At 58.4% G+C, this 57,671-nt stretch carries 33 protein-coding genes, 2 pseudogenes and 2 riboswitches (1 of these 37 running past the window's edge); of the genes and pseudogenes, 16 read left to right on the forward strand and 19 right to left on the reverse strand.

Annotated features, from left to right (window positions below):
* Nucleotides 1–427, forward strand: a 427-nt coding sequence (locus K5E40_RS22680) for a transposase (protein WP_221732717.1), incomplete at its 5' end; no start/stop codon positions are given.
* Between the two features lie 314 nt (nucleotides 428–741).
* On the opposite strand, the gene K5E40_RS22685 is transcribed toward K5E40_RS22680, so the two are convergent.
* On the reverse strand, nucleotides 742–1,341 hold the full coding sequence (locus tag K5E40_RS22685; protein WP_221732718.1) for a hypothetical protein: 600 nt from the start codon (nucleotides 1,339–1,341) through the stop codon (nucleotides 742–744).
* Nucleotides 1,341–3,887 carry a DUF637 domain-containing protein gene (locus K5E40_RS22690; protein ID WP_221732768.1) on the reverse strand — a complete coding sequence of 849 codons (2,547 nt, stop codon included), beginning with the start codon at nucleotides 3,885–3,887 and terminating at the stop codon, nucleotides 1,341–1,343. The genes K5E40_RS22685 and K5E40_RS22690 overlap by 1 nt, the downstream gene beginning before the upstream one ends.
* 20 nt (nucleotides 3,888–3,907) lie before the next feature.
* On the opposite strand from K5E40_RS22690, the pseudogene K5E40_RS22695 reads away from it, so the two are divergent.
* Nucleotides 3,908–4,012 (forward strand): annotated as a pseudogene (locus tag K5E40_RS22695) (transposase domain-containing protein); the annotation flags it as partial.
* 424 nt (nucleotides 4,013–4,436) lie between these two features.
* Nucleotides 4,437–4,985 (forward strand): RNA 2'-phosphotransferase, encoded by a 549-nt coding sequence (locus tag K5E40_RS22700; RefSeq protein ID WP_116643810.1) that lies wholly within the window; start codon nucleotides 4,437–4,439, stop codon nucleotides 4,983–4,985.
* A 2-nt stretch (nucleotides 4,986–4,987) separates the two neighbouring features.
* Here the strand turns inward: K5E40_RS22700 and K5E40_RS22705 are convergent, their stop codons facing one another.
* The 3 genes and pseudogenes from K5E40_RS22705 to K5E40_RS22715 form a co-directional block, all read right to left on the reverse strand.
* Nucleotides 4,988–5,380, reverse strand: a complete 393-nt coding sequence (locus tag K5E40_RS22705; protein WP_208866122.1) for a hypothetical protein — start codon at nucleotides 5,378–5,380, stop codon at nucleotides 4,988–4,990.
* A 664-nt stretch (nucleotides 5,381–6,044) separates the two neighbouring features.
* Nucleotides 6,045–14,678, reverse strand: coding sequence for a DUF637 domain-containing protein (locus K5E40_RS22710; RefSeq protein WP_221732719.1), 8,634 nt, complete (start codon nucleotides 14,676–14,678; stop codon nucleotides 6,045–6,047).
* Between the two features lie 25 nt (nucleotides 14,679–14,703).
* Nucleotides 14,704–16,328 (reverse strand): annotated as a pseudogene (locus tag K5E40_RS22715) (ShlB/FhaC/HecB family hemolysin secretion/activation protein).
* A 216-nt stretch (nucleotides 16,329–16,544) separates the two neighbouring features.
* On the opposite strand from K5E40_RS22715, the gene K5E40_RS22720 reads away from it, so the two are divergent.
* Nucleotides 16,545–17,363 (forward strand): alpha/beta fold hydrolase, encoded by an 819-nt coding sequence (locus K5E40_RS22720; protein ID WP_221732720.1) that lies wholly within the window; start codon nucleotides 16,545–16,547, stop codon nucleotides 17,361–17,363.
* A 73-nt stretch (nucleotides 17,364–17,436) separates the two neighbouring features.
* Here the strand turns inward: K5E40_RS22720 and K5E40_RS22725 are convergent, their stop codons facing one another.
* The 3 genes from K5E40_RS22725 to K5E40_RS35130 all read right to left on the reverse strand — a co-directional run bounded on the left by K5E40_RS22725 (nucleotide 17,437) and on the right by K5E40_RS35130 (nucleotide 24,621).
* Complete coding sequence (locus tag K5E40_RS22725) at nucleotides 17,437–18,084, reverse strand: hypothetical protein (RefSeq protein WP_221732769.1); 648 nt, start codon at nucleotides 18,082–18,084, stop codon at nucleotides 17,437–17,439.
* 594 nt (nucleotides 18,085–18,678) lie between these two features.
* Entirely contained in the window at nucleotides 18,679–21,942 is a 3,264-nt protein-coding gene (locus K5E40_RS35125) for a calcium-binding protein (RefSeq protein WP_311775972.1), read from the reverse strand.
* A 33-nt stretch (nucleotides 21,943–21,975) separates the two neighbouring features.
* Nucleotides 21,976–24,621, reverse strand: coding sequence for a peroxidase family protein (locus K5E40_RS35130; protein ID WP_260455945.1), 2,646 nt, complete (start codon nucleotides 24,619–24,621; stop codon nucleotides 21,976–21,978).
* A gap of 73 nt (nucleotides 24,622–24,694) precedes the next feature.
* Here K5E40_RS35130 and K5E40_RS22735 point away from each other — a divergent pair, with 73 nt between their 5' ends.
* Nucleotides 24,695–26,173: a sensor histidine kinase gene (locus K5E40_RS22735; protein WP_221732721.1), complete on the forward strand. Its 1,479-nt coding sequence runs from the start codon at nucleotides 24,695–24,697 to the stop codon at nucleotides 26,171–26,173.
* Here the strand turns inward: K5E40_RS22735 and K5E40_RS22740 are convergent, their stop codons facing one another.
* Nucleotides 26,174–26,872 (reverse strand): response regulator transcription factor, encoded by a 699-nt coding sequence (locus tag K5E40_RS22740; RefSeq protein WP_221732722.1) that lies wholly within the window; start codon nucleotides 26,870–26,872, stop codon nucleotides 26,174–26,176. It abuts the gene before it with no gap.
* Between the two features lie 316 nt (nucleotides 26,873–27,188).
* Between K5E40_RS22740 and K5E40_RS22745 the strand changes: the two genes are divergently transcribed.
* From K5E40_RS22745 to K5E40_RS22755, 3 genes are read left to right on the forward strand one after another with little or no spacing between them, the layout of a single operon-like run.
* Nucleotides 27,189–28,925, forward strand: coding sequence for a type I secretion system permease/ATPase (locus K5E40_RS22745; RefSeq protein WP_221732723.1), 1,737 nt, complete (start codon nucleotides 27,189–27,191; stop codon nucleotides 28,923–28,925).
* Nucleotides 28,926–30,272 carry an HlyD family type I secretion periplasmic adaptor subunit gene (locus K5E40_RS22750; protein ID WP_221732724.1) on the forward strand — a complete coding sequence of 449 codons (1,347 nt, stop codon included), beginning with the start codon at nucleotides 28,926–28,928 and terminating at the stop codon, nucleotides 30,270–30,272. It begins immediately after the preceding gene.
* A gap of 10 nt (nucleotides 30,273–30,282) precedes the next feature.
* Nucleotides 30,283–31,617, forward strand: a complete 1,335-nt coding sequence (locus K5E40_RS22755; protein ID WP_311775973.1) for a TolC family outer membrane protein — start codon at nucleotides 30,283–30,285, stop codon at nucleotides 31,615–31,617.
* A 132-nt stretch (nucleotides 31,618–31,749) separates the two neighbouring features.
* Here the strand turns inward: K5E40_RS22755 and ptrR are convergent, their stop codons facing one another.
* Nucleotides 31,750–32,628: a putrescine utilization regulator PtrR gene (gene ptrR, locus K5E40_RS22760; RefSeq protein ID WP_221732771.1), complete on the reverse strand. Its 879-nt coding sequence runs from the start codon at nucleotides 32,626–32,628 to the stop codon at nucleotides 31,750–31,752.
* A 103-nt stretch (nucleotides 32,629–32,731) separates the two neighbouring features.
* On the opposite strand from ptrR, the gene K5E40_RS22765 reads away from it, so the two are divergent.
* Nucleotides 32,732–34,123 (forward strand): aldehyde dehydrogenase family protein, encoded by a 1,392-nt coding sequence (locus K5E40_RS22765; protein ID WP_221732725.1) that lies wholly within the window; start codon nucleotides 32,732–32,734, stop codon nucleotides 34,121–34,123.
* A gap of 122 nt (nucleotides 34,124–34,245) precedes the next feature.
* Here K5E40_RS22765 and K5E40_RS22770 read toward each other — a convergent pair whose 3' ends face one another.
* The 6 genes from K5E40_RS22770 to cobW all read right to left on the reverse strand — a co-directional run bounded on the left by K5E40_RS22770 (nucleotide 34,246) and on the right by cobW (nucleotide 44,704).
* Entirely contained in the window at nucleotides 34,246–35,805 is a 1,560-nt protein-coding gene (locus tag K5E40_RS22770) for a TerC family protein (protein WP_221732726.1), read from the reverse strand.
* Between the two features lie 341 nt (nucleotides 35,806–36,146).
* Nucleotides 36,147–37,793 carry a phospholipase D-like domain-containing protein gene (locus K5E40_RS22775; RefSeq protein WP_221732727.1) on the reverse strand — a complete coding sequence of 549 codons (1,647 nt, stop codon included), beginning with the start codon at nucleotides 37,791–37,793 and terminating at the stop codon, nucleotides 36,147–36,149.
* Nucleotides 37,794–37,975: 182 nt separating this feature from the next.
* Nucleotides 37,976–38,707, reverse strand: a complete 732-nt coding sequence (locus K5E40_RS22780; RefSeq protein ID WP_221732728.1) for a VWA domain-containing protein — start codon at nucleotides 38,705–38,707, stop codon at nucleotides 37,976–37,978.
* A complete protein-coding gene (locus tag K5E40_RS22785; protein WP_221732729.1) occupies nucleotides 38,632–39,636 on the reverse strand; it encodes an ATP-binding protein in 1,005 nt (334 codons plus the stop codon). The genes K5E40_RS22780 and K5E40_RS22785 overlap by 76 nt, the downstream gene beginning before the upstream one ends.
* A gap of 145 nt (nucleotides 39,637–39,781) precedes the next feature.
* Nucleotides 39,782–43,630 (reverse strand): cobaltochelatase subunit CobN, encoded by a 3,849-nt coding sequence (gene cobN / locus K5E40_RS22790; protein WP_221732730.1) that lies wholly within the window; start codon nucleotides 43,628–43,630, stop codon nucleotides 39,782–39,784.
* 3 nt (nucleotides 43,631–43,633) lie between these two features.
* Entirely contained in the window at nucleotides 43,634–44,704 is a 1,071-nt protein-coding gene (gene cobW, locus K5E40_RS22795) for a cobalamin biosynthesis protein CobW (protein WP_221732731.1), read from the reverse strand.
* Nucleotides 44,705–44,803: 99 nt separating this feature from the next.
* A riboswitch (cobalamin riboswitch) is annotated at nucleotides 44,804–45,018 on the reverse strand.
* 983 nt (nucleotides 45,019–46,001) lie between these two features.
* Nucleotides 46,002–46,225, forward strand: a riboswitch (cobalamin riboswitch).
* A 123-nt stretch (nucleotides 46,226–46,348) separates the two neighbouring features.
* On the opposite strand from cobW, the gene K5E40_RS22800 reads away from it, so the two are divergent.
* The 4 genes from K5E40_RS22800 to cobM all read left to right on the forward strand — a co-directional run bounded on the left by K5E40_RS22800 (nucleotide 46,349) and on the right by cobM (nucleotide 48,497).
* The gene (locus tag K5E40_RS22800; protein WP_221732732.1) at nucleotides 46,349–46,546 is read left to right on the forward strand and encodes a CbtB domain-containing protein; all 198 of its coding nucleotides are present in this window, start codon (nucleotides 46,349–46,351) and stop codon (nucleotides 46,544–46,546) included.
* A gap of 11 nt (nucleotides 46,547–46,557) precedes the next feature.
* A complete protein-coding gene (locus tag K5E40_RS22805) occupies nucleotides 46,558–47,259 on the forward strand; it encodes a CbtA family protein (RefSeq protein WP_221732733.1) in 702 nt (233 codons plus the stop codon).
* Nucleotides 47,256–47,669: a cobalamin biosynthesis protein gene (locus K5E40_RS22810; RefSeq protein ID WP_221732734.1), complete on the forward strand. Its 414-nt coding sequence runs from the start codon at nucleotides 47,256–47,258 to the stop codon at nucleotides 47,667–47,669. Before K5E40_RS22805 ends, K5E40_RS22810 begins: the two co-directional genes overlap by 4 nt.
* An 81-nt stretch (nucleotides 47,670–47,750) precedes the next feature.
* Nucleotides 47,751–48,497: a precorrin-4 C(11)-methyltransferase gene (cobM, locus tag K5E40_RS22815; RefSeq protein ID WP_221732735.1), complete on the forward strand. Its 747-nt coding sequence runs from the start codon at nucleotides 47,751–47,753 to the stop codon at nucleotides 48,495–48,497.
* A gap of 72 nt (nucleotides 48,498–48,569) precedes the next feature.
* Here cobM and nfuA read toward each other — a convergent pair whose 3' ends face one another.
* A complete protein-coding gene (nfuA, locus tag K5E40_RS22820) occupies nucleotides 48,570–49,154 on the reverse strand; it encodes a Fe-S biogenesis protein NfuA (protein ID WP_003225494.1) in 585 nt (194 codons plus the stop codon).
* A gap of 252 nt (nucleotides 49,155–49,406) precedes the next feature.
* Complete coding sequence (locus K5E40_RS22825; RefSeq protein WP_221732736.1) at nucleotides 49,407–51,689, reverse strand: fatty acid cis/trans isomerase; 2,283 nt, start codon at nucleotides 51,687–51,689, stop codon at nucleotides 49,407–49,409.
* A 156-nt stretch (nucleotides 51,690–51,845) separates the two neighbouring features.
* Here K5E40_RS22825 and metH point away from each other — a divergent pair, with 156 nt between their 5' ends.
* Nucleotides 51,846–55,556 carry a methionine synthase gene (gene metH, locus K5E40_RS22830; protein ID WP_221732737.1) on the forward strand — a complete coding sequence of 1,237 codons (3,711 nt, stop codon included), beginning with the start codon at nucleotides 51,846–51,848 and terminating at the stop codon, nucleotides 55,554–55,556.
* Between the two features lie 178 nt (nucleotides 55,557–55,734).
* On the forward strand, nucleotides 55,735–55,953 hold the full coding sequence (locus K5E40_RS22835) for a DUF2970 domain-containing protein (RefSeq protein ID WP_221732738.1): 219 nt from the start codon (nucleotides 55,735–55,737) through the stop codon (nucleotides 55,951–55,953).
* Between the two features lie 6 nt (nucleotides 55,954–55,959).
* On the opposite strand, the gene K5E40_RS22840 is transcribed toward K5E40_RS22835, so the two are convergent.
* Nucleotides 55,960–57,033 (reverse strand): ABC transporter substrate-binding protein, encoded by a 1,074-nt coding sequence (locus K5E40_RS22840; RefSeq protein WP_221732739.1) that lies wholly within the window; start codon nucleotides 57,031–57,033, stop codon nucleotides 55,960–55,962.
* Between the two features lie 521 nt (nucleotides 57,034–57,554).
* Here K5E40_RS22840 and K5E40_RS22845 point away from each other — a divergent pair.
* Nucleotides 57,555–57,671, forward strand: the beginning of a protein-coding gene (locus K5E40_RS22845) for a nitrite/sulfite reductase (RefSeq protein WP_221732740.1). Its footprint extends 1,542 nt past the window's final position; 117 of the gene's 1,659 nt are visible here — the first part of the coding sequence; its start codon is at nucleotides 57,555–57,557; the stop codon falls past the right edge of the window.

The following is a 57,671-nucleotide window of genomic DNA, read 5'->3' on the forward strand; positions in this document are numbered from 1 at the left end:
ACGTGAGCGTGAACCATGGTTGCTGGCCAGCAATTTAGTTCAGAGCGAGTGGAATCCGGCAAAGATCGTGGCGGTTTACAAACGACGCATGCAAATTGAGGAAGGTTTCAGAGATGTGAAAAGTGAGCACTTGGGATTGGGTCTGAATCTACATCGCAGCCATTGCCTGCATCGTATTGAAATACTGCTGTTGGTTGCCGCTCTCGCCAATTACCTGCTCTTTTTAACGGGGCTTCAGGCTCGCCAAAGTAACTTGGAGCGGCGATATCAAAGCAACAGTCTCAGAGAACGACGAGTGCTTTCATTGTGGCGGCTTGGCCTGGAATACTGGCGTAGGTGCATAGAGTTCGGAGGCAGCGGAGACTGGGAAAAATTGGAGAAAGCTCTGCGCGATGAGGTGCATCATCAGGCGCAGAGCCTGGAGTAGATTTGTGGGGATCCCTCAGGGTCTGTCCCCCTTTACCTTCGAATCTGGTCAATTAATTCTGATTCTAAGTCATTTTTGAACAGTTCGCGGTAAGCATCTGCTGGCTACCCGCCCTGCCCTCCAAGCGCCAAATACTGAGCATGAGGCGTAACAATGTGCGATCGCTCTGATTGTGCGTTAACACGGTAACTTGACCAGCCATATTGTGCCGGATGAATTACCATTTTCGCTATGACTGGATTCATTTCAATGTATCGATAACAACACTACAAATATCGTTCACTCTCAACAAGGCATGAGCGATACCGGCCCTGTCAATTAAACGTCCGCCCAAAAAACAGATCTATTGAAGCGCTTACGATAATTTGATCAGTGGTAAAATCCAACGTATCCGAAACAGCCACTATCGCTCTTAGCTCCTCTGGAAAATCCTCAACTCCCCCATGCAAAGTTGGCATTAAAAAACGAAAATAGTCCCCCATCACAGTATTTCCGGTATACCCAATCGGATAATCTTCACTTGGGGTAGCACCTTCCACTGCATGAAAAACGTAGAATCCTTTTATTGACGGAATTGAATATTCAGATAGTTTTTTATCAAACTGCGATCTTTCTGATATTGAAAATTCTACTTCCTGACGCGATTGAGTAGACCGGTATCGACGGCACGAATATAAATCCAATACCGTTTGGCCTTTTTTATTCTCGGGATAACTCAAAAAACTTGAAGACTCCTCCCACATAAATTCATTTAACGCATCAAGTTTCGCTTCTAGATCCGAAATAGCCAACAATGCCGAAGGAAGACTACCGAAACAATTATTCACCATAACCGCTATCCTTCCATTTTTATCCATGGCGAACCACGTAATTATCTCTCCGAAACCAGGTTGCCAATTTTTACTTAGCGACATCACTTTTTCTCCGGCCAAGTGGCACTGCAGTTTGCGCAGGTATCAATAATCGCATTCTTAGTGATCCCACCTTCATCTCTAACGGTACGTGGGCGCAACGCATTCGTAAACTTCACGCCAGCCGGATTAACACCCAACCTCACTAATTTGTCAACCGCAGAGACTTCAGCACATGCACCAGCCGCGTTTCGGCATAGGCTTGTAATCTCCCCAACCTTAACACCTAGCTGGGTCTCTATATATTTAACGGTACGCGCATCCAGCATGTCCGCACTAATATTACCGTTACTGCTCCCTACCGCTGTTTTTCCAGACACAGGATCATAAGCACTGATCATAGTTGCCACTTTTGAAGCTTGGGTGTTACTAGGGATTGCATTGATAGCATCCAATAATTCCTGCGTTGCACGCTCATAAAATTTGTCATTCGCAGGAACATGAAGCACCGTTCGATCAAATAGACCGACCGTTTCATCTGTAAGTCTTGAGTATTGACCGGTTTCGGAAATCAACCCTGCTGTAGGTGTACCAGGCAGCTTTGTACCTGGTAGCCCCGCCCCAGCAACCCCCAAGGCGCCCGTAACAATATTTCCAGCCGCATTCCAGAGATCGCCGTTGAGTGCCTGATTCGTGCCAAACCCGATCTGCAATACGCCGTCCGCCGCAGCGGCCAGACGAATGCCCGCTCCCAGTGAGCCAGTCAACCCGTAAATCGCCGGATTGCCTAAATTGGATAGCCCCTGTTGCTCATTGTTGATACGCAAGAATCCTTGTGCATCCTTGTAAACCAGTTCGTTCTCACTCTGAGGTCTTGTCCAATACAGTTGCTCGAACCATCCCCCAAGCTGGCTGCGTAGCGCATCCGCATAAGCATTTTTGGCGTCGCTCGTACCTGCAAACGGATAAATCCCACCATTGTCCGGGCCATTGGCAAGCAGTTTCAAAACCAATTTGTCAGCGAAATCCTTGCCATGCCGAATCGCCATGTCAGCTGCGTAAACATTAAGGTATGCATTTAGCTCGGACAGTTCCGAGGTTGTCAGTGACGTTTTATCCAGTCGATATTTCGCAAGTAAATTGTCAGCGCGCTGATCAGCACCTTCGAGCGTTACTAATTGTCTGGCTGAATCAAGACTCCCTGTTTCTTTGAAAATTTCCCGTGCACGGTCGCGCTTGGCTTCGGCATGTTCACCAAGAAAATTGTACTGTGTAGCGTTTGCTGCGACTGTCGCGGCAGTACCGATATCCCCCCCTGATAAGGTGGCCCCCAAGACACCTACGATCTGTGAGATTGCTAGAATATTGGCTTGAGCCTGAATATATTCTGCAGACCCCTTTGCATAATTGGACGGTAGAAGTTGCTCACCCAACAGGCCAATCAACACCTCGTTAGCGCCCCCTGCTATTGCCCCGGTACGGAAGTCGCCACCCATGGCTTCGGCCAGCAAGCCACCCAAACCTGCGTGAAGCGCGATCTTCGCAAGACTGCCATCAGCAAGATCCAGATCGCCAATTTTTCCAGCACCGATTGCCCCACCAATACTCGCAGCTGTTCCCGCCGCTGAGTTCAACAGATTGTCCTGGAAACTTCCGCCGTAGACTGCGGTTTTGATCACTGCATCGGCGCTGATTTTGATTGCGATGGTTTGCAGACTTTTCGGGTCTAGGCCCACTGCACCTGCATCGAACTTCAGCCCTTGAGTAACACCCGCTGTCACAGCGGCTACGAGATAACTCTTGATGGCATCTTTCGAGGTCACATCTTTGAGTACTGCTCCCAAACTACCTCGGTTATCAATGGTGCTGACTGTTAACTTCGTTGCACCAGTCACAGCGACCGCCTGCAACATAGTGTTCATCCCAGCCATCATTGGCCCCATTACAGCTGCCAATGCGATCGCGATGATCATCTGCGATGCCGGACCAAGACCCGAATTCTCGTACTTGAAGGATTCGTGAATCTCTTTAACGAGCTGCCAATCAACATCCCCCCGCGCCTCGGCGTCTTTCAACCACGCCAACTGCGGATCGGCCTTGACCATGGTGTCGATGGTCTGGCTGACGGATTGCTGGTTTACATCCTTGATGTCGATTTTCAGGCCATCTACGGCCTTGATCACGATGTTGCCCTTGGCAATCATTTGGGTCTGGCGCAAGGTTTCGTCGGTATTACCACGGCCTTTAGAGGAGACCCACGCGGCACTGTTGTTGGTCTTGGTATGGCTCTCATCATGCAGATCCTTCATCCCTTCAAAGGTGATGGAGCCGCCGCTGTCGAGAACGATGTCCTTTCCGCTGTCGAGCTTGGCCACTTGATAGAGTTGGTCGCCCTTGCTGACCAGCGAGAGGTTGCCACCGGTCTTGATCTCGCTACCCACGTGGGTGACCTGGGTGACTTCGTCGCGCTTGAGTTTCAGGTTGCCGAAACCACCCTTCTCCTTCATGTCATACAACGTGTAATCCTTGTTCTGCGCGGCCAGCAGATTCAGGTCTCTGCCCGCGTAGACGTAGGCTTCGTTACCCGCGCTGATCTTGCTCGCGACCAGCGTGGTGTCGCGGCCTGAGCTGGACGTGGCTGCGCCACGTACTGGAGCGGTTGCCGCATGCCTCGTCGGTCGAAGAGTACGAAGCGTTACTGCCGTGGAACTGCTCGCCGCAGATGCCACGGTAGACCGTTGCTCCACCACTGGGTAGTTGGGGTTTATGGATCGCATACTATAAATCAATATATTACGAGCACCCGTAGGGTGCGTATGGTGTATCGCAAAATGGCTAGGGTTTAAGGGCAGCCAAACACCTCGAAAACCGCACCGATTTAAGGGCAAACACCGGCCAAAGGGTCAAAATCTTCGCCAGCGGCCCGACCGCTGGCAGCGGTAGCCGAGAAGTAGCAGAAAGATAGCAGCTAGATAGCTGAGAGATAGCAACAGATAGTCGATAGATAGCAGCTAGATAGCACAAAGGAAGCAGCTCACCGGCGTGATGCAGACATGATGCAAGTTGCATGCAGCAGTGATGCAGGCATGTGGCAAGAATGATGCGCCGATGATGCAAACCGCTGCCAATCAATGAATGATTCTGAGGCGTTAAGCAGGATGAATACCAAGCAACCCAACGAGACCAGCAAATTTCTTAGCTATGTTCTCAGGCATGAACCACACGCCATCGGCTTGCAGCTAGACAGCGAGGGCTGGGCAGATGTGGAATCCTTGATAGCCGGTGCCGCTAAGGATGGGCGAATTTTAGATATTGCCCTGATTCAGGCTGTCGTCAGCAGCAGCGATAAAAAACGCTTCAGCCTCTCGGATGATGGCCTGCGCATTCGCGCCGTACAGGGCCACTCAACAGCCAGCGTGAGCCTTCAGCACGTAGAGAAAGAGCCGCCAGAGTTTCTCTACCACGGCACCGCCACACGCTTTCTGGAGTCGATTCGTCAACAAGGACTGATTGCCGGCTCTCGCCACCATGTACACCTGTCGCAGGACATAACGACGGCCATTGCTGTTGGACAGCGCTATGGAAAGCCTGTGGTACTAAAAATTGAAGCCCTGCGGATGTACCAACAGGGCTTCAAGTTCTTTCAAGCAGAGAATGGGGTTTGGTTAACGAATCACGTGCCCATGAGCTTTATACATCAGGATTGAGCTCAATATTCGGCGCGCTCAGACTTATAGCGAGCCGACTCTTCGTAGGTCTTTTTAAGCCATTCGGAGAAACTCATAACACTCCCTCTTGCCTCCCACCCCTGAGAAGCAAAAGCATGCACATAAATAACTATTGGATCACCCGTGTGATCGCTCCCATCAAAACAGGCAAAATCATCAGAGTCCTCTAGCTTTGCAAATGGAATGAAGTGAAGACCCGGGTACTGTCGCGCCAAATCATTAAGCCAATACTCTGCATCATCTTTGAATTCGCACAAGAACCACCAAGGCTCAAGATCAGGAATAGATTCCTGACTTATGAAATCAAGATAATCCTTAGAGAACAAAAATCCGGCAGGCAATACCGACTCAGGATACAAATAACGCTCACTCATTACTCGCGCCCCGTAATGCGTGGAGGCTGAGATGCCCCATATGGGTTCTCCTTATAAAAGCCACCTGTCTGCTTATTGATCCGACCAGTCATAGCCTCACCCCAGGTTTTGGGAACAAATCCTTTCTTGGGAATTGTAAAGCGCTTTATCTCAGAGGCGCTAAGCAAATCATCAAACCCTCTAACTGTTGCTTTGACATCTATCCCTGCCTCCCTGGCCGCAGCAATACGAGTGTTGTCGATAGAGGTCAACTTCCCATCAGGCATCCTTACCACATCCACCGGATCGCCCTTCCACCCATCAGACTTCATACTTTTCACTAGATCGCTATAAGTGAAAGCTCCCCCATCTTTATCTGTCTTATTGAATGTAACGGTATTCTGCGAAAAACGAATATCGCCAGCCTTATGGGAAGTGGCATTAACTATTCCTTTTGCACCAACTTATTCGTGAGAAGCTAAAGTCTTAGTCGCCTGATGCAAAGTGGCCATAAGGTCCTCAAGATTGAAATTCCATTTAACTCCCTCAACGGGAGGATAAATTTCTATTTCAATTGGTCTTCCTGGCTCATGTGATACCTCCGCCAACTGACTCGACCCCGCCCAAATCTCGAATACGCAATTCTCTCGATCTGGGGGGCTTGTGATCACAGTAGATAAAAGATTCATGGCTTCGGGGGCTCCAACAAACCAATAAATTTCCCATTTGAATCGTAGCGAAGCCCACGGCCATCGGGGGCAATCACATCCATGACCTTCCCAAATCTACCGGTGTCTTTATAGGTTACGGTGGTCGCCGGATTGCTCAAGATTTCGTCAGCTATTTTTTGACCTTGAGCGTTGATTTCAGAAGGGCTTCCTTTAACGCTAGGAAACGCACTGCCTTCACGACTGCCGTGTTTTTGGAGTGCTCGACCAGCTAATGAAAGTTGCCCTGATTTATCGGCAGGATCAAGCAGTTTGCCTGCATTTGACAAATCATCAATGTTTTTCCCAGCGAACGCACTACCTTTTGCACCTGTCGCTGCCGGCCCAACGACTGCGGCAATCTCCTCAGCCGTTAGCTTAGCCCCAGTTTTCGCCTCAATCTCCATCAAACTGCGGAGATCACTCAGTTCCTTGGTTGCTGCCCCTCCTGCTGCGATCCCCAACCCGGCGGGAAGTGCCTCCGACATCCCTGCATCAGCGGCCCAGATCGTGACTTCGTTAGCGCACAACACTGGGTTGGCTGCGCAGGTAGCTGCACCTCTCGTGGCCAACTGCCCAAGTAAAGCAATCGCTTCTGGCGCAAGAGCAATAATCCCCGCTGCAGCCAACAATTTCACAGCATTGGCCGGATCCCCTTTCGGAAGGTGGTCGAGGGACGCTCGCGTCCTGGCATTGGTCGAGTCGGCGATATTGCTATGGAGGAATTGATCTGTAATCCCCGTTTTGTCATTTGGCCAAAGTTTGCTTAATTCAAGAGAGCCTTCATCAATCTCAGCCTTAATCTTCTCGCAATCACCGGTCGCCCAACAGTTATTGAGCCGCGCCGTGTTATCCGCATCACGCTTGGCAAACTCAGCTCGAACCGCATCACAGTTGTCTTTACATTCCTTGAGCGCCTTCTCCAGGTCTTTTACATCCTGATGGCTCAAGTAGTTATATTGAGTACCACTCTGCGCGATCGATGACCCTAGCTGCAGCTTGTCAGCATCGGCATTCGGGTCCTGCACAGCGGTCGTCAAAACCCCGATCAGTTGCGAATTCATCAGCAACAATCGTTCTCTATCGTCCTTCGACATTCCGGAATAAGCCGACGCCAGGTCGTCAACCAGCGCTTCGTTGACTCCGGCTGCCAAGGCGCCCGTTTTGAAGTCCCCACCCGCAGCCAGTGAGCTCAAGCCCCCCATCAGCGCATGCAGGCCTATCTTCTCCAGACCACCCTCCTGCAGGTGGTTGCTCACCCCGATATCACCCACCAGGTTGAAACCATAGGCGGTAAACGCATTCACCAGGCTTTTTTGCACCGCATCGCCCAAGCTGCCTTCACGGCCCAGGGCTTTGTTGAGCAATGCCGAGGTGGAGTTTTGCAATAACTGGTTTTCGGTGAAGTGCGCGATACCTTGCAAGCTGCTCAGACCACCGGAGTCGGCGACGATAACTTTGCCGGTATTGGCTAATGCCCCATTGGTGGAGTTCGCCAGCGCAGGGGATGTACCGGTCGTGGTTCGGGTCCAGTCATTGAAGAAACCGGTGGTCAGACCCGCAGTGCCTCCGGCCACAATGTAATTTTTCAGGTTGTCAGCACTGAAGGTTTCTTTGAGCGCCGCTCCGAGATTGCCTTTGTTGTTAATGGTGCTGACGGCCGCCGTGCTGGCTGCCGAAGTGATCATGGCGGTGAGTGCCGCGTTCGCCCAACCTGCTGCCACTGCTTCGGTGGTGGCTGTCGCGGCCAAGCCAGCGGACATCGCTGTGCCGGAACCAGCAGTCGCACCAGCTCCCACAAGGCCTGAAGCCGCACCCGCCGTGAAGTAGGTGACGATGATTATGATGATGATCATCGCAGGGCCACCCAACCCGGAATGACTTTCATCCCAGCGGTCATGCAGCTCTTGGACTTGACGCCAATCCACATCATTTCGCGCTTCGGCGTCTTTCAACCAAGCCATACTCGGATCGGCTTGCACCATGGCGTCGATTGCCTGGCTGACGCTTTGCTGATTGATCTGTTTGATGTCTATGTGAAGCCCATCAACAGCTTTAATAAGGGTTTGACCTTTGGCAATCAGTTGGCTTTGGCGCAGTGTTTCGTCAACCTGGCCTTTGCTTTCCATGCTGGTCCACGCAGCGCTACTGCTGCTCTTGTCGTGGCTTTCCTGATGCGAATCCTTCACTGCCTCAAAGGTGATGGTGCCACCACTTTCCAATGTCAGGTCTTTACCACTGTTGAGCTTGGCGCCCTGATAGCGTTGATCACCCTCGCTGACCAGCGTGAGATTGCCCCCGGTCTTGATCTCGCTCCCCACATGAGTGATTTGGGTAACTTCGTCGCGCTTCATTTTCTTGGCGCCGAAACCACCCTTCTCCTTCATGTCATACAGCGTGTAATCCTTGTTCTGCGCAGCCAGCAGATTCAGGTCATTACCCGCATACACGTAGGCTTCATTCCCGGCGCTGATCTTGCTAGCCACCAGTGTGGTGTCGCGGCCGGAAGTGGTTATTACGTGGCCACCTGCGATGAATTCAGCTGCTTTCTGAGCGGTGTGGCTGTTCTCTTCGTGGACGCGCTTCTTGCCTTTTTTGCTGTTGATCTCGACATTGTGTTCGTCACTCGCCGAATACATGTTCAAGTCTTGTTTTGCGTCGACAAGCAGATCACCTTTGGCATCAGCGGTGCTCGCGATAACGTTGATGTTTCCACCAGCATCGAGCTTTAGGTTCCCGCCGCTCTTCACGCTGGACGCGAGGTTTTCCACCGTTGTAGTGACGGTCGAGCGATGCCCGCCGTTCTCGATTTTGTGGATCTCGTTGACGTCCTGGACCGCCAGCAAGTTGATGTCGCGGGTGGCGCTCAGGTTGGCGTCACCGCCGCTGCTGATGGATGACGAGTTGACCAGATCCTGGCCGGACTTGATGGTCAGACTGTCGCGCGCGGTGATGTTGCCGCCGTCATCGACCAGCGTGCGCATCCCGTTGCCGTCACGCACAGCGACAGCGGTTCGATCGTTGACGATGTCGCCCATGAGGCTGGTGAGGCTGACCTGATTGCCGCGAATCTCGCCGGCCAAGGCATTGCGAATGCTGTCGGTGGCCATGAGCGTGATGCGCTCATTGGCTTCGACCAGACCGCCCTGATAGAGGCTGCCCTTGACGTCGACGGAGACGTCTTTGCTGGCGCTCAAGGTTCCGACGTTGACCAGGTCATTGCCGGCGAGCAGTTCCAGATCGCGGCCCTGAATCAGGCTGCCGCCGCGCACGTTGCGCGATTCGGCCTGTGCAAGATAGAGCACCGGCACCAGCACTTTCTGGCCGTCGACGATGCGTTCTTCCATCCAGACGATGTCGTGGGTCAGTGCGGCAACCTGCGCGGAGGTCAGGCTGACGCCGACCGACAGGTTCAGTTCGTTCTTGCTGGCGAGCGCGTTATCCATCAGATAACGGAATTGCTCGTAGTCGTTTTCCAGGCCGCCAGCGAGGAAACGCTGGCCGGTCTGGGCCATGACCGCGTCGCTGATCAAGCGCGATTCGTAGCGACCGTCGCCGAGGCGACGAGCTGCTTCATCTGTGCTGAAGTTGAGTTTGCCGAGCAGGTAGTCGGAACTCATGAACGCCGCGGTCTGGGTGAGCTCCGGGTTGGTTTCGATCAGGTAACGACTCTGCGGATTCGTGCTCTGCACGAACATGCCATATGGGCCTTTCGGCAGACGGAACGTCGAGGAAGCCGTCGGATCGACCGCCGCAAAAGGTACACCCTTAAAGTCGACCGGGACGAAGCTGATCTGCTTCACGCCGTCGGCATCGACACGTTCGATGCGGGTTACATTTTTCGCTGCCTGGGTGCTGGCGTCAGTGCTGTGCTTACCCAGATTGATGTTGATACCACCGACCACGGAGGTCTGATCGCTGGACAATGACCCGGTCAGTTGCCCATAGGTGTTTTCGTACAGCGTACCGTTCTGAATGCTGTTGGTGACATCCAGTTTGACTTTGCCACCAGCCTGAAGCACCGCCGAGTAGACGTTGTTGCCGTTTTCATTCCAGGTGGTGACGTCGCTGGTCTGAGCGAATCGGGAGTCGCTGGAGCGACTGACCAATTCTTCGAAACGTGCCTCGTCGAAATTGCCTGCCGCTGTGGCGGCATTGAACGCCGGGATGTCCATGAACTCCATCTGATCCCAGAGGCTGTTATCGATGTGTCCCGGCGTACCGATCTGCACCACCCGATGGCCCGAGCGCGAGACCGCTCCCTGATTCAACAGGCTGTCGGCAGTCACCGTCAGGTCGCCGTTGGCCGCCAGCAGGCTGTAGCGGTTTTCCACTTGATTGGCGTGGATGTTGAAGTTTTTTCCGGCGACGAATCGTGCCGCGCGCGAGTCCTTGAGGACTTGATCGTTGAAGTCAGTGGTAATGGTGATATAGCCGCGTTTCCAGCCGTCATGGCCACCGCAATGCTGGCCGCACACCCAGCTCAAGCTGCCAGATGATTGCCCCGAGGTCATCTCGAATTCTGCCTTGGCGTTTTCCACCGAGACAGCATTGATGTCGATATCACCCTCACCTTCGACGGTGCCCGACAGGTTGCTGAACAACGCGGCACGACCGCCGCCCACAGCGTCGAAGCTCAGGTTGCCGCGGCTGTAGATGTCACCGTAGAAATTGTTGAGGCTGTTGCCGTGCAGCTTCATCGTGCCGCCGCTGAACAGCAGGGTGTCGGCGTCGTTGTAGATGCCGTTGGCAGCGGTGAACTCAAGATTGCCTTGGGCGCCGAGAGTGCCTTTGTTGTTGATGCGTGCTGCCGTCACCGTGAGGTTCTGGTTGGCGATCAGACGACCGAGGTTGTCGAGCGTGCCGCGCAGGGTCAGTGCGGTATCGCCCCCGCTGACCAGTCGCCCGTCCTGTTGAATCAAGTCGTTGGCGCTGATGGTGAGCTTCTTTTGCGCCGATACCCGACCACTGTTGAGCAGATTGCCCGTCAGGGTCAGCGTCAGATCGCCGTCGCTGAGCAGTTGTCCGGCGTTGGTCAGGTTGGCGACCTGAAGGCTCATTGCCGAAGCACTGGCGATGCGGTCACTGGCATTGAGGTTCAGATCCTGAGCGCTGGTGTAGGTCAGGCCGCCGTTGAGTTGCCAGGTGCCGACACCATTGACCGAACCGACATCCCACACGCCTTTGCCCAGTCCGGTGAGGCTGCCCTGGGTGCCGGTCAGATTGCTCAGATCCAGATCGAAGACACCCTGCGCGGCGTGACGCACGCTGCCGCTGAGGTTATTGAGTTGGCCGCCGGCGAGTGTCAGATCCTGGCTGCCGATCTCTATAACGCCGCTCTGGTTGTTCAGGTTGCCGGTCAGTTTGATCTGACTGGAGGCGCCGCCGAGTGCGCGAATCTGGCCGCCGGCACTGTTGTTCAACTGGCCGCTGGCGAGTTGCAGATGGGTCGCCGATTCGATCAGGCCACCCTGGTTGAGAATCTGGCTGACCGCTTCGAGCGCCAATCGATTGCCGCTGATCTCGCCGCCGGTGTTGTCCAGACTGTCGCCAACGAATACCAACTGATCCTTGGCGAACATCTTGCCGGCCCGGTTGGTCAGGCGAGTGACGGTCAATTTCAGATCACCCAACAGGCTGGAGATCAATCCGGCCTTGCCGTTAACCGCGCTGTTATCGAGGTCGGCGCTGGTGATCTCCAATGTGGAGGCTTGCAGCGTGCCGCCCTGGTTCTGAAGGGTTCCGCTACCCAGAGCCAGTTCGGCATGACTGCCATTGGCGAAGATCACGCCTTGCTGGTTCAGCAGGGTTTTGCCGGTAATTTTCAGGCCATCACTGCCCGCGATGATCTGGCCGGCAGCGTTGTTGTTGATCGAGATGCTGGTGATGTCCAGTCGCTTGCCGCGCAGGGTGCCGCCACGGTTATCCAGCTCGGTGAGCTGATCGAGCAGCAGACGCTGTTCAGCGGCATCGACGACGCCAGTGACGTTGCTGAAGACACCACTGATTTTCAGTGCGACATCACCGCCGTTGCCGACAATGCCACCCTTGTCATTGTTGTTCAGTTGCGTGGCAGTCACGTCGATGGCTTGGCCAAGCAGGACGCCGGCGCTGTTGTCGACGGCATCACTTTCGATGTGCAGGTCGGCATCGCTCTGGATCCGGCCTTTGACGTTGAGCAGTTGCGACTGGCCAGGAGCAGCTCGTTTGAGGATCAACCGCGCACCGTCAACACCTGCTGCCAACAGACCGTTATCGCTGTTATCGAGGCTGGCCGCGTGCAGGTCCAGACCATCACTGATCATGCGCCCGCCACGGTTGTCGACGTGGCCGTTTTCAGCCATCACCAGCAATTGCTGTGCGGCGACGACACCGCCACGGTTATCGAGCGAAGCGGCATGAATAGCCACATCACCCTGGCTGGCTTGCAACCGACCCAACGCGTTGTTCAGGTGCTGCTGGACCATCAGCGTAAGCTTGCCGCTTTGCGCGCTGAGGGTGCCGTCGTTGTTGCCGGTGAGGTTGGCCAGTTGCGCGTCAACTACGCCGCCCAGCAATTTGCCGGCCGAGTTCTGCAAATCGCGAGCGGTAACGTTCAGGCGATCATTGCCCTGAATCAGCCCCTGACTGTTGTCCAGGTCTTCGCTGGTGACCACGCTGTCATCGGACGAAAGGGTGCCTTGGGTATTGTCGAGTGTGCCGCGACTGTTCACTTCGAGGGTTTGGCCGATCAGGCTGGCATTACGATTATTGATGCTCTGAGCCGCGACGGTCAGGCGACCCGATGCCTGAATTTTGCCGTCGTGGTTATCCAGATCCTGCTCCAGTGTCAGCTCGGCAGCACCGTTTTCAGCACTGACGACACCTTTTTCGCTGTTATCCAGTCGTGCGGCAGTGACCAGAATCCGGTCAGCCGCGAGCGTTCCGCCGTGGTTGAGCAATTCGCCGCCGGACACCGCCAACGTGGTTTTCGCCTGGATTTTGCCTTGTGCGTTGTCCAGCCGCTCTCGGCCGACAACCTTGGCATCACTCTGACTGGCGCCGATCAGGCCACGGGTGTTGTCAACTTGCCGGGCATCGATATCCAGGCGTCCGGCAACGATTTTGCCGTCAGCGTTCTGCACATCCCGGGCATTGAGCTTGAGACTGCCGCCAGCGATTTCGATACGGCCCAGACGGTTGTCGAGGCTGTCGACCGACAGCGTCGCAGCCTGACCATCGGCAAAGCGGATCAGGCCCTTGAGATTGGCGATGGCCGGCGCGCTGAGTGCCAGACGGGTTTCACCATAAATACGCGCGTTGACGCCCTGATTGACCAGCCGGGCAGCGCTCACCGTGACGTTTTTCGCCTGGACGATGCCATTCTGGTTATCCAATACACCGGTGGCCGCAGCGCTCAGGGAACGACTGGCCAACAGGCTGCCAGTGTTGGTCACCGCAGCACCATTGACGGTCAGATCACCTGTGGTATTGCGAGTGTTGTCGGCGTTCACCCCGGCTTCGATCACACCACTGTTGGTCAGTTTGCCGCCGCTGCTCAGGCGCACAGAATCGCGGGCGACAAGGCTTTGGCGGTTGACCAGTTGTTCAGCGGTCTGCACCGCCAGTTGCGTTCCAGCATAAACCGGCCCTTGGGCATCAAGACCTTTGGACTTGATATCAATGGCACTGCTGGCAGTGACTTTGGCCATGCTCAACTGACCGTTGGCATCGATCTGGATGTCACCGGCGCTGGCGGCAAGATCGCCCGCCAGCTTCACACCTACACCCTGCTCCGTGCCCACCAGTTTGATCGCTCCGGCATACATGCCACCGAGCGCAGAAGAGTCGATGGCCAGTTGCGGCTTGGCGCTGCCATCGTCAGCCCGCGCGGTGGCGTTGAGAGTGTCGGCATTGACGTCATTGCGGCCGGTGGTGATGTTCAGGCGTTTGGCATGAATCTGCGCATTGATCCGCGCACTGCGGGTGATGATTTCAAAGCTGTCGACGTTGCTCGCATCCAGACCGGTGCCGTCGATGGACACACTGCCCTGATCCACCTGAAAACGATCCAGTCGACCGTTATCAAGCACCGGTTTGCCGGTGGTCAGGGTCACCCGCGGCGTGTTGATGAACCCACAGCCGTTGCAGCTGATGCCGTAAGGGTTGGCGACGATGACACGCGCCGACTGCCCTGCCACTTCGGTGTAACCGCGCAGTTGACTCGGGCTGCCACCGTTGACTTCGTTGAGGATGGTTTGTGCGGCAGCCCCACGCAAATTCGGGTTGCCTAGAATGATGCCGCCCATTTGCGTCAGTTGTGTGCGCGCCGTGGCGTTGTTGAGGATGACGCCTTCAGCACCGACGTTGTAATCATGAAACTGGTTGTGCGACAGCCCCGTCGCATTGGGCGCGGCGATATTGACGATGGGCACGCCGTTGCCGGCACGATCAAGGGTTGTGCCAGGCGCGTTGACTACGATCCCATCCGCCTGCGCCCAGATCGGTTGCCAGAACATCACGTTTGCCAACAGGAACGCGAGGCCGCGCTTGGGCATGCCCAGAAAGCGTTCGTGGTGTTTTACGGCAGCAGAAGGCTGACCGGCCAGGTAGGCCAATTGACGGATGTCCATGTCAGAATCTCGGGGCGGGCGAAAATTAAAGGAAAAAATCCAGGCGGAAATAGATCGGTGCTTCACGCTCGGTCAGCACATCGGGGCGTTCCAGCGAGTGCGCAAACGTCACGCTGGCGGCGACGTGCTCGCCACGGGCGAACAATTCCAGCGAGTTGCTCGACATGCGCCCGTGCTGATTACCGTTGTAGCGATCGCCGCGGATCACGCCCTGGTCATAACCCAGACTGGTGCCGTATTCAGCGAACACCGGGCGCAACCATTCCGCGGTCACCGGACGTGCCCAGCGCAAATCGTTACGCCAGTAACCGCCGCTGTCGCCCGACAAGGATTGATCCTTGTAACCACGGATCGACGACGAGCCGCCAAGGCTGGTGCGCTGGGAGCTGAACAGCACGTCTTCGCTGCGCTGGCCGGTCATCAGGCTGCTGAAGGTTAAGGACTCGCCCCACACTTTGAAGGGTTGCAAGTAGCTCAGGGTGGCGGTGTATTTGCGGTAACGTGCATTCGGTTCGCCGGGGCCTGGATCGTGGCTGCCCTGCGCATCGAACGCGCCGATGCCTTCCTGCATGCCGGCGTCGAAGTTGACGAACGCACTGCCGACACGGCGGCCGTGGTTGAAGCCGAACTGCGCTTCGCTGATGCGGTTGCTGCTCAGCTTGAGCTTGCTGTCTTCGATGTAGGCGTTGGTGCGCAGGTAGGACAAACCGGCGTTGAGCGAGGTCTTGCTGACGGCGTCGCGGTGGATCACTCGCTCTGGCTGTAGGTGTAACTGAAGTTCCACCAGCCCCATGGCAGGTTGTAATTGAGCACGGCGTTTCTGGAGGTGTGCTGGTGATCGGTCATCGCATCGTGACCGCCGCGCAGGCTCAACTGATCGGCCAGGCCCAACGGGCTGTCCCAGTCGAACGTCGTGCCCCACTGCTGTTCGCCGGTGCTGCGCTGGCCGTCGTTATTGCGCGACAGCCCGACACGCCAGGGTTTCTGCGGGGTGTTGGTCACCAGCACCGTGCTGCCACCCACGTTCTTGCCTGGCGCCAGTTCCATTTTTGCCTGATTGGACGGCAGGCGATTGAGCTGATCGACCATCTGCTCGATCTCGCGCAGGTTGACCAGTTCGCCCGACTTGCCGGGGAATGCCATGGCCAGTTCGCGCTCCGACAGCTTGCTGTTCTCGGCGCCCTTCATGCCTTCGAGCTTGCCTTCGACCACCAGCACCTTCAGATGGCCGCCGGACAGATCCTGCTGCGGCAGGTACGCGCGGCTGGTGACCAGACCTTTCTCAATGTAGTGGTCGGTGATGACTTTGAGCAGCTCGTTGAGCTGTGGCACACCAAGGCATTCGCCGATGTAGGGTTTGAGCAGGCGTGCCTTGTCGCGATCGGACAGGCTGTCGGCGCCCTTGAGTTCGACATCCTTGATCGGGAAACAACGGGTGTCGGTGGGCGCTGCGGGTTGGGCAGGTTTGGCGTCCTTGCCGGGCAGATCCTTGAGTTCTTCGAGACGCCGCTGCTGCTCTTCGAGCAGACGGTTCTGGCGGTCGCGGATCAGGTCGGTTTCACCGGGTGTGGGTGCAGCGAGGGCGGTTTGGAGCGCAGACAGGCACAGCAAAGCTACGCACAACCTCGCCGCGAGGGCGGGTGGGTACATGTTCGATCCCTCGAAACGGAGAGTGATATCAAATTAATGGCGCGATGTTAGATGGCCAGCATTTTGACGTCAAACATAAGTTGAAACAATTTTTCGGAGCTTGTCGCCGATCTGTCGGATTCGATAATCGAGCACTTGCGTACAAGTCCCCCTTGAGCTTTACGCCGATAGTGAACGCTGCCATCACGGCATCCATTCGCCACGTAAGGAGTTCCCATGAGCACATTCACCACGCAAGACGGCACCGCGATCTATTACAAGGACTGGGGCAGCGGCAAGCCCGTGCTGTTCAGCCACGGCTGGCCGCTGGATGCCGACATGTGGGAATACCAGATGGAATACCTGAGCAGCCGCGGCTACCGCACCATCGCCTTCGACCGCCGCGGTTTTGGCCGCTCGGATCAGCCATGGACCGGTTACGACTACGACACCTTCGCCGATGACATCGCGCAATTGATCAATCACCTCGATCTGCGTGAAGTCACGCTGGTGGGCTTCTCCATGGGCGGTGGCGATGTCAGCCGCTACATCGCCCGTCACGGTAGCGAGCGGGTTGCCGGCCTGGTGCTGCTGGGCGCGGTGACGCCGCTGTTCGGCCAGAAAGCCGATTTCCCGCAAGGCGTCGACAAGTCGGTATTTGACGGTATCAAGGCGGGCCTGCTGCATGACCGCGCGCAGTTCATCGCCGATTTCGCCGCACCGTTCTATGGCACCAATCAAGGTCAGAACGTCTCTGACGGCGTGCTCACGCAAACCCTGAATGTCGCCCTGCTGGCCTCGCTCAAAGGCACCTTGGATTGCGTCACAGCGTTCTCGGAAACCGACTTCCGCCCAGACATGGCCAAGATCGATGTACCGACCTTGGTGATCCATGGCGACGGTGATCAGATCGTGCCATTCGACATCACCGGTAAACAGTCTGCCGCGCAAATCAAGGGTGCCGAACTGAAGGTCTACAAGGGTGCGCCGCATGGATTTGCGGTGACTCATGCGCAAGCGTTGAACGAGGATCTGTTGGCGTTCCTGGGCCGCTGAGTGCCGGACCGCCTGCCTTTCGCCGAGGCGTAAAAAAGCCCGCCAGACTTTTGCCTGGCGGGCTTTCAGTTGATCAGCGAGCGCTGAGTTCGATCCACTGCGGCTCAGTCGCTTCCATCTGGCGTTTAGCGCGGTACGTCAACGCCGACATCACTATGAAACCAAGCAGTATCAGGACCGGATACGCCATCAACAATTCAGAAAGAGAGTACTTCCACGCCAGCGGACGTCCGACCCCCAGCATGGCGGCATACATCCAGGACACTGCCGAGAGCGAGCCGCAGAACAGTGCGAGCATTCTTGCGCTGAACCCGAGATGGAGCAGCGACCCAGCCTTCTGTAACGCTGGCAGCACCAGGCGATGCAACAAGACGCCGTTGTAGCTCAACATCACAACGATGATCACTTTGGCTTGCAGCTTTGGATTCATAAAGTAATCCATGCCTTTATCCAGATAATCGATACCGACGACCGCCGTACCGGTCAGCCACAAGCCTATGAGGGCAACCACCACCGACTTCTGCAGTTTCTCCATATGAGCATTGTCATGTTCAGAGGATATTTTTTGTTTTAACAGGTCACTCACCATCGCAACATCACTGGTCAACACAAGACCCATTGCCACACAACACGCCACCAAATGAACATATATGACACCCAGGCGCAGAAACTCCATAAATTCTTTTTGCTCAAACAGGCTCATCATTGTATTTATTGTCACGCTCATGCTCTCCAACTTAATCAACTGCTCAGATCAGCCACAAAACAGACTAAATTCTGCCAATAGTTTTCTAACTTCGCTCACAACAGACCCATCGAATCGCCGGTATTAATTACCTGTTGATTCAACTGACACACCCACAAAACACCAACTATTACGCCCTGAATTTCAGATAAAAAAATCCTCATTTGCACTGAATGCACATGAGGTTCGGAGTCCACTTCTTTTCTGCGATTGCCGCGGCCGCCAAGGGTGACGTCCTGAACAATCTGAGGTTCATAATGCTTGAATGTTCCATCTTCGGGCAAACTACCGACAAACGGCAGCTTCTCTTAACGACTCATCAATCGACAACTAATCAGCCACCTCCCTGTCACGCCCATGATAGCTAGCCTGCTTTATTCACACATGATTTCTCAGCACTTATTGGATCCACCAACTGTTAACTTACCGAGACAACAGCAATAGCGAGACATTCCCATTTACAACACTAGCCCAATGAAATTGGTCATACTTTTCAAGCACGCAAATGAACAATTTACAGGTATAAAAACGCCCCGTTCCTGGCGGGGCGCTCTTTATTATATGAATGAATCAAACCACGCCGATGAAGTCACTCGCTGTCAGCGCAACATGCCCGACCAGATCGATCTGGAAGTCAGCACCATTGCCATTGTTGACATTGCCCTCCACATAAGTGTGATCAACACCGCTGACACTGACGTAGTGGTATTTCAATTGCGCCTGGTTGTTGAACTCACTGCCCGCGCCATTCCACTCACCGAGGAACGTGAAGTCCTGGTTTCCGCCAGATCCGCCGCCGGAGGTACGTGCATCTATTTGTGACAGGTCGATGTGATCCTCTCCCTGGGTAAAGTCGGTAATGACGTCTCGACTCAAGGTGGACGTCCCTGAATCGCCCGTAGAGGTGAACACAAACATGTCGTTACCGGTCCCGCCGGTCAACGTGTCACGGTTCGCGCCGCCCACCAGGGTGTCGTTACCACCACCGCCAACGAGCGTGTCGTTACCTCCAAGCCCCATCAGCACGTTGTTTGCGTTATCACCGATCAGGCTGTTGGAGCCGCTGCTGCCGATCACGTTTTCAATGCCGGTCAGGGTGTCATTGCCGGTTTGCGAACTGCTGGCCGTACCGCTGGCCAGATTAACCGTGGCTGCGGCCGAGGTTGCCGACAAGTCATAGGTGTCGACGCCGTCACCACCGTCATAGCTGTCGTTGCCGTCGTTGACCGAGGCCTGGAAGGTGTCGTTGCCAAGGCCACCGTACAGCGTGTCCTGCCCTTGCCCGCCGACCAGGATGTCGTTTGCGCTGCCACCGTCGATCCAGTCGTTACCGCCCTGACCTTGCAACAGGTTGGCGGCGCCATCACCCTGAATGTGATCGTTGCCGGAACTGCCGATGACGTTTTCGATACCCGTGAGGGTGTCGCTGCCGGTCTGGGTACTGGTTGACGTGCCAGCCTGCAAATCCACCGTGGCCGCCGCCGAAGTGGCCGACAGATCATAGGTGTCAGTGCCCGTGCCGCCGTCATAGTGGTCGTTGCCGTCGTTGACCGACGCCAGGATCGTGTCGTTGCCGGCGCCGCCGAAGATCGTGTCAGCGCCTGCCAGCCCGCTGAGACGGTTATTGCCACTGTTGCCGGTAATGATGTTGTCCAGTTCGTTACCGGTACCGTTGATATTGCCGGAGCCCAACAGCGTCAGGTTTTCAACGTTCGCACCCAAGGTGTAGCTGACAGAAGACATGACTGTGTCGTTGCCCTCATTGAGGCTCTCCTGCACCAAGTCACCATTGGAGTCGACCATGTAAGTGTCATTGCCGGCATTGCCACGCATGATGTCGCTGCCGCTACCGCCGTCCAGCAGATCCGCACCGAGCCCCCCGTTGAGCACATCGGTACCCGAGTAACCCAGCAGGATGTCCTGATAATTGGTGCCGTTCAGGACGTTGAAGCCGTTGTTACCTTCAATAAACCTCCCGACCGCCTCAGAGGGATCCGAGGTCAGTTGTTCCACCGTGCCGTTGTTGTCGGTGTAGGTGGTGACCACGCGCAACTGCTGACCAAACTGCGCGGAAGTTGGCGCAAACGTCGACGCATTGGCGCCGGAGATGTTGAGCCACGCCGCGCCCACCAGCGCTTGCCATTGATAGGAGAAACCGCTTGGCCCGGGTAAGCCATCGGCATCCTGGATCGCCGAGGTGTTGGCGGTCAGCCGGTATTGAGCCGGCACTGGACGGCTCGGCGTGGTCGGCGCTGTCGCGAAACCGGACAGCGTCACATTACCGGTCGGCAACTGGTTGTTAACGTTGAGGTTGACCGTACGGTCGGCGAAACGCAGTTTTTCCACACCGATCACGATGTCGGTGCCATCGACATTAGCGGCACCGATGCGCAAGTCCACCACTTTGAACGCCGTGATCAGCTCACCACCGGGCCGGGTATCGGTGAATTTGCTGATGCTGTAGTCGGCAAAATTGCCGCTGAACAGCGCCGTGTCCGCTGTGCCGTCCGCCGTACCGGGCGCATCATGGTTGTCACCCAGAATGAAGCCAGGACGACTCGCCTGCAGACTGGTGAAGTGCTGGTCGAAACCCTGACTGGCGAGCAAGTGATTCAAGTCCGCAAGCTTGATCGAGTCGCCCACGATCACATCATTGCCAGCATTGCCCTGGATGACATCATCACCGCTACCGCCGATCAGCCAGTTCTCGGCGCCATCGCCGATCAGGCCCGCCAAAGGCGCGCCCGGGTTGCCGGTATTCGGACGACTGTCGCTGAAACGTGAGCCGATCAGCCCTTCAATGTCGGTCAGCAAAGCGTTGAATGGCTGGAACAGCACACCTGTGCCCGGCGCCGCCACGATGTTCTGATTGTTAAGATCAGCGGCCGCATCCAGAGCGATGTTCACATCGCTGAAGGCGACGATGTCGAACCCGATATCGCCAATGGCTTCGTCGCCATCCCCCTGACCGGGTGCACCACCCAGGCCCGGCAGCAGAATGTCATCGCCGGCCCCGCCGAATTCCTGGTCACCGGTGGAACCGCCGGAAATGATGTCGTCACCGTCATCGCCGAACAAAATGTCCGGACCGTCACCGCCATAGATTTCATCGTTACCGTCGCCACCATGCACCAGGTCGGTATCACCACCGGCATCGATGTAGTCATCGCCGTCGCCGCCGTAAATCTCGTCGATCCCGGCCTCGCCATACAGGTGATCGTTACCGCCTCCGCCAATCACTATGTCAATCCCGCCGGCGCTGGTCCCGGCGTAAATGATGTCATCCCCTTCCCCGCCATCAAGGAAGTCTTCGATATCGCCGCCGTAAATGATGTCGTTACCGTCACCACCATAGATGTGGTCGGCACCGGCCTTGCCATCAAGGATGTCGTCACCGCCCTCGCCGTAGATCGTATCGTCGCCGTCACCGGCATCGATCCAGTCGTTGAAGTCAGTGCCGACCAGCACTTCGTGGGAGTTGTAGCCCACTGCCGCCGTGCCATCGGGGTTTTCGCCCTGATCGGGACGGTAGTCACGGATGTAGGTTTGAGCGGTGTGGGTTTCCGGATTGACCAGGCTCACCAGCAAACCGTTACCGCCGATCCCGCCACCACCGCCGGTGGAGTAGATACCGACCTGGTTGGCTGCGATCAGGGTGCCGTACTTGTGCTCGCTCTTGTACGACGTTGTCGTGGTGCCAGAGTCGGTGTAGCTCAACTCGATATAGCTGTCGGCATAGCCGAACACGTCCCCGGCCAAGTGCCGAGCATCGGTGGTGCGCTCAATGATGTCCTTGAACTGCTCGGTCACCACCTGCTCGTTCAAGTTGGTCATGGCCGGCAAGCCGAGGTCGAGGCGGTACAGGTACTAGAACCGGTCACCGTCCATCAACCGCTCCATCTGATCCTCGAAGATGGCATTGAAGGTGGTGCCCAATTGTCCGAGGTACACATGTTTTTCCGCCAACCCGCCAATCCACAGGTCAATCGAGTTATAGCCGTCGTAACCCTCGACATGATTGCCGTTGGGATCCGCCGCACCGGAGAGGAAGTACGCCGCCTGCTCGGCGGTGACACTGCCACCGGCATAGTTGACCGTTTCGCCGGTCTGGTCGGCGTCGATGATGGCTTGGGCATGGGCCACGTCACCGTCGAAGGAGTACGCCGCAATGAAGTTCACCAGCGATTCGGGGTGAATCATGTTGTTGGCGAAATCGCTCCAACTGGTATAGGGCGTCAGGCTGTCAACGATCAGGTTGGTGTGATGTTGAGTGCCGGCGGGCGAGGCACGCTCGGCTATCAAAGCGTCATGGATTTGCTGACGTGCCTGGTTCAGGGTCGGTAACCCAAGGTCGCGTCCGCGTGCCAGGTTGATGGTCGCCAGATCCAGCGGCTGGCCGAGCAAGCCTTGTTGCAGGGCCGGCGTAACGAACTCATCGATCTCGTTGCTGATTTGCCGGGTCATGCCCAGCGCGATGGCGGTCGGGCCCACTTCGGCAAAACCACCGGGATTGAGGAACGCCTGCTCCAGCGCATAGTGAGTGATCGCGCCGGTCAGGTCGTAGCCACCACTGGCGTTCTTTTCCAGGGCATCGATGGTTTCGCGCAATTGCGAGTGACCGAAACGGAAAGCAGCCTGGCCGTACTCGAGTGAAATATTGGCGTTAGTACCCGAGTCATAGCTGACGAACTCCGGCAGATCGGGTGTGATCAGTCGGGCGTACTGGTCGATCGCCACATGCTGATATTCCATCTCCACCGTCAATTTGGCCGCGTAGAACAGTTTGTCCTGATCCCAAGACACGGTAACGCCATCGGCCAACGTGTAATTGCCGCTGGCGTCGCTGAAGAAACCGCCGCTGCCATTGCTGACCTGTACCTGCCAGTTGTGCCGCACATTGACGTCCGTCTGCGCCAGCACTTCGTTCTGCAGGTTGATCAGTTGCACATTGTGGTCTTCGTGGAAGACGTGGTGAATCGCGGTCAGGCCGAAGTTTTCGTTCACTCGGCCGTCACCGGCAATGTAGTGGTCGCCCACCGACTCCAGCAGCAGTTCGTTGGCCACCGCGTAATCGGCGCTGCCCGGCGCGGCACTGATGGTGAAATCGGCAAAGTTGACGAAGCTGAACAGATTCTTCGGCCCGGAATTGTCGTAGTTGAAGACCATGCCGTAGGGGTTGTTCGCATCGAAAGTGATGCTGGTGATGTGCGCATCCAGCGACATCAACTTGGCTTGGTCGATATGCACATCATCGAAGTGCGGGTTCATGTCCAGCAGGATGGCTTCGCGGGTATAAACCGCCTGCACGCCGGCCGTGTTGGGGTCGGCATCAAGCACATGGCCTTGGGCATCGCGCACGCGGAAGTTGGCGATGTCATCCCAGGTCAGGTCATCACGGCCGGTTTCGGCTATGTGAGCACGCAGTTCGGTGAGCGTCGGCAGTGTCTGATGGGTGAGCACGCCATTGAGCGTCCAGGCGGCCTCATCACTCAACGTATTGCCATCGAACAATGCCGCACCGGCGATGTATTGGCCTGGGTGGTTGGGGTCTGCAACCCACTGGCGCAGCAACTGGGTCACCGAATCAGCAGAACCATACGTCTGGTTCTGATCGATGTAAGGCGAGTCGAGGTTGATGTATTGCGCCTCCCCCTGCCCGTCCACTTCCGCCACCGAGGCGCGGTGGACCTTGATCGAGTAAACCGGTTGTCCATCCGGGCCGATGGTGCCGTAGAGCGGATCATCCGGCGCCAGCGGAATGGTGATGGTCGCGTTCTGGTTGGGCTTGTTGATGAAGTCCAGCCCATGGTCGAAGAACTGCCCGAACAAAGTGAACCAGCCGGTGGTCGACGGGTCGCCCGACACGGTGTTCTGGTTGCGAATGAAGTACTGGCCGGAATCCGGAGCGCTGGTATCGACCTCACCGAGGGTGCCGATAATCCCGGGATCGGTGACGATCGCCACGCCACCGGCGGTGTGTTGAATATGGCCTGCGCCATCAGTGGCGAATGTGACGCCGCCGCTGACAATGGTCTGGCTGATCATCCGTGGCGTGTAGTCCACCACTGACGCTGTCGGATCGCTATACAGTGAACTACTGTCAGACATGGGCGTGGCGCCTGCCGGAACGCCTGCGCCAGTCAATGCGGCGTTACTCAGATTCTGATGGACGTAGTGCGTGTAGTCCGAATGGGTCAGACGGATGAAGTTCTGTTCGAAGCTCCCCCAGCTCTGGCCGTCCTGGGTCAAGTTGTTGAAGTGGCCGGAGACGTCGCGCAGACCGATCGGATCGCGGGCGCCGTTGTACCAGGCCGTTTCACCGGGCGGAGTGTCCAGCGGATTGAAGCTGCCCAGCAGGCCAAGCACATGGACGTTGCCGTCCGAACCGTCATAGCCGTACAGCGGCTGGCCAGAGGCGTTGTAGCCGACGATATGAATGGTCGGAAAGGACACCTGCTGTTCAAGGAACGAAATATCGTTGGCATTGAGGGTAAAGCGCTTTAGCTGGTACATGGCAAACTCCGGATATCCGTTGGCTCGCAAAGTTTTTCAACCGACTTACCACGATCATCAGGAAATCGACGCGATGGCAAAAGATGCAAAAGTCCAATCAAAAACCGAGACTTTTGTCGCCGATGAGTCTGAGACTTTGGTCGAACCCAGACCTGTGTACAGAAGGCTCTGGCGCTGGCGTATCAAGCTGCGCGCCCGCCATCTGAGCCGCTCCACCCAGTTTGTGCTGGCCGCCGCACTGATCCTCGGGCTGACAATGTTTTTCGTCGGCAAACTGGTGAGTGAGCGCATAGAACGCGCCGCCGTACAAAGCGCGGCCGAGGCCGGCGCGCATTACATGGAAGCGTTTCTGGAGCCTTACGTGCAGGAGATGAGTCGCGATAACAACCTCTCGCCCGCCAGCGTCAAGTCCCTGGATCGCCTGATGGAGAGTCGCTCGCTGAAACGACACATCGTCTCGATAAAGATCTGGCGCGCGGATGGCACGGTGGTTTACAGCACCGACAAATCGATCACTAACCGCAAGTTCCCCATGGATGAAATTGCCGAAGCGCTCAAGGGCAACGTGGTCACCGACCTTGAGGATCTGTCTCAGGAAGAGAACGAATTCGAACGCAAGCTCAACGTACCGCTCTACGAAATCTATGCACCACTGCGCGAGTTCAACACACGCAAAATCATCGCAGTGGGCGAGTTCTACGAAAAAGCCGAAAGCCTGGAGCAGGAAATCAACCGCATACGTCAACAAGTGTGGCTGGTCGTCGGCACTGCGACCCTGGCCATGCTGACGCTGTTGTTTTTCATCGTCCGGCGTGGCGACCAGATCATCCAGCGCCAACAGGTGGCGCTGCGCATGCGTCTGCTGGAACAAACCCGCCTGCGCGTCAGCAATGCGGCACTGCATCGCAAAATCAACACCGCGACCCAAGAGTTCTCCCGCATCAACGAATTGACCCTGCGCCGTATTGGCGCTGATCTGCACGACGGCCCGGCGCAGTTGCTGACCCTGATTCTGATCCGCCTGGATGACCTGGCCGAACACTGCACCACGCTTGATCAGGAGTCACTGGAAACCATTCGCGGCGCCGCCACCGATGCCCTGCGTGAGGTGCGCGATCTCTCCCGGGGCCTGGCCCTGCCGGAAATCAACGATTTGACTCTGACGCAAGAGCTACAACTGGTGGCCCAGCGACATGAGCAGCGCACCGGCAGCAAGGTGCAGTTGAACATCGCGCCACTACCCGACTCGGCGCCGCTTCCGGTAAAGCTGTGCGTCTACCGGTTTGTCCAGGAAACCCTGAACAATGCCTATCGTCATGCTCAGGGCAAGGGTCAGACGATCACCGCGAGCCTTCAACACGAGACACTGCTGATCACCGTCAAAGACGCTGGGCCAGGCATGGCCGCAGACGCGCTGGTCGTCGACGCCCACGACAGAAACCGGCTGGGACTGGCCGGTTTGCGTTATCGCGTGGAATCGCTGGGTGGCGTGTTCAGCATCAAGTCCGCCCCCGATGAAGGGACATCGGTCAGCGCACAACTCAAACTGTGATCAGGAGCCTCCGCGGGCATCCAGGTGCGCTGGCGCCGAGCCCATGTGCAACCGGCCGACAGCCTCGCGCTCCCAGTGGCGCCTGAGCGCCGTGACCGCTTCCACCCGATTGCGCGCGTGCAACTTCTGCATCACGCAGGTCATGTAGTACTTGACGGTTTTTTCGCTGATGAACAGCTTTGACGCCACCTCTTTATTGGTCAGGCCTTTGGAAACCTCGCGGATGATCTGCTCTTCCCGATGGGTGAGGTCGATCTTGCGCACTTCAACTTCATGCTTCTTGAAATTGCTCAGCAGCTTGTTGGCAAATTCTGGGGTGATAAAGGTGTCGCCCCTGGCAATCGAACGTATTGCCAGCACCAGATCCGGTCCGCTGACGCCCTTCAACACGTAACCGCGCGCGCCTGCCTCCAACGCCGAATAGGCGTCATCTTCCGATTCGGAAACTGTCAGCATCAGCACTTTCACTTCCGGCAGTTGCGTGGAAATAAATTTCACCGCCGCAAACACGTCGCCCGGCATGTTGACGTCCATCAACATCACGTCAGGCCTCATCCGCTGAGCGATATCGCGCGCCTCCTCGGCGCTGCCGCCCTGCTCCACGACTTGCAGATCTGTCCGCTTTCGCAGGGTATTGGCGACGCCCTCACGCAGCAGGGGATGATCATCGGCAATGCCGATGCGGATGAAAGGATTCATGACGCGCTCCTGAAAGGACCAAGCAGCCGGACACCCATTGATTAATAGCAGCTAACCCGCTCGGACGCCGGGCTGTGGACAGAGGCGGAGCGTGTCGCCAGCGCGAAAATCAGACTTAAGTCGAACGTTTTTTTACCGTCAACAAGCAATCTTCATTACAAGCGACTGAAAAATACGCGAGCAACTCGTTGTTTTGTAATGCACTCCAAACAGTCAAAAATATAACGTCAATGAAAAACCGGACCTGAGGGCAATCCGACCAACAGTCGTTCTCCTACGCTGAGGTACATGACGCCACGGCATTGGAACTTTCCCGATGGACAAGAAAAACCACCCGCGATCCGAGTTTGCCGACGTGTTTTTCCGGCTGCGCCGCACCTTTTTTTCGTTGGCCGGGTTCAGCGGCGTGATCAACGTCCTGATGCTCTCGCCCGCCATCTACATGCTGCAGGTGTATGACCGGGCACTGGTCAGCAGCAACGTCACCACACTGCTGATGCTGACGATTCTGATGATCGGCCTCTACACCCTGTTGGCGATGCTCGAAGTGGTGCGTACCCGCGTGATGATCCGGGTCGGCAACCGCCTCGACATGGCCCTCAACCGCCGGGTATTTACCGCCGCGTTCGAGCGCAACTTGCAGCGCGCCGGGGGCAACCCCGCTCAGGCACTGCAGGACTTGGCACAGGTTCGCCAGTTTCTGACCGGCAACGGCCTGTTCGCCTTTTTCGACGCGCCGTGGACACCGATCTATCTGTTCGTCGCCTACCTGATTCACCCCTTGCTGGGCATCGTCACCCTGTGCGGTTCGCTGATTCTGGTAGCGCTGACCTGGCTCACCGAAATCGCCACAAAGAAGCCCTTGGCCGAGGCCAACATGGCGGCGCAGGTCTCAGGCACATTCGCCAACAACAACCTGCGCAACGCTGAAGTCATTGAGGCGATGGGCATGTTGCCGGCGATCACCGGTCGCTGGTTCGGCAGCCATCTGCGGATTCTGGAAATGCAGACCCTGGCCTCCGATCGGGCGGCCTACATCAGTGGCATTGGGCGTTTCGTGCGGATCACCTTGCAGTCGCTGATCCTGGGCACCGGCGCGTTGTTGGCCATCGAAGGCTCGATTACGCCGGGCATGATGATTGCCTGTTCGATACTCAGCGGCCGGGCGCTGGCGCCAGTGGAGCAACTGATCGGCGCCTGGAAGCAACTACTGACCAGCCGTCGTGCCTGGTCGCGGCTCAAGAACCTGCTGCAGGAATTTCCAGCACGCGCCGATGCGATGAAGTTGCAAAAACCGCTGGGCATGATCTCGGTCGAGCACTTGCATGCCGGCGCACCGGGCATGACTCAAGCGATCATTCGCGGGCCCAATTTCAACCTGTCGCCCGGTGAGTCACTCGGCATCATCGGCCCTTCCGCGTCGGGCAAATCGACACTGGCTCGTTTGCTGGTGGGCATCTGGCCGGCGCTCAGCGGCAAAGTGCGTCTGGACGGCGCCGACGTGTACCTGTGGAACAAGCAGGAACTCGGCCCGTGGATCGGCTACCTGCCCCAGGATGTGGAACTGTTCGAAGGCAGCATCGCCGACAACATCGCGCGCTTCGGCGAAGTCGACAGTGAGGCGGTGATCGTCGCGGCCCGGCGCGCCGGCGTCCACGACATGATCCTGCGCTTTGCTCACGGTTATGACACCACGCTGGACGTCGACGGCAACCCGTTGTCCGGGGGCCAGCGCCAGCGCATCGGCCTGGCCCGCGCACTGTATGGCGAGCCCTCGCTGATCGTGCTCGACGAGCCAAACGCCAACCTCGATGACGCCGGGGAAAAAGCCCTGATCGAGGTACTGGAAGATCTGAAACAGCGGCGCTGCACCACGGTGTTGATCAGCCACCGGCCGAGCATCCTCGGCACCGTCGACAAAGTTCTGATGCTGCGTGAAGGCAGCACCCAATTGTTCGGCCCCCGCGAAGAAGTGTTCGCCGCACTACGGCAAACCAGCGTGCTGCCGACCGTCGGTGCGCCAACCCTGTCAGCCGTGCGCGGGAGAGAGTAAATGGGTGCCTTGAGCGTTGACCCGCATGGCCAGGAACTGGTGCGTGCAATGGCCGAGATTGACGTCGACGACCGGCGCCCGGCGCGCTGGGGCGTGCTGTTGGTGATCGTCGGCTTTGGCAGTTTTTTACTCTGGTCGTGGCTGGCGCCGCTGGATGCCGGGATTGTCGCCACCGCCACGGTCAAGGTCACCAGCAACCGCAAGGCCATCCAGCATCAGACCGGCGGCACCATCGACGCGATTCTGGTGCGCGAAGGCGACAACGTCAGCAAGGACCAGGAACTGGTGCGGCTGGACGCCACTCAGGCGCTTTCGGAACAAGGCGTGGTCAACGCACAGTTCATCGCCACCAAGACCATGGAAAACCGCCTGCAAGCTGAGCGCGACGGTTTGCCGGATGTGGTGTTCGACCCGCTGATGCTCAAACGCTACGCCGACAACGATCATCTGGCCGACGCAATTCGCCTGCAACGCCACCTGTTCGCCACACGCCGCGCCAGTCTGGCCGGTGAAATGGACATCCTGCGTGAGTCACTCAATTCCGCCGACGCGCAGGTCAAAGGATTGCAACGCGTCTACAACGCCCGTTCATCACAAATCGGTTTCCTCAATCAGGAACTGGTGGGCGTGCGCCAACTCGCCGCCGAAGGCTATGTGCCGCGCAATCGCATGCTGGAACTGGAGCGCACCGGTTCCGACCTGAACGCCTCCCAGGCCGATAACCTGAACAACATCGCCCGCGCTCGGGGCCAGGCCGCCGACATCAAGTTGCGCATCATTCAGCGCGAGTACGACTACCGCAAAGAAGTGCAGTCGCTGCTGGCCGATGTGCAGAAGGAGAACAGCGCCCTCACCGATCGCTTGCAAGCCTTGGATTATCAAGTGCGACACACGGTTATCCGCTCGCCCATCGACGGCGTGGTTCAGGGCCTGAACGTGTCGACGGTCGGCGGGGTGATTGCGTCAGGCTTCAAGATCATGGAAATCGTCCCCGCCCATGAGCCGTTGCAAATCGACGCGATGATTCCGGTGCAAGCCATCGACCGAATGAACTCGGGGCTGCCGGTGATGATTTCCTTTCCCGCGTTCAACCATGTGCAGACGCCCAACATACCGGGGAAGGTGCTGACCATTTCTGCCGACCGCTTGATGAGCGAAGACAACAAACAACCCTATTACCTGGCGCAGATCGAAGTGACTGAGGCCGGGATGGCCATGCTGGGCAGCAATCACATTCGTGCGGGCATGCCCGCCTCGGTGACCATCAAGACCGGCGAGCGCAATATGCTCAGCTACCTGTTGAAACCTCTGCTCGACCGCGTCAACAGCGCGTTCAAGGAGCAATGAAGTGCACAGCATTCGGCGGGTGATTGGCTTGACTGCGCTGCTAGGACTGGCGCAATCGGCAACGGCACTGGACCTGCGCGAGTCGTGGAACTTGATGCAGTTTCAGGGCCCGACCTTCCTGTCTGCCGGTCACGAAAGGGACGCTGCCCAGGAAAACCGCGTCATCGGCAAATCCGGCCTGCTGCCGAAAATCGGCATCACCGCGTTCGACAACCACATCAACGGCACGCAAAAACAGCCGGACTTTTACGGCAACAGCCACACCAACGATCTCAACTACGCCTCGCGCGGTGCCACCCTGCAACTGCGCCAGCCACTGTTCAACAAACAGAAAATGGCCGAGTACCGTCAGGGCCAGTATCAGGCCGACTATGGCAACGCGGTGTTCGACAGCAAGGCACAGGATTCGGCGGTGCGCTTGGCCGGGCGCTACTTTGACGTGCTGCTGGCCCATGAAACCGCCAAACTGGCCAACGCCAAACTCAGCGCACTGAATGAGCAAGTGGCTTCGACTCAGCGCAGACGGCAGTTGGGGGATGGCACCGTGACCGATGTCGATGACGCGGTGGCCAGACGCGATCTCGCTCAGGCCGAACTGATCGAGGCCGAGGACAGCCTGGTCGTCGCCAGACGCCAGTTGCAAGAGTACGTCGGTGAGGCACCCGACCAGATCGCCACGTTGCAGGAGACCTTTCCCACCCCGCCACTGCAGCCGAACAATCTGCAGGAGTGGATCATCCGCGCCGGCACCGACAACCCGTCGATCCGCGCCCGGCGCTTGAACGTCAACACCGCCGATGAAGAAGTGGCCAAAGCCAAGGCCGGTCACTGGCCAACCCTCGACCTGGTGCTGGGCTACACCGCCGCCGACAGCGAAACCCTGTCCACCCAGAATCAGCGCAACCGCTACACCTCGGCCGGGGTAGAACTCAACATTCCGCTGTACAGCGGTGGCTACGTCAGTGCCCGGGCCCGACAAAGCGTCGCCACGCGAGACCAGGCTGAAGAGGATCTGAATGCGACCCGCGAAGAAATCATCTCCGGCACAACCCGGGAATTTCGGGGTGTGCAAAGCGGTGAAGCGCGCATCCATGCATTGGAAAAAGCCGTCAGCTCCAGCGAGCGCTCGCTACTGTCGTCAAAGAAAGGCTTCCTGGCGGGCAGCAGCACCAACATCGACATTCTCAACGCCCAGGAACAGATATTCACCGCTCGTCGCGACCTGTTCGAAGCCAAGTTGCGCTACCTGCTGGCCAAACTGCGTCTGGCGGCTGACGTCGGCGCATTGGGCGACGACGACATCGAAAGCGCCAACGCCTACCTGGGGCCTCGGCTGTCGTTCTGAACAACCCACGCCAGCCCACGCCGCCCTCTGTTTTCGGCTGGCCAACGATTAGGCGTGGCACCACTGCTTGAGCCAACACCTCGGCTATCGACTGCATGGCCGAAACGGTACGCCGTGACGAAAAGGTGTCAATCACTCCCCCGCACGTACCACACCGCGCTCCTCCAACAAGCGTACAAACATACTCAAACTGCGCGACACCGTGCCCCGTCGCCACACCAGCCAAGTGGTCAGGTAGCGAAAATCCGCCGCCAGCGGCCAGACACTGACCGTCGCGCTACCGGGCATGCTTTGCAGCATTTTGCGCGGCATCAGAGCCAGGCCGGCGCCGGCGCTGACGCAGGCGAGCATGCCGTGATAGGACTCCATCTCGAAGATCTTGCCGGGCACCGCCGCGTCGGTGCTGAACCATTTTTCGAAGTGATGGCGATAGGAGCAGTTGGATCGGAAGGCATAGATGTTCTCGCCATTCACATCCGCCGCGCGCTCGACCGGAGGGTGGTTGAGCGGCGCGATGATGACCATTTCTTCCTCAAACGCGGGCACACCTTCCAGCGCGGGATGCAGCACAGGGCCGTCGACAAAAGCGGCGGCGAGTCGACCGGACAGCACGCCTTCAATCATCGTCCCGGACGGGCCGGTGGACAGGTCCAGGTCGACTTTCGGATGAAGCTGGTTGTAGGCCGCGAGCAGTTCGGGGATTCGCACGGCGGCGGTGCTTTCCAGTGAGCCCAAGGGGAAAGCGCCCTGCGGTTCCTCACCGGCGACGGTGGCCCGTGCCTCTTGAACCAAATCAAGAATGCGCCGCGCATATTCGAGAAAACTCCACCCGGCCGGTGACAGGCGCAAGCGGCTTTTCTCGCGAATGAACAGATCGACGCCCAAATCCTGCTCAAGCTGCTTGATCCGCGTGGTCAGGTTCGACGGCACGCGATGAATCTGCGCAGCGGCGGCGCTGATGCTGCCGTGTTCGGCAACGGCTTTGAAGATTTCCAGCTGCACCAGATCCACAGTCATTCTCCAATCGTGAAAGAAACGATCTTTATTATTCAGTTTCCAGAAAACAAACACCACCCTACTCTAGGCCCATCCACTGAACACGCAGGACAACGCCATGAGCCAGATATCCAGCCAGACCCACGCCATCTCGATCAACCCCGCCACCGGCGAGCAGATCGGCCATTACGCCTTTGAATCCGCAGAAGCCCTCGACGCCGCACTGACCCGCGCCGCTTACGGTTTCGGCAAGTGGAAACGCAAGCCGCTGCAAGATCGCTCTCGCGCCCTGACCGCCCTGGCCGCTGCGCTGCGTGAAGGCGCCGAAGCCATGGCGACCATGATCACCCTGGAAATGGGCAAGCCTATCGCCCAGGCCCGCGGTGAAATTGAAAAATGCGCCAAGCTCTGCGAGTGGTACGCCGAACACGGCCCGGCCATGCTCGACGCTGAACCGACCCAGGTGGAAGGTGGCAAAGCGCGTATCGAATACCGCCCGCTCGGCCCGATCCTGGCGGTGATGCCATGGAACTTCCCGATCTGGCAAGTGCTGCGCGGCGCAGTACCGGCGCTGATCGCCGGCAACACTTATGTGCTCAAGCATGCGCCGAACGTGATGGGCAGCGCCTATCTGCTGCGCGACGCTTTCACCCGCGCCGGATTTGCCGACGGCGTGTTTGAAGTGATCAACGTCACCCCCGAAGGCGTTTCCACCGCCATCGCCGATCCACGGATTGCCGCCGTGACCCTGACCGGCAGCGTCCGCGCCGGCATGGCCATCGGTGCTCAGGCCGGGGCCGCGTTGAAAAAATGCGTACTGGAACTGGGCGGCTCCGACCCGTTCATCGTGCTCAACGATGCGGATCTGGACGAAGCCGTACAAGCCGCCGTCATCGGTCGCTACCAGAACTCCGGCCAAGTCTGCGCCGCCGCCAAACGGCTGATCATCGAAGAAGGCGTAGTTGAAGAATTCACCCGCAAATTCGTCGAAGCCACACGCGCGTTGAAGGTGGGCGATCCGTTGGTGGCTGACACGTACATCGGCCCGATGGCGCGTTTCGATCTGCGCGACGAACTGGATCAACAAGTACGCGACACTCTCGAAGAAGGCGCGACGTTGCTGCTCGGCGGCGGCAAGTCTGAAGGTGTGGGCAATTATTACCAGCCCACCGTGCTGGCGGATGTCACCGACCGCATGACCTCGTTCAAACAGGAACTGTTCGGCCCGGTCGCCTCGATCATCACCGCCCGCGATTGTGCCCATGCCGTGGCGCTGGCGAACGACAGCGAGTTCGGCCTGACCGCAACGATCTACACCGCCAACGTGCAACTGGCCCAGCAACTGACCAGCGAACTGGACACCGGCGGCGTGTTCATCAACGGTTACTCCGCCAGCGATCCACGCGTGACCTTCGGCGGCGTGAAGAAGAGTGGTTTCGGTCGCGAACTGTCGCACTTTGGCGTGCGCGAGTTCTGCAATGCGCAGACCGTGTGGCTGGATCGTAAATAACCCGCACACCCGCTCCCAAACTGGACGTGTGGCGCAACCAGAAAATCGTCCATCACAGATCAAACCTGTGGGAGCGGGCTTGCTCGCGAAGAGGCCGGTAAAGCCAGCGTAATACTTTGCTATTACGCCGACTCGCGCACCAGCAACACCCGCGTCACTCGCCGTTCCTCAACAGCCTTGACGGTCATCTGCCAGCCTTCATATTCCAAACGATCACCAATCATCGGCAGCCGATCCAGCAAACTCATCACCAAACCGGCAACCGTCTGATAATCCTCGGTCGGTTCGGCACCGAAACCAGTGCGCTGGCGCACGCGCGCCAGGTTCAACGCACCACTGACGATGAAGCCACCCTGCTCTTCCACCACATCTGGCCCTTCGATTTCGCTGGCATCAGGCAGCTCGCCGGCAATCGACTCGAGAATGTCAGTCATGGTCAACACCCCCACAAAATCGCCGAATTCGTTGACCACAAAGGCAATGTGGGTCGACGCGGCGCGCATCTGTTCCAGCGCATTGAGGATCGAATAGCTGTCGAGCAAGTTGATGGTCTTGCGCGCCAGGTGTTCCAGGTTCGGCTCAGTGCCGGCCAGGTACTCCTTGAGCAGTTCCTTCTTGTGCACGAAGCCCAGCGGCTCATCCACCACGCCGTCGCGGATCAGCGGCAGGCGCGAGTAGGACGAGTGCATCAACTTCGTGCGAATCGCATCGGCATCGTCGGCCAAATCAATGGTGTCAACGTCGGCGCGCACGGTCATCAGGCCACGGATCGGCCGTTCGGCCAATTGCAGCACGCCGCTGATCATCACCCGTTCACGTCGGTCGAACAGCTCGGTGCCTGGCGCGTCGCCATCGTCCAGCAGGTCAGAAATTTCCTCGCCGACCTCCTCCACCGCCAATTTACGTCCACCCAGCAAACGCAACACTGCATGTGCAGTACGCTCACGCATCGGACGCAGCCCCTGCATCGAACGCTTGCGGCGAGCCCGTGCGATCTGGTTGAACACCTCGATCAGGATCGAGAAACCGATGGCGGCGTACAGATAGCCTTTCGGGATGTGGAAGCCCAGACCTTCGGCGGTCAAGGCAAAACCGATCATCATCAAGAAGCCCAGACACAGCATGATCACCGTCGGATGTGCGTTGACGAAGCGCGTCAGCGGCTTGCTCGCAACAATCATCAGGCCGATGGAAATGATCACCGCGATCATCATCACCGCCAGTTCATCGACCATGCCCACAGCGGTAATCACCGCATCAAGAGAGAACACGGCGTCGAGCACGACGATCTGCGCAACGATCGGCCAGAACAGCGCATAAGCAGTATTCGTCGAACGTTCGCCGACATGGCCTTCAAGACGCTCGTGCAATTCCATCGTTGCTTTGAACAACAGGAACACGCCACCGAACAGCATGATCAAGTCACGGCCGGAGAAGCTCTTGTCAAACACCTCGAACAACGGCTGTGTGAGCGTGACCAGCCAGGAAATACTCGCCAGCAAGCCCAGGCGCATGATCAGCGCCAACGACAGGCCAATAATGCGTGCACGATCACGCTGATGCGGCGGCAGTTTGTCCGCAAGGATTGCGATGAACACCAGGTTGTCGATACCCAGCACCAGTTCCAGCACGATCAAAGTCAACAAGCCTAACCAGGCCGTGGGATCCGCTAACCATTCCATAAAACGTCTCTATCTCTCTTCAGTGAATTCAGGCTGCCGGACACGGCAAAGCGCAGCGCGAAAGCTCAGTGGCTGCGTTATCAACGATAGTCGGGAGTCGGAAAACCGGATACTGCGAGTGCGTCAAGACCGCACCGTGGCGCGAGGGGAAGCTGTAACTGGGAGGTTCCGCGAGGGTGTTCATGTAAATCCTGCATGAAAAAAGGATTTGGAGCGTACAGCCTGGAGTCACTTTTCTTACAGCCTGAAATCATTTCAAAATCTGTATTTCTTGAGAAATACGTCGTTTCGAACGGCCTCATCGCTAGCAGGCTAGCGATGAGGGCCTCAATAACAACGAGTTAGCGCCCCGCAAACCGCAGGCGCGACAACTCACGCAAATCCCCTTCGACGTAATAATCGTTAGTCCAGCGGTCATCCACCGCCAACGGCCGCACCTGCTTCAATGCCAGTTTCTTCGCGAAATAACGAAACCGGTAATGTTCGTAGAATCGCAGCAACTCAAGTCCGTACCGATCCGCCAGATCGGTATCGCCGCGAATGATCAGATAGTTTTCGTCATTGCCGTTGCTGGCCGAAGCGCTGAAGTTGTGGCTGCCGCTGATGAGGGTCGGCGTGTCAGTGGTGAAGTCAGTCACCACCACTTTGGTGTGCACCAACAGATTGCCCTTCTGGCCTTTCATGTTTTCGCGTAGCCAACCCTCCAGACCGGTGTTGAGTAACGCCGTGGCAGCGAATTCGGCGCTACGATCGGCATGGAACCCGGTGATCCGGCTGGTAGTGTTTTGCAGGCCGAAGCGCAGGATGTCGTCATGGGGTTGGCCAAGCAACGCATTGAGGATCGCGTCAGGCAAAGCGAATGCGGTGACGAACAACACGTCCTTCTTCGCCGCTTCGATGATCTGGACGAACTCGCGCAAATCCGCACCGCCCGTGCGCGGCGAGAAACCGGTGAACAGCGGCTGCGCGGCGTCCATCGGGTTGTGTTCGGTGATCCACGCTCGGGTCGCGCCGACATCTGCCGGTGTCGCCCAGACTTCCTCGAAGGTTTGCAGATAGCGGGTGCTGACCGCCACCTCATCGAGCACATGCACAACGTTGGCCTGACGATAAATACCGTTAGCCGTGAAATTGGTGCTGCCGCACAGCACTGCCTGCGGCTGGCGTTGGCCCGTGGCATCCACATGGCTGAGGACGATGAATTTATTGTGAAAGATGTTGTGAGTGACCCTCCCACGTTTACTGGTCGCTGGCAGCTTCGCCAGGCTCGCTTCGTTGAGCGTGGTGTCGTCGTCATCGGGGCGGGCGTGATACAGCACTCGCACCCGCACGCCCCGTTCGAACGCAGCGTTCACGGCGTCGACGATGGCTTGCAGTTGGTATTCGTAAATCGCGATGTCCAACGCCCACTCACCATCGGTGGCGCGCGCGATAAACCCCAGCAAGCGCCCGAGCAAGCCGTTTTCCAGCCATTGGCGTGCCGCATCGGGCCAGGCTTCGATGGGCATGTTCTTGTTGGCGCTGAGTTGCGCGTCGAGGTCGGGAAACTTGCGCTGGAAGGCCTGACTGGCGGCCACGGCGCGGTTGAAGATCACACGCTGGTTGGCCGGATGACCGTCGTCTGAAGTGATGGTCAACTCCAGCGATTCGCCCAGTTGCGGCGCATCCGGCGTGCCGTAGGCCAAGTGAACGCGATAGTGAATCGTCATCCCCGGATTGACCGCGTAATCGGCCCAGCGGAATTTTTGCAGCGGAGCCTTATCGCTGGGGGTGGCGTGAAACTGCGGGAACGTGTGGGCTTTGCCGGGGAAGGTCAGGCTGTTGAAGAGAAACAGCCAAGGCTTGTCGCCCTGCTGCTTTTCGATGGCAAACCCGAGCAGGCCTTGGCGACGTGACTCGGCGAGGTCCATTGCCAGCAGCACGCCGTTGGTGCCGGCGTAAGCCTTGACGCGAAAATCGTCCTCAGGGTTCTTGACCAGCATTCGCATCGCTCACTCCTTGTGATTGGGCTGGGGTGGAGCATAGAGCAGTGGTTCGAATCGTGTCGGCAGATCCGAAACCGAGTGGATACCATCGCGGGCAAGCCCGGCTCCCAAAGGTCCCGCGGCGGTCACAAAACCTGTGGGAGCCGGAATTGCCCGCGACATGGCCCTGTCAGCCGCTGCAGGTTTCAGAGGTCATCGATATGCCGATACTCCGCCCCCAGCGCCCCCGCCAGATCCTTCGCCCGGCCCAACCGAATCGGCCCACGCTCGATATCAATCAACAGCCCCGGGCACCCGAGCGCCGACAACCCCGACCACGCCTTCAAACGCCCATCCGTCACCACCAGCAAACGCTGTTGCTCGACAGGAAAGCGCTTGCGCCGCACCGTCAGCCACTGCTGCGCCTGCGTCAACGCCGCGAGCAACGGCGTCCCGCCCCCCGCGCCCAACCCATCCAGCCAGACACGCAAACCGCTTGAGGCCTTCAGCCCTTGTACCTGCCATTTCGGCACCGCACCACTGGCGGTCAGCAACGCCAGCCGCGTGCGCTGGCGATAGGCGTCGTCAAACAGTTGCGCGAGCAGGCCCTTGGCATCGCTCAGTGCGTTATGACGGCGCGTCGAGGCCGAGGCGTCGACGATCACTAGCCACAATTCTTGGGGCGAGCGGGTGCGCAGTTGAAACAGCAGATCTTCATGCCGTTGCGGACGACCATTGAGCAACGTGCCCGGCCAGTTGACCGAGCCACTGCGAGCCGCATGACGTTTACCCTGGCGTCCGTTGTCGAGCTGTCCGGCGCGGGGTCTGGCATTCGCCCCCGCGTCGGATCGGGGGCGAATGCCTACATCTTTTTTGGCCAGCTCGGCACTTCGCGACGGCTGCCGGTGGCGAGCGCTGGAGCCGGCATGTCGCCCCACTGGCCCTGCCCTTCGTCCGGGTTGGCCTGCGCGTTTGACGGCGATTGCGCGGGTTGTTGCTGAGGACTCGACGGGGCTTGTTCACGACGACGGTGGCGCAAGGCAAATTCCGCCACCGCGTCGATGTCCTCCTCGGCGATGGCCGTGGCGCCGCGCCATGCGGCATGGGCCCGGGCCGCGCGCAACCAAACAAGGTCGGCACGCAGACCATCGACGCCAGCGGCAAAGCAGCGCTCGGTGATTTGCGCCAGTGCCGCATCATCCAGAGGAATGCCGGCCAAGGTACTGCGGGCGGTTTCACAGCGATCGCGAAGGGTTTGCTGCGCGGTTTTCCACAGAGCGCAGAACGCGTGTGGGTCGCTGTCGAAATCCAGTCGTCGACGGATGATCTGACCGCGCTCGGTCGGTGCGGTGTGGCCGCTGAGGGCAACGTTCAAGCCGAAGCGGTCGAGCAGTTGCGGGCGCAACTCGCCCTCCTCCGGGTTCATGGTGCCTATCAGGACGAACTTCGCCGAATGCCGATGGGAGATGCCGTCGCGCTCGATCAGGTTGGTGCCACTGGCAGCTACGTCGAGCAGCAGATCCACCAAATGATCGGGCAAAAGGTTCACTTCATCGACGTACAGCACGCCACCGTCAGCCTTGGCCAGCACTCCGGGGGAAAACTGTGCGCGGCCATCGCTCAGGGCCGCGTCGAGATCAAGGGTACCGACCAGACGTTCTTCGGTGGCGCCCAGCGGAAGCGTGACGAACTGGCCGCTGGCGAGCAGATCCGCAAGGCCACGGGCCAGGGTGGACTTGGCCATGCCGCGTGGGCCTTCGATCAGCACACCACCGATTTTCGGGTCGATGGCGGTGAGGCACAGGGCGAGTTTCAAGTCATCGGCGCCGACCACGGCGGAGAGTGGGAAATGTGGGGTGTCGATCATTATCAGTACTCGGTCATGGTCGGTGAAATGCTTTCAAACTGTGGGAGCAGGCTTGCTCGCGAAGGCGGTGTGTCATTCAACGCATTGGGTGTCTGATACAACGCTTTCGCGAGCAAACCCGCTCCCACATTTGAAATGAGCTGCATCAGGTGTCTTCTTCTATGTCCAGCAGCAGATTTTCGAGAGCCTCTTTATAAGCCCCCGGCTCCTGCCACATCCCCCGCTGTTGCGCTTCAAGCATGCGCTCGGTCATGTCGCGCAGTGCGTGGGGATTATGCTCGCGAACAAAATCCCGGGTGGCCGGATCAAGCAGATAAGCATCGGCCAGCAATGCGTATTGATGATCGTCGATCAACTGCGTCGTCGCGTCGAAGGCAAACAGGTTATCCACGGTCGCCGCCATTTCAAACGCGCCTTTATAGCCGTGGCGTTTGGCCCCGTCGATCCATTTCGGATTCGCAGCCCGCGAGCGAATCACCCGGTTGAGCTCCTCCTTCAAGGTGCGGATCTTCGGCAGATCCGGCTGACTATGATCGCCGTGATAACTCGCCGCTGCTTCGCCGCGCAGGGTCTCCACGGCGGCGAGCATGCCGCCCTGGAACTGGTAATAATCGTTGGAATCGAGCAAATCGTGCTCGCGGTTGTCCTGATTCTGTAGCACCGCTTGCACCTGACTCAAACGCTGAACGAATTGTTCACGGGCTGCGGTGCCTTCGTCGGAGCCACCGTAGGCGTAGGCGCCCCAGTTAACATAAACCTCGGCCAGATCCTCGCGGGTCTGCCACAGACGACCGTCGATGGCGCCCTGCACGCCCGCGCCATAAGCGCCGGGCTTGGCCCCGAAAATCCGCCAACCGGCCTGGCGCCGTGCAGCGTCTTCATCGAGGCCTGATTGCAACAAGGCTTCGCGTTCGGCGCGCACTTTGGCCGCCAAAGGATTGAGATCGTCCGGTTCATCCAGCGCGGCCACCGCTTGCACTGCCGCGTCGAACAAGCGGATCAGGTTCGCAAACGCATCGCGGAAAAACCCGGACACCCGCAGCGTCACGTCAACCCGAGGGCGATCCAGCAGACTCAGCGGCAGGATCTCGAAATCATCGACCCGCTGACTGCCCGTGGCCCATACCGGCCGCACCCCCATCAGCGCCATGGCCTGGGCGATGTCGTCGCCACCGGTACGCATGGTCGCGGTGCCCCACACCGACAGGCCGAGCTGACGCAGGTGGTCACCGTGATCCTGCAAATGTCGTTCGAGAATCAGTGTCGCGGACTGGAACCCGATGCGCCATGCGGTGGTGGTCGGCAGGTTGCGCACATCGACCGAGTAAAAGTTGCGCCCGGTCGGCAGCACGTCGAGCCGGCCTCGACTTGGCGCGCCGCTCGGGCCGGCGGGGACGAAGCGCCCGTTCAAGGCATCGAGCAGGCCGCGCATTTCCGCCGGGCCGCAGGCGTCCAGGCGCGGGGCGACCACTTCGTGCAGCGCCTGGACAATCGCATTCACGTCAGACCAACCCGATCCCTGTGGGAGCGAGCTTGCTCGCGAAAGCGGTGTGTCACTGCAAGCAGTGCTGGCTGACACGACGCCTTCGCGAGCAAGCCCGCTCCCACAGGAGATTTGCAGTGTTTGGGAGATCAGTTTAGTGGCGAACAGTTCGAGTCGTTCGCGGGTATCGCCAGCGGTGCGCCAGACCTCATCGCTGACCTGTTGCAGTTGCTCTGGACGCGGGCCAACCCACGGATCGGCCAATGCACAATCCAACGGATCAAAACCCAGCTCAAATGCCTTTGCCAGCCCCCGCAGCAGGCTCGACTGCGCACCTTTGCCGTCACCGCGTGGAATGCGCAGCAGCGCCAACAACGTATCGACGCGCAAACGCCCGGTCGGTGACTCGCCGAAGATGTGCAGGCCATCGCGGATCTGCGACTCCTTAAGATCGCACAAATAAGTGTCCAGACGCGGCAGCCAGATTGCCGCGTCGGCATCACTGTCCAGCGCCGCGTCCAGTTGCAGTTCGCGATCGATTTGCGTATCGCGCACCAATTGCAGAATGTCGCGCTGCAATTCACGGGCGCGACGCGGATCGAGCAGTTGTGCCTCGTAATATTCGTCCGCCAGCAGTTCCAGATTACGCAGCGGGCCATAGGTTTCGGCGCGGGTCAGCGGTGGCATCAGATGATCGATGATCACCGCTTGCGTACGCCGTTTGGCTTGAGCGCCCTCGCCCGGATCATTGACGATAAACGGGTAGATATTCGGTAGCGGCCCGAGCAGCGCGTCCGGCCAGCAATTCTCCGAGAGCCCGACGCCTTTGCCCGGCAACCATTCGAGGTTGCCGTGCTTGCCGACGTGAATCACGCCGTGGGCGCTGTAGGTGGTGCGCAGCCAGAAATAGAAGGCCAGATAACCGTGTGGCGGCACCAGATCCGGGTCGTGGTAGACCGCACTCGGATCAACCTGATACCCCCGCGCCGGCTGGATGCCGATGAAGGTCAGGCCAAAGCGCAGACCGGCGATCATCATTCGTCCGTCACGGCACATCGGGTCTTTTTGCGGCGCGCCCCAACGTTCAACCACCGCGGCACGATTGGCTTCGGGCAGCGCGTTGAACATCGTCATGTAATCGTCCATCGCCAGACTTTGCAGGCATGGACGCTGGTCAATCGTGTCGAGGTCATTGCTGACGCCACCGAGCAACTGCTGGATCAACTCAGTGCCGCTGTCCGGCAGCTCGGCGGTTATCGGATAGCCCTCAGCCTGCAACGCTCGAAGAATATTCAGCGCGGCTGCCGGCGTGTCGAGGCCAACTCCATTACCGATACGCCCGTCGCGGGTTGGGTAATTGGCAAGGATCAGCGCAATGCGTTTCTCGGCGTTCGGTACCCGCGCGAGATCAATCCAGCGTCGCGCCAGTTCGGCGACAAAATCCATGCGCTCGGGTTGCGCCCGGTAGCAGACCACATCGGATTGGCTACGCTCGCTGCGCCAGGCCAGATCCTTGAAACTGATCGGGCGGCTGATGATGCGTCCGTCGAGTTCCGGCAACGCAATGTGCATTGCCAGATCCCTTGGTCCGAGGCCCTGCGCGCTGTCACGCCAGCCCGGTTCGTTGTCCTGGGCGCAGATTGCCTGGATCACCGGGATGTTGCGACGAAACGGCCGCAGATTCGGCATTTCCGGGCTCGACTGAGCGAAACCGGTGGTGTTGAGAATCACCCCCGCCTCAACTTCATCCAGCCAATCCTCGACCATCGACAGGCAGCCGGGTTCTTTCAGACTGGCCACCGCTATAGGCAGCGGATTGAGTCCCGCTGCCTGCAAGCGCTGACAGAAAACATCGATGAACGCGGTGTTCGCCGCTTGCAAATGCGAGCGGTAAAACAGCACCGCCGCGACCGATAGATCGGGCAGCCAATCGGCTTGCCAGTCACCCAGTGCGGCGATGTTTTTATGCGGATGGTAAATCGCTGTGCGCGGCAGGGGTTGCGGCTCGGCCCAGGCGTAGTCGCGTGCGAACCAGCGATTGGCCAGACAACGGAAAAAGTCCAGGGCATTGCCCATCCCGCCCTGCCGCAAGAACTGCCAGAGCCGGTCGCGATCTATCGCGCCGACGGTGCTCAGATCACTGAGTTCCGGGTCGGGGCGATCACAGCCCGGCACCATAATCACCTGCACACCGCGCTCGGCCAGCTCGACCAGACGCTCGACACCGTAGCGCCAATAGGCGATGCCACCGTGCAGCGAGATCAGAATCACCTTGGCATGGCGTAGCACTTCGTCGACGTACAGATCGACCGAGGCGTGATTCTGCACCTGCATGGGATTGGCCAGGCGCAGGCTCGGATAATCCTCGGGCAATTGCTGCGCCGCTTCGGCGAGCAACGCCAGGCTGGAATCGCCGCTGCACAGGATCACCAGTTCGGCGGGGGTTTGCCCAAGGTCGGCAATGTTGTCATCCGACACGAAACCGCCGGGCTGGGTCCTGAGCAGGTGCATGGCTTAAACGCTGATGGCAGCGCGCAGTTGCGCTTCGAGTTGAGTGGCGTCGAGTTCCTGACCGATCAACACCAGACGCGTGACGCGCGCTTCATCGGCGCCCCACTGGCGGTCGAAATGCTTGTCGAAACGCGTGCCCACGCCTTGAATCAGCAAACGCATCGGTTTGTTCGGTATCGCCGCGAAACCCTTGACGCGCAGGATGCCGTGCTTGACCACCAGTTGCGTCAGCGCGTCGAGCAGCAGGCTTTCATCGGCTTGCGGCAGTTCGATGGAGATTGAGTCGAAGGCGTCGTGATCATGGTCATCGTGGTCGTCATCACCGTCGTGGTGATGATCGTGGTGGCTGTGGCGGCTGTCGATGTGCTCTTCAGAACCGGCGCCGAGGCCGATCAGCACGTCCAACGGCACGCGACCGTTGCTGGCCTCGATGATCTTCACCGCCGGCGGCAGTTCTTCGGCGACCTCAAGACGCACGCGAGCAAGGTCTTGCGGGCTGGTCTGGTCGGCCTTGTTGAGGATCACCAGGTCAGCGCTGGCCAGTTGATCGGCGAACAGTTCGTGCAAGGGCGACTCGTGATCCAGGTTCGGGTCGAGTTTGCGCTGGGCGTCGACCTGATCCGGAAACGCGGCGAAGGTGCCGGCGGCCACGGCCGGGCTATCGACCACGGTGATCACCGCATCGACGGTGCAGGCGCTGCGGATTTCCGGCCACTGGAAAGCTTGTACCAGCGGTTTTGGCAGGGCCAGGCCCGAGGTTTCGATGAGGATGTGGTCGAGGTCGCCGCGACGGGCCACCAGTTCGCGCATCACCGGGAAAAACTCTTCCTGCACCGTGCAGCACAGGCAGCCGTTGGCCAGTTCATAGACGCGGCCGGTGGCTTCTTCTTCGGTGCAGCCGATGGTGCACTGTTTGAGGATTTCACCGTCGATGCCCAACTCGCCGAACTCATTGACGATCACCGCGATGCGACGGCCCTGAGCGTTGTCGAGCATGTGTCGCAACAACGTGGTTTTGCCCGAACCGAGGAAACCGGTGACGATGGTAACGGGGAGTTTGGCCAGTGTTTTCATCGATATGCCCTTTGGCAAGGTGGCGGGCATACGGGACGAGAACCGGCAACGCGCGTGCGCGCCAGAAGCGTTCGCCACCGGATCACCCCGCCCGGTTGTAGTGAGAAACTGTGACGAGGCAGGTCTCCTGGCTGACGGCGTTCAGGCGATGGGCCTGGCATTCACTGCGCCTTCCCGCTGGCGCCTTGTGCAAGGGCTGGCAGTGGCGTGGCAGTGAACTTCACCGTTCACAGTTGCGGGGGCAGCCGCGGCATTGACCGCGTTCCCTTCTTAGCTTCGGCTAGTGCCGAAGAACCTCGAAAGCGCAAGGCTACGCATGGCTTGCTGATGGGTCAATGTTTGGATTGGGGGGTATATCCGTTGCTGCGGTAACGGCTACTTAGGGTTCCGCCCTTACGGCGGTCAATTTTTCCAAACGCCGGGTTAAGGGTTTGTGATTTGGTGGGATTGGGGGCATATCCGTTGCTGCGGGTGTTGCCGCTGGCGGTTTCGCTCTTACAGCGAGTCACCTTTTCCAAACGCCGAAAAGGTAACCCAAAAGGCTTTGCCCCGGCGTACGGCACTTCGCTTAGGCTCAGTGTTCCCTCGCTACGGTGTCCATACGGGGGCATCGCCTCCGGTTTGCTTCGCTGCACCTCCTCTCGATGTATGCGGCTTCGCCGCATGGCGCTGCGCGCCTAACCCCCGGATGAACACCTACGCTCGGCCTGCCGAAGGGGCTGAAGATCAAAAGCCACATCAAAAGCCACATCAAAAGCCAAAGCCAAAGCCAAAGCCAAAGCCAAAGCCAAAGCCAAAGCCAAAGCAGATCAAAAGATCGCAGCCTTCGGCAGCTCCTACACGGGAGTGGGTGTATTCAGTTAGAGATTGGTCGGCTGTCAGGCCGCCATCGCCAGCAGGCCGGCTCCTACAGTTTAGATTGCGTACAGCCCCATGCGGCGCAGCCGCCCCACTCAACACAATGAGCGTTAGCTCGAGTAAAGCTCTTGATCTGAAGGCCCGTCGGCAGGCTGAGTGGAGGGGTTTATCCGGGGGTGGGAGCGCAGCGACCGTTTGGCGAAGCCAAACACATCGAGAAGAGGTGCAGCGAAGCAAACCGGAGGCGATGCCCCACGGATGAATCCCGGAGCGAAGGAACCCGAGCCTAAGCGAGGGCCGAACGTCAGGGCATAGACCTTTTGGTTACTTTTGGGGCGTTTGCCAAAAGTGACCCGCCGTAAGGGCGGAACCCTAAATGGCCGTTACCGCAGCAACGGATCCACCCACAAAATTGACTACATTCCCCAACCCATGCTCTCCTACACAACTTGTTACGGGTGCCCTTCACAGGGTGAAACGGGAAACCGGTGAATCATGTGCTTTACTCAAGCCCATGTCAGTCCGGTGCTGCCCCCGCAACGGTAAGCGAGCGAAGCATCAGATCCACTGTGCCAATACGGCATGGGAAGGAGATGCTTGCAGGTCAGGCCCAGCGCCAACCCCTCGTGAGCCCGGAGACCGGCCCGCAACACACAGCACGCATACCTTTTGTGTCGCTGAACATAACAAACCCGCGGTGGGCGGGCGCTGTTCGAACCCCTGCGCACTCGCACGCCGGGGCTTCATGCGCTCGACTGCCCCGCTGACATTCCAGAGGGAAGCGCCATGTCGATCATCAGCAGCACCGGCAGCAACACGGACAAGATCTCCAGTACCACCACCCTGAGCCAACGCCTGACCGCCGCTGTTTTCGCGTCGATTCTGGGTGCGGGCCTCGTCTACTTCGCCGGTTTCTCGCACATCGAAGCCGTGCACAACGCCGCCCACGATACCCGCCACAGCGCCGCGTTCCCGTGCCACTGAGGCCTGCCGACATGATCAAGCGAATTGCACAAACGGCAGGTTTCAGCGGTCTGCTGGCCGCCCTGCTTCTCACTCTGCTGCAAAGCTTCTGGGTTTCGCCGCTGATTCTGCAGGCAGAAACCTTCGAGAAATCCGAACCTGCAGCACAAGTCCACGAACACGCCGCCGGCTCTGCTGCGCACACCCACGATACCGAAGCCTGGGAGCCGGAAGATGGCTGGCAGCGCGTGATCTCGACTACCGGCGGCAATCTGGTGGTCGCCGTGGGTTTCGCCCTGATGCTCGCAGGGCTCTACACCCTGCGTGCGCCGACCAAAACCTCGCAAGGTCTGCTTTGGGGGCTGGCCGGTTACGCGACGTTCGTACTCGCACCTACCCTTGGCCTGCCGCCTGAGCTGCCGGGCACTGCTGCTGCGGATCTGGCCTCACGGCAGACGTGGTGGATCGGCACAGCCGCCTCTACTGCGGTCGGCCTGGCCCTGATAGCGTTCAGCCGTCACTGGCTGATGAAGATCCTCGGTGTGGCGATCCTCGCGGTGCCACATGTGATCGGCGCGCCACAACCACAAGTGCATTCGATGCTGGCTCCTGAAGCATTGGAAGCTCAGTTCAAAATCGCTTCGCAGCTGACCAACGTGGCGTTCTGGCTGGCCCTTGGCCTGATCAGTGCGTGGTTGTTCCGCCGCAAAAGCGATGGCCAATACCACGCATGACCTGTGACAGCGCCGCGCCGACCTTTGTGGTCGGCCTGGGCTGCCAGCGCGGCTGCCCTGCCAGCACGCTGCGCGCGTTACTCGATCAAGCCTTGCAAGCGCATCGCATCGAGCTTGGAGCGGTCAAAGCCTTGGCCAGTATCGATTTGAAACGCGATGAACCCGGTCTGCAGGAACTTGCTGCACAATTGGCCTTGCCATTGCGCTACTTCAGCCGCGAAGAATTGGCCAATTACCAGCAACGGCTCAGTCACCATTCACAGATCGCCTACGAACGCACCGGTTGCTATGGCGTGGCAGAAAGCGCGGCTTTGGCGCTGGCTGAACAGTTGATTCAGGCACCGGCAAAACTGCTGATATCCCGGCAGAAATACGCTCAGGCAACATTGGCATTGGCTGGCGCTGCGTAAAATCCCGATAATCCCCGTCTTTGATCATGAGCAATCTTCATCTGAAGCATTGCCCGGCCCCGCTTTTCACAGGATTCCTTCATGACCGTCTACTTCATCGGTGCCGGCCCCGGCGACCCGGAACTGATCACCGTCAAGGGCCAACGGCTGATCCGCAATTGCCCGGTGATCATCTATGCAGGTTCGCTGGTACCGGCAGCGGTGCTGGAAGGTCATCAGGCGCAAACGCTGGTCAACAGCGCTGAACTGCATCTGGAACAGATCATCGAGCTGATCAACACCGCGCACGCCAAGGGCCAGGATGTCGCGCGAGTGCATTCGGGAGATCCGAGTCTGTATGGCGCCATTGGCGAGCAGATTCGTTATTTGCGCGAGCTGGATATTCCCTTCGAGATCGTCCCCGGCGTGACGGCAACCGCGGCATGCGCCGCGTTGTTAGGCGCAGAACTGACCCTGCCTGACGTGTCGCAGAGCGTGATACTGACCCGTTATGCCGACAAGACCGCCATGCCTGCGGGCGAAGAACTTGGAAGCCTGGCGCAACATGGCGCGACCATGGCGATCCATCTGGGGGTCAATCATCTGGAGAAAATCCTGACTGAACTGTTGCCGCATTACGGCGAAGACTGCCCGATCGCGGTAATTCACCGGGCGACATGGCCGGATCAGGACTGGGTGGTGGGAACGCTGGGGGATATTGCCCAGAAGGTCGCCGCCAAAGGGTTTCGGCGCACGGCGTTGATTCTGGTTGGGCGGGTGCTGGGCAGTGAGGTATTCAGTGAGTCATCGCTGTATCGCGCCGGGCATGCGCACTTGTATCGACCCTGAAGACGTTCCTGAATATCACGCATAAAAAACGGCGCTCACGGGGCGCCGTTTTTCATGCTCGCAGCGAACACCTTAGTAATAGGCGTTTTCTTTCTGCGTATGGTCGGTCACATCACGAACACCTTTGAGCTCTGGAATGCGCTCGAGCAAGGTGCGCTCAATGCCTTCCTTCAGGGTGACGTCCGCTTGACCACAACCCTGACAACCACCACCGAACTGCAGCACGGCGATGCCGTCTTCAACCACATCGATCAGGCTGACCTGACCGCCATGGCTGGCCAGCCCCGGGTTGATCTCGGTTTGCAGGTAGTAATTGATACGTTCGTTGACCGGGCTGTCGGCGTTGACCATCGGCACTTTGGCGTTTGGCGCCTTGATGGTCAGTTGACCACCCATGCGGTCGGTGGCGTAGTCGACAACCGCGTCGTCCAGGAACGCTTCGCTGAACGAATCGATATAAGCGGTGAAGCTTTTGAGCCCCAGCGCCGTGTCTTCAGGCTTTTCTTCGCCCGGCTTGCAGTAGGCAATGCAGGTTTCGGCGTACTGGGTGCCAGGCTGGGTGATGAAGACGCGGATGCCAATACCCGGGGTGTTCTGCTTGGAGAGCAGATCAGCCAGGTAATCGTGGGCGGCGTCAGTAATGGTAATAGCGGTCATGGAAACTCCTCGCAGGCTTGGGCGCAGTTTACGCCAATCGTTGCGCCGGACAAAGTCCTAGTATTTTTGTCGGGAAAGATTCTCGACAGACTGACCTTCTGTCCATGCCTTGAGTCAACGCCAGCCACGTTTTCCAACCATTCGTAGCTCAACCAAGAGCCGACGCCGATTACCAAAGCACAGACGACAAACATCCGATAGGCATTGTGGTGCCGCTGAGGATTGTGACAGCAGGCCCTTCTCAAAGGCCGATCAGAGATTCTCGTATCGATTCATGTCCAGCACCCCCTCTTCAACCGGATTGGTTTCGTGGAGGTACTGGCTCAAGTCGTGAAAATAGAACCAGAACTGCGGATGACTGCGGCGAATACCCCAGCGTTCGACGATTTTTTCGAAGCGGTTGGCGTCTTTGGCGTTTTCCATTGCATCGACAAACTCAGGCACTTGCTCGGCGGGAATATTGAAGATGAAGTTCGGATAACTGCTGAGCACGCCCGGGTAAAGAGTGATCGTGTCGAGGCCCGGCTGATAACGCAGCGACTCACCGAGCAAGAACGCCACGTTGCTGTGCGCGCGATTGCGCAACAGGCTATAGACCTCGCGTTTGCCGCTGGACGTTTCAATACGCAACATCGTCGCTTCCGGCAACTGGTCGATCACCTTCAACCCGGCGGCGGGACGCGATGTCAGGCGACTGAGCGCCTGTTCGGCGCTTTGCAGCGCCGGATCGATATTCGGGCGTGAGCAATAGGCGCCCTCGCAACGGTTGATCGGGTCAGGTCGGGCGTTGAGGTCGCCATAACGCGCCAGCAACTGCATGGCGAAATCGTGTTTCGGGTCTTTCTTGTTGAGTTTCAGCGCGGTCGGCTTGTCGTCGTCGATGGACTCGTAATCCAGCCACATCTTGAACTGGCCACTGCTCTGATACCAATCGTCGAGGTAATCCTCACGGGAGTCAGCGGGCATCAGGCGCAGGAAGTTTTGCTCGGCGCCGTTACGGATCAGATCGAAATACAGGCGGGTTTGCGCCTGATGCGAAACGTTGCCGAACACATCGAAGTTGACCGCCAACTGGTAATAGGTGCGCTCAAGCAACGGATAGTCGAACAACCACATCGTCTGCGGCACCTCGCCGATCAGGCCTTTGGTGACCGAGGCGCTGTCGAAATGGCGAAAGATGCTCAGCAATGCGTTGTCGTTGCCCGCCCACAGCGTCGACCAGCTCGGCGCCGGTTGGTCGGCGTAACTGTCACGGCGCAGGGCTTCGTATTCGTTACGTTTGTTGCGGTAGTTGCGCCAAAGGCTCAGGACACTGCCAACATCGTCGTTTTGCCCAGGCATAGCCAGCAACGGTGTGGCCTGACCACGATAGTTGGGGTCGGTGATGTACAAGTCATGTTCCGGAGCCTGGAACAGCGCCCAGAAATTATCGCGAATCACGTCGGTCGCGATCTGCCCACGGCACACCGGGCCACGAATAAAGGTACGGACGAAATACTCGGCGTTATCGAGCATGAACTGATAGCGCGCCTGCGCCGGAATGGCCTCGAACGTGGCGAACGGATTGGCCCGGCTCTGCGGCCCGTAACCCGGCAAGGCGTTGACCTGCCAGTTGCCGCTGTAGAACAGGCTTTTGACCCGCGCCATTTTTGCCGCGCTCAGCGGGTAGGTGATGTGCGTTTTGTGAACGATCACGCCTTGCACCGGCCACAAGCGGTAATACACCTGAGTGCCCGGATCGTCATTCGGGCGACGAGTGGCAATCAGGTCTATCGGTTGCCCGGTCGGTGTACGCGACCGCACCCACTGAAAGTAATGCCCTGGCTCACCGTCCTTGAAATAGATGTGCGCCAGAAACCAGTGTTCGAACAACCAGCGCCCGACCAGGCTCTCGCGGGCACCGGGCGTATTGAGCAGGTTTTCCCACTGAACGATCTGCAGCGCTTCCTTGCTGCTGGGCGCCAGACCCTGCTCGTCAATCGGCGCGCCGGACGCCAGCCAGCGTTGCAGCGTTTGGTATTGCTGATCAGTCAGACCGGTGACCGCCAGCGGCATGCCTTCTTTCGGATGGGCACCGGCGTAACCCTCGAACTCGGAAGGCATTGCGCACATGTTTTCGCGGTTCAGACCCAGGGCGATTTCTTCTGGCAGTTTGGCGTTCGGCGTCAACGGGGTTTTGTGCCCCAGCTCCAACATGCGCGTCATCAAAGCCGCCTGACTGCCCTGTGCATCAAGTACCGAATAGAAACCCTTTTGCTGCCAGTTGCGCTTGCCGAAAGCGTCGTAGAACAACCGGGTAGTTGGCGCCGCCTGAGCGCGCTCGCCGTCGTAGACCGGCATTTTGCTCGCGCCACGCTCGGCGCCTTCGCCGCTGCCCAGGTTGAGCTGACAAGCGGAGTCGTAGCACGCATGGCAGGCCACGCACTTCTCGGTGAAAATCGGTTGGATATCACGGGTATAGGAAAGCACGGGATCTTGCGCCGCAGCGCCCCAGCTCAAGAACAGCAAAACGATGCTGATGACGCGGTACGACATGTCCCTGATCCCGATCCTGAAGAAAAACGCCGCGATTCTACAGTATGACGGTCGTACCAACATGAGCGATATTCATGCAAAACCGCCACATGCTCTAAAAGCGCACAGGTTTGTTATGATCCCGCTCCTTCGTAATGGTCTTTCCGAGTAGTCCAAATGTCCGATCGCAGCGTCCGCCTTCAAGCTCTCAAGCACGCCCTCAAAGAGCGCATCCTGATACTCGACGGCGGTATGGGCACGATGATCCAGAGCTACAAGCTCGAAGAGCAGGATTATCGCGGCAAACGCTTTGCGGATTGGCCGAGTGACGTCAAGGGCAACAACGACCTCTTGGTGATTACCCGTCCGGACGTGATCGGCGGCATCGAAAAGGCTTATCTGGATGCCGGCGCCGACATTCTCGAAACCAACACCTTCAACGCCACGCGCATTTCCATGGCCGATTACGGCATGGAAGAACTGGCTTACGAACTAAACGTAGAAGGCGCGCGCCTGGCGCGCAAGATCGCCGACGCCAAAACCCTGGAGAACCCGGACAAGCCGCGCTTCGTCGCTGGCGTGCTCGGCCCGACCAGCCGCACCTGTTCGCTGTCGCCCGACGTCAACAACCCTGGCTACCGCAACGTCACCTTTGATGAACTGGTGGAGAACTACACCGAAGCCACCAAAGGCCTGATCGAAGGCGGCGCCGACCTGATTCTGATCGAAACCATCTTCGATACCCTCAACGCCAAAGCGGCGATCTTCGCCGTGCAAGGCGTGTTCGAAGAGCTGCACCTCGAATTGCCGATCATGATTTCCGGGACCATCACCGACGCCTCCGGCCGCACCCTGTCGGGCCAGACCACCGAAGCGTTCTGGAACTCGGTGGCGCACGCCAAGCCCATCTCGGTCGGTCTCAACTGCGCGCTCGGCGCCAGTGAACTACGTCCATACCTGGAAGAACTGTCGAACAAGGCCAGCACGCACGTTTCCGCGCACCCGAACGCCGGTCTGCCAAACGAGTTCGGTGAGTACGACGAACTGCCGTCGCAAACCGCCAAGGTCATCGAAGAGTTCGCCCAAAGCGGCTTCCTCAATATTGTCGGCGGCTGCTGCGGCACCACGCCGGGGCACATCGAGGCCATCGCCAACGCCGTGGCCGGTTACGCACCGCGGCAGATCCCGGATATTCCCAAGGCCTGCCGCCTCTCGGGTCTGGAACCGTTCACCATCGATCGCAGCTCGCTGTTCGTCAACGTTGGCGAGCGGACCAACATCACAGGTTCGGCCAAGTTCGCCCGTCTGATCCGCGAAGACAACTACACCGAAGCCCTGGAAGTCGCCCTGCAGCAGGTCGAGGCCGGCGCGCAGGTGATCGACATCAACATGGACGAAGGGATGCTCGATTCGAAGAAGGCCATGGTGACCTTCCTCAATCTGATTGCCGGCGAACCGGACATCTCCCGCGTACCGATCATGATCGACTCCTCGAAATGGGAAGTGATCGAAGCTGGCCTGAAATGCATTCAGGGCAAGGGCATTGTCAACTCGATCAGCATGAAAGAAGGCGTCGAGCAGTTCATTCATCACGCCAAACTGTGCAAGCGCTACGGCGCCGCCGTGGTGGTGATGGCGTTCGACGAAGCCGGCCAGGCCGACACCGAAGCGCGCAAGAAAGAAATCTGCAAGCGCTCTTATGACATTCTGGTCAACGAAGTCGGCTTCCCGCCGGAAGACATCATCTTCGACCCGAACATCTTCGCCGTGGCCACCGGCATCGAAGAACACAACAACTACGCTGTGGACTTCATTAATGCCTGCGCCTACATCCGCGACGAACTGCCATATGCGCTGACCTCCGGCGGCGTGTCCAACGTGTCGTTCTCGTTCCGTGGCAACAACCCGGTGCGTGAGGCGATTCACTCGGTGTTCCTGCTGTACGCGATCCGCGCCGGCCTGACCATGGGCATCGTCAACGCCGGTCAGCTGGAAATCTACGACCAGATCCCGCAGGAACTGCGCGATGCGGTAGAAGACGTGGTGCTCAACCGCACACCGGAAGGCACCGACGCCCTCCTCGCCATCGCCGACAAATACAAGGGCGACGGCAGCGTCAAGGAAGCCGAGACCGAAGAGTGGCGCAGCTGGGACGTCAACAAGCGTCTGGAGCACGCACTGGTCAAGGGCATCACCACACACATCGTTGAAGACACCGAACAATCGCGCCAGTCATTCGCCCGCCCGATCGAAGTGATCGAAGGCCCGCTGATGTCGGGCATGAACATCGTCGGAGACCTGTTCGGCGCCGGCAAAATGTTCCTGCCGCAGGTGGTCAAATCCGCCCGTGTAATGAAACAGGCCGTAGCGCACCTGATCCCGTTCATCGAACTGGAAAAAGGTGACAAACCTGAGGCCAAGGGCAAGATCCTCATGGCCACGGTGAAAGGCGACGTACACGACATCGGCAAGAACATCGTGGGCGTGGTGCTTGGCTGCAACGGCTACGACATCGTCGACCTCGGCGTCATGGTCCCGGCGGAAAAGATCCTGCAAGTAGCCAAAGAGCAGAAGTGCGACATCATCGGGCTGTCCGGTCTGATCACGCCTTCGCTGGATGAAATGGTTCACGTTGCCCGCGAAATGCAGCGTCAAGACTTCCACTTGCCGTTGATGATCGGTGGCGCGACCACGTCCAAGGCCCACACGGCGGTCAAGATCGAGCCCAAGTACAGCAACGACGCCGTGGTTTACGTGACCGACGCCTCCCGCGCGGTCGGCGTGGCAACGCAGTTGCTGTCCAAGGAATTGAAGGCCGGTTTCGTTGAAAGAACCCGTGCCGAATACGTCGAAGTGCGCGAGCGTACCGCCAACCGCAGTGCCCGCACCGAACGTCTGAGCTACGCCGCCGCCATCGCGAAAAAACCGCAGTTCGACTGGGCCAATTACCAGCCGGTCAAACCGACCTTCACCGGCAGCAAAGTGCTGGAGAACATCGACCTCAAGGTACTGGCCGAGTACATCGACTGGACGCCGTTCTTCATCTCCTGGGATCTGGCCGGCAAGTTCCCGCGCATCCTCGAAGACGAAGTGGTCGGTGAAGCCGCCACAGCCTTGTACAAAGACGCTCAGGAAATGCTCGCCAAACTGATCGACGAGAAACTGATCAGTGCCCGTGCGGTGTTCGGCTTCTGGCCAGCCAATCAGGTGCATGACGACGACATCGAGCTGTACGGCGATGACGGCAAGCCACTGGCCAAGCTGCATCATCTGCGTCAGCAGATCATCAAAACAGACGGCAAACCCAACTTCTCGCTGGCCGACTTCGTGGCGCCCAAGGACAGCGAAGTGACTGACTACGTCGGCGGTTTCATCACCACCGCCGGTATCGGCGCCGAAGAAGTGGCCAAGGCTTATCAGGATGCCGGCGACGACTACAACTCGATCATGGTCAAGGCACTCGCCGACCGTTTGGCCGAGGCGTGCGCCGAATGGCTGCACCAGCAGGTGCGTAAAAAACACTGGGGCTATGTCCGGGATGAAGTGCTCGACAACGAAGCGCTGATCAAAGAGCAATACTCTGGCATTCGTCCTGCGCCGGGTTATCCCGCGTGCCCGGATCACACCGAGAAAGCTGCATTGTTCGCCCTGCTCGATCCTGAAGCCGCCGAAATGCGCGCCGGGCGCAGCGGTGTATTCCTCACTGAGCACTACGCGATGTTCCCGGCGGCAGCGGTCAGCGGCTGGTATTTCGCCCACCCGCAGGCGCAGTACTTCGCCGTTGGCAAGGTCGATAAGGACCAGGTGCAGAGCTACACCTCGCGTAAAGGTCAGGAACTGAGCGTGACGGAGCGCTGGCTGGCGCCGAATCTGGGTTACGACAACTAATCCAGCCTGACGCAAAACTCTGTGGGAGCGAGCCTGCTCGCGAAAGCGGTCGATCATTCGACATTGATGTTGACTGACACGACGCCTTCGCGAGCAGGCTCGCTCCCACAGTGGTTTTTGCGGTGCCCTTGAAACGGTTGGCTATGCTTATCTGACACACATGGCAGACGAGGGATTTATGGACGATCCAGTCGACAACAAACCGCCGAGTTTCTGGCAGATGCTGCACAGCGTGATGGCAGCGGCGTTCGGCGTGCAGAGCGGCAAGAACCGGGCAAGGGACTTCACCCACGGCAAACCCAGTCATTTCGTGATACTGGGGATTGTGTTCACCGCGGTGTTTGCGCTGACGCTGTTTGCCATCGTCAAACTGGTCGTGCATTTCGCCGGTGTCTGACGTGCTTCAGTGCATCAAGGCCTGAAAAGTGAACGGGTAACGGTACGAGGCTGGCCGCCCCTTGGCCGAGAGCTTGCGAAAACTCACGCCGTAGTCCGGCGAGCGTCCCATGGCCAGCATTCGCCGGGCATGAGTTTTATCGATCAGTTGCAGCAATGACACCTGACGATCGCGGCCGCCATGCTGATCCAGATTCACACCCTGCTCATGGTCATGCAGCTCCACCAGCGCCCAGCCACCCAAAGTGAAGTGTCCGCCCAACAGCACGCTCAAGCGCCCATCGACCAGGCCCTGCAGCGCCGCCGGTGAAGTATTGACCGCACTGAACAAGGCGTCTTGACCGGGGATTTTGCCGGTCTCGGAAAACGCGCGCATTGCGCCGAAGGCCATTTCATCGTTGGCCGACCACACCAGTGACACCTTCGGATAGCGGGCGAACAACTGTTTGGCCTGTTCATAGGCGCGCTGCTGCGTCCAGCCGCTGTAGACACGTTGGCGCAAGCGTACTTGCGGATGTTCGGCCAATGCGCGCTGCATGCCGTGCTCACGCAACTGCGCTGACGGCGTGATCTTCAAACCGGAGAACGCCAGCAGCTCGATCTGCTCGCCCGTGCTCACGGGCCTATGCAATCGAATCAACGCCTTCATCATCAGGTAGCCGCCCTCCTCATCGTTCGGCACCAGGCTGCCGACCCGATCCGTACGTTCGCCGACCAGAGCTTGCTGGTCGGGGGTCAGTGCAGCGTTAACGATGAACAACTTCACACCACTGTCTTGAGCCAGACGCAGGATCTGCGGCGCCACGTATTGCTCGTTGACGAACATCAGGTAATCAGGACGATTCGGCCCCTGTAGCGCAAGACGCGCCTGAGCCAGCGTCAGTTCGGGTCGACGCAGGGAATAGAGAATTTGCAGATCAATGCCAAGATCCCGGGCGGCTGCCTGCATGAATTGCGAATAACTGACCCAGAACGTCTCCTCGGTCGAGCCAGGATTGAGAAAAAGCACGGACTCCGCCCGCGCGCTGGACGCGAAAACCGCGCCAAACAATAGAAAGCTGATGTGAAAAAACCTGAACATGAAACAGCCGGGCCCAAGGAAAAACAGCCGCGATTATAGCCTTCGAAAACCGGCTTCTGGCGCCTGATTCCGTTTTTTGTCCGACAATCGTCGGGCACGGGCCCAGAGGGGTCGCTTACTGATGACTGACCCAGAATACCGCCGTCCCTACGACCAGAATGATCAGGAACAGAATCGCCCAGGCATCGACACTGCTGTCGCTTTTCCTTGCTTTGGTTGGGTTGCTCATTGCATCGCCTCTTGTCGGTTTTATCGGTGATTGCACAAAGACTCGACCACAGTTAAGACGATGATTGTCCGCACGACAAATGTGGGTTAGTTGACAGCAATTCTCGTTAGGCGATTTGGTTCTTTACATATACTCAAACATCACTTTTGCGCATAACTGCAAACGGGTATATTGCCCCGGCTCCGTTAGAGAGTGCGCGGCCGTGCGCGCAGAATTGCAGAGGCAACCTCGGACTCCAGCAAGCGAAAACGCAGCGTTTTCCGAGTAGCCCAAGCCTGAGAACAGGACTTATATGTACGTATACGACGAGTACGATCAGCGGATCATCGAGGACCGCGTCAAGCAGTTCCGTGATCAGACCCGACGCTATCTGGCAGGTGAGCTGAGCGAGGAAGAATTCCGTCCCCTG

The sequence above is a fragment of the Pseudomonas baetica genome (genome assembly GCF_019733355.1).
Classification (GTDB): Bacteria; Pseudomonadota; Gammaproteobacteria; order Pseudomonadales; family Pseudomonadaceae; genus Aquipseudomonas; species Aquipseudomonas baetica_A.

Bases quoted from the DNA above. Each gene is read 5' to 3' on its own strand.
- K5E40_RS22685 (WP_221732718.1), bottom strand. From the start codon at position 1,341: ATGTCGCTAAGTAAAAATTGGCAACCTGGTTTCGGAGAGATAATTACG.
- K5E40_RS22700 (WP_116643810.1), top strand. From the start codon at position 4,437: ATGAATACCAAGCAACCCAACGAGACCAGCAAATTTCTTAGCTATGTT.
- K5E40_RS22705 (WP_208866122.1), bottom strand. From the start codon at position 5,380: ATGAGTGAGCGTTATTTGTATCCTGAGTCGGTATTGCCTGCCGGATTT.
- K5E40_RS22710 (WP_221732719.1), bottom strand. From the start codon at position 14,678: ATGGACATCCGTCAATTGGCCTACCTGGCCGGTCAGCCTTCTGCTGCC.
- K5E40_RS22720 (WP_221732720.1), top strand. From the start codon at position 16,545: ATGAGCACATTCACCACGCAAGACGGCACCGCGATCTATTACAAGGAC.
- K5E40_RS35125 (WP_311775972.1), bottom strand. From the start codon at position 21,942: ATGACCAACTTGAACGAGCAGGTGGTGACCGAGCAGTTCAAGGACATC.
- K5E40_RS35130 (WP_260455945.1), bottom strand. From the start codon at position 24,621: ATGTACCAGCTAAAGCGCTTTACCCTCAATGCCAACGATATTTCGTTC.
- K5E40_RS22735 (WP_221732721.1), top strand. From the start codon at position 24,695: ATGGCAAAAGATGCAAAAGTCCAATCAAAAACCGAGACTTTTGTCGCC.
- K5E40_RS22740 (WP_221732722.1), bottom strand. From the start codon at position 26,872: ATGAATCCTTTCATCCGCATCGGCATTGCCGATGATCATCCCCTGCTG.
- K5E40_RS22745 (WP_221732723.1), top strand. From the start codon at position 27,189: ATGGACAAGAAAAACCACCCGCGATCCGAGTTTGCCGACGTGTTTTTC.
- K5E40_RS22750 (WP_221732724.1), top strand. From the start codon at position 28,926: ATGGGTGCCTTGAGCGTTGACCCGCATGGCCAGGAACTGGTGCGTGCA.
- K5E40_RS22765 (WP_221732725.1), top strand. From the start codon at position 32,732: ATGAGCCAGATATCCAGCCAGACCCACGCCATCTCGATCAACCCCGCC.
- K5E40_RS22770 (WP_221732726.1), bottom strand. From the start codon at position 35,805: ATGGAATGGTTAGCGGATCCCACGGCCTGGTTAGGCTTGTTGACTTTG.
- K5E40_RS22775 (WP_221732727.1), bottom strand. From the start codon at position 37,793: ATGCGAATGCTGGTCAAGAACCCTGAGGACGATTTTCGCGTCAAGGCT.
- K5E40_RS22785 (WP_221732729.1), bottom strand. From the start codon at position 39,636: ATGATCGACACCCCACATTTCCCACTCTCCGCCGTGGTCGGCGCCGAT.
- cobN (WP_221732730.1), bottom strand. From the start codon at position 43,630: ATGCACCTGCTCAGGACCCAGCCCGGCGGTTTCGTGTCGGATGACAAC.
- cobW (WP_221732731.1), bottom strand. From the start codon at position 44,704: ATGAAAACACTGGCCAAACTCCCCGTTACCATCGTCACCGGTTTCCTC.
- K5E40_RS22800 (WP_221732732.1), top strand. From the start codon at position 46,349: ATGTCGATCATCAGCAGCACCGGCAGCAACACGGACAAGATCTCCAGT.
- K5E40_RS22805 (WP_221732733.1), top strand. From the start codon at position 46,558: ATGATCAAGCGAATTGCACAAACGGCAGGTTTCAGCGGTCTGCTGGCC.
- K5E40_RS22810 (WP_221732734.1), top strand. From the start codon at position 47,256: ATGACCTGTGACAGCGCCGCGCCGACCTTTGTGGTCGGCCTGGGCTGC.
- cobM (WP_221732735.1), top strand. From the start codon at position 47,751: ATGACCGTCTACTTCATCGGTGCCGGCCCCGGCGACCCGGAACTGATC.
- nfuA (WP_003225494.1), bottom strand. From the start codon at position 49,154: ATGACCGCTATTACCATTACTGACGCCGCCCACGATTACCTGGCTGAT.
- K5E40_RS22825 (WP_221732736.1), bottom strand. From the start codon at position 51,689: ATGTCGTACCGCGTCATCAGCATCGTTTTGCTGTTCTTGAGCTGGGGC.
- metH (WP_221732737.1), top strand. From the start codon at position 51,846: ATGTCCGATCGCAGCGTCCGCCTTCAAGCTCTCAAGCACGCCCTCAAA.
- K5E40_RS22835 (WP_221732738.1), top strand. From the start codon at position 55,735: ATGGACGATCCAGTCGACAACAAACCGCCGAGTTTCTGGCAGATGCTG.
- K5E40_RS22840 (WP_221732739.1), bottom strand. From the start codon at position 57,033: ATGTTCAGGTTTTTTCACATCAGCTTTCTATTGTTTGGCGCGGTTTTC.